Annotated in this window: 48 protein-coding genes, 1 tRNA gene and 1 pseudogene (1 of these 50 only partly in view); 27 read left to right on the top strand and 23 right to left on the bottom strand. The window is 72.5% G+C overall.

What is annotated here, in order from left to right; all coding sequences use genetic code 11:
* Nucleotides 1-148: 148 nt before the first annotated feature.
* From AB0M99_RS03245 to AB0M99_RS03230, 4 genes and pseudogenes are all read right to left on the bottom strand, one after another.
* Nucleotides 149-391, bottom strand: a complete 243-nt coding sequence (locus AB0M99_RS03245) for a transposase (RefSeq protein ID WP_365916927.1) — start codon at nt 389-391, stop codon at nt 149-151.
* Between the two features lie 3 nt (nt 392-394).
* A pseudogene (locus tag AB0M99_RS03240) lies at nt 395-646 on the bottom strand (site-specific integrase); the annotation flags it as partial.
* Between the two features lie 65 nt (nt 647-711).
* On the bottom strand, nt 712-957 hold the full coding sequence (locus AB0M99_RS03235) for a DUF397 domain-containing protein (protein ID WP_365916893.1): 246 nt from the start codon (nt 955-957) through the stop codon (nt 712-714).
* Complete coding sequence (locus AB0M99_RS03230) at nt 954-1,790, bottom strand: helix-turn-helix transcriptional regulator (RefSeq protein ID WP_365916892.1); 837 nt, start codon at nt 1,788-1,790, stop codon at nt 954-956. Before AB0M99_RS03230 ends, AB0M99_RS03235 begins: the two co-directional genes overlap by 4 nt.
* Before the next feature lie 197 nt (nt 1,791-1,987).
* On the opposite strand from AB0M99_RS03230, the gene AB0M99_RS03225 reads away from it, so the two are divergent.
* The 3 genes from AB0M99_RS03225 (at nt 1,988) to AB0M99_RS03215 (ending at nt 5,974) form a co-directional block, all read left to right on the top strand.
* The gene (locus tag AB0M99_RS03225) at nt 1,988-5,200 is read left to right on the top strand and encodes a discoidin domain-containing protein (protein ID WP_365916891.1); all 3,213 of its coding nucleotides are present in this window, start codon (nt 1,988-1,990) and stop codon (nt 5,198-5,200) included.
* A 112-nt stretch (nt 5,201-5,312) separates the two neighbouring features.
* Nucleotides 5,313-5,573 (top strand): type II toxin-antitoxin system VapB family antitoxin, encoded by a 261-nt coding sequence (locus tag AB0M99_RS03220; RefSeq protein WP_365916890.1) that lies wholly within the window; start codon nt 5,313-5,315, stop codon nt 5,571-5,573.
* Nucleotides 5,570-5,974 carry a PIN domain nuclease gene (locus tag AB0M99_RS03215; protein WP_365916889.1) on the top strand — a complete coding sequence of 135 codons (405 nt, stop codon included), beginning with the start codon at nt 5,570-5,572 and terminating at the stop codon, nt 5,972-5,974. Before AB0M99_RS03220 ends, AB0M99_RS03215 begins: the two co-directional genes overlap by 4 nt.
* Nucleotides 5,975-6,009: 35 nt before the next feature.
* Here the strand turns inward: AB0M99_RS03215 and AB0M99_RS03210 are convergent, their stop codons facing one another.
* On the bottom strand, nt 6,010-6,870 hold the full coding sequence (locus AB0M99_RS03210) for a TIGR03619 family F420-dependent LLM class oxidoreductase (RefSeq protein WP_365916888.1): 861 nt from the start codon (nt 6,868-6,870) through the stop codon (nt 6,010-6,012).
* Between the two features lie 68 nt (nt 6,871-6,938).
* The gene (locus AB0M99_RS03205) at nt 6,939-8,051 is read right to left on the bottom strand and encodes an ADP-ribosylglycohydrolase family protein (RefSeq protein WP_365916926.1); all 1,113 of its coding nucleotides are present in this window, start codon (nt 8,049-8,051) and stop codon (nt 6,939-6,941) included.
* 401 nt (nt 8,052-8,452) lie between these two features.
* On the opposite strand from AB0M99_RS03205, the gene AB0M99_RS03200 reads away from it, so the two are divergent.
* Complete coding sequence (locus AB0M99_RS03200) at nt 8,453-9,532, top strand: tyrosine-protein phosphatase (RefSeq protein ID WP_365916887.1); 1,080 nt, start codon at nt 8,453-8,455, stop codon at nt 9,530-9,532.
* A 61-nt stretch (nt 9,533-9,593) separates the two neighbouring features.
* Here AB0M99_RS03200 and AB0M99_RS03195 read toward each other — a convergent pair whose 3' ends face one another.
* Together AB0M99_RS03195 and AB0M99_RS03190 are read right to left on the bottom strand one after the other, a co-directional pair.
* On the bottom strand, nt 9,594-12,170 hold the full coding sequence (locus AB0M99_RS03195; RefSeq protein ID WP_365916886.1) for a bifunctional FO biosynthesis protein CofGH: 2,577 nt from the start codon (nt 12,168-12,170) through the stop codon (nt 9,594-9,596).
* 39 nt (nt 12,171-12,209) lie between these two features.
* Nucleotides 12,210-12,992 (bottom strand): SDR family oxidoreductase, encoded by a 783-nt coding sequence (locus tag AB0M99_RS03190; protein WP_365916885.1) that lies wholly within the window; start codon nt 12,990-12,992, stop codon nt 12,210-12,212.
* Between the two features lie 617 nt (nt 12,993-13,609).
* On the opposite strand from AB0M99_RS03190, the gene AB0M99_RS03185 reads away from it, so the two are divergent.
* Both AB0M99_RS03185 and AB0M99_RS03180 read left to right on the top strand, forming a co-directional pair.
* The gene (locus AB0M99_RS03185; protein ID WP_365916884.1) at nt 13,610-14,521 is read left to right on the top strand and encodes a helix-turn-helix domain-containing protein; all 912 of its coding nucleotides are present in this window, start codon (nt 13,610-13,612) and stop codon (nt 14,519-14,521) included.
* Nucleotides 14,522-14,567: 46 nt separating this feature from the next.
* Entirely contained in the window at nt 14,568-15,167 is a 600-nt protein-coding gene (locus AB0M99_RS03180; RefSeq protein WP_365916883.1) for a Uma2 family endonuclease, read from the top strand.
* Between the two features lie 80 nt (nt 15,168-15,247).
* On the opposite strand, the gene AB0M99_RS03175 is transcribed toward AB0M99_RS03180, so the two are convergent.
* Entirely contained in the window at nt 15,248-16,480 is a 1,233-nt protein-coding gene (locus tag AB0M99_RS03175; RefSeq protein WP_365916882.1) for a PLP-dependent aminotransferase family protein, read from the bottom strand.
* Nucleotides 16,481-16,619: 139 nt separating this feature from the next.
* On the opposite strand from AB0M99_RS03175, the gene AB0M99_RS03170 reads away from it, so the two are divergent.
* Complete coding sequence (locus AB0M99_RS03170) at nt 16,620-17,471, top strand: hypothetical protein (protein WP_365916881.1); 852 nt, start codon at nt 16,620-16,622, stop codon at nt 17,469-17,471.
* A gap of 126 nt (nt 17,472-17,597) precedes the next feature.
* Here the strand turns inward: AB0M99_RS03170 and AB0M99_RS03165 are convergent, their stop codons facing one another.
* The 3 genes from AB0M99_RS03165 to AB0M99_RS03155 form a co-directional block, all read right to left on the bottom strand.
* Nucleotides 17,598-17,810 (bottom strand): DUF397 domain-containing protein, encoded by a 213-nt coding sequence (locus tag AB0M99_RS03165; protein WP_365916880.1) that lies wholly within the window; start codon nt 17,808-17,810, stop codon nt 17,598-17,600.
* A gap of 208 nt (nt 17,811-18,018) precedes the next feature.
* Nucleotides 18,019-18,903, bottom strand: a complete 885-nt coding sequence (locus AB0M99_RS03160; protein WP_365916879.1) for a helix-turn-helix transcriptional regulator — start codon at nt 18,901-18,903, stop codon at nt 18,019-18,021.
* Between the two features lie 295 nt (nt 18,904-19,198).
* Nucleotides 19,199-19,936, bottom strand: coding sequence for a GPP34 family phosphoprotein (locus AB0M99_RS03155; protein ID WP_365916878.1), 738 nt, complete (start codon nt 19,934-19,936; stop codon nt 19,199-19,201).
* Between the two features lie 163 nt (nt 19,937-20,099).
* Between AB0M99_RS03155 and AB0M99_RS03150 the strand changes: the two genes are divergently transcribed.
* From AB0M99_RS03150 to AB0M99_RS03120, 7 genes are all read left to right on the top strand, one after another.
* Complete coding sequence (locus tag AB0M99_RS03150; RefSeq protein WP_365916877.1) at nt 20,100-22,631, top strand: serine hydrolase; 2,532 nt, start codon at nt 20,100-20,102, stop codon at nt 22,629-22,631.
* Nucleotides 22,632-22,842: 211 nt separating this feature from the next.
* The gene (locus AB0M99_RS03145) at nt 22,843-24,603 is read left to right on the top strand and encodes an MFS transporter (RefSeq protein ID WP_365916924.1); all 1,761 of its coding nucleotides are present in this window, start codon (nt 22,843-22,845) and stop codon (nt 24,601-24,603) included.
* A gap of 96 nt (nt 24,604-24,699) precedes the next feature.
* Nucleotides 24,700-24,900 (top strand): hypothetical protein, encoded by a 201-nt coding sequence (locus tag AB0M99_RS03140; protein WP_365916876.1) that lies wholly within the window; start codon nt 24,700-24,702, stop codon nt 24,898-24,900.
* A gap of 268 nt (nt 24,901-25,168) precedes the next feature.
* Entirely contained in the window at nt 25,169-26,074 is a 906-nt protein-coding gene (locus AB0M99_RS03135; protein ID WP_365916875.1) for a hypothetical protein, read from the top strand.
* Between the two features lie 226 nt (nt 26,075-26,300).
* Nucleotides 26,301-26,963, top strand: a complete 663-nt coding sequence (locus tag AB0M99_RS03130; protein ID WP_365916874.1) for a sortase — start codon at nt 26,301-26,303, stop codon at nt 26,961-26,963.
* A 5-nt stretch (nt 26,964-26,968) separates the two neighbouring features.
* Complete coding sequence (locus AB0M99_RS03125; RefSeq protein ID WP_365916873.1) at nt 26,969-27,646, top strand: hypothetical protein; 678 nt, start codon at nt 26,969-26,971, stop codon at nt 27,644-27,646.
* Nucleotides 27,646-28,896, top strand: a complete 1,251-nt coding sequence (locus AB0M99_RS03120; RefSeq protein WP_365916872.1) for an ATP-binding protein — start codon at nt 27,646-27,648, stop codon at nt 28,894-28,896. Before AB0M99_RS03125 ends, AB0M99_RS03120 begins: the two co-directional genes overlap by 1 nt.
* Nucleotides 28,897-28,967: 71 nt before the next feature.
* On the opposite strand, the gene AB0M99_RS03115 is transcribed toward AB0M99_RS03120, so the two are convergent.
* Nucleotides 28,968-29,040: transfer RNA gene (locus AB0M99_RS03115), tRNA-Arg, on the bottom strand.
* A gap of 237 nt (nt 29,041-29,277) precedes the next feature.
* On the opposite strand from AB0M99_RS03115, the gene AB0M99_RS03110 reads away from it, so the two are divergent.
* Nucleotides 29,278-31,398 carry a hypothetical protein gene (locus tag AB0M99_RS03110; RefSeq protein WP_365916871.1) on the top strand — a complete coding sequence of 707 codons (2,121 nt, stop codon included), beginning with the start codon at nt 29,278-29,280 and terminating at the stop codon, nt 31,396-31,398.
* On the opposite strand, the gene AB0M99_RS03105 is transcribed toward AB0M99_RS03110, so the two are convergent.
* Together AB0M99_RS03105 and AB0M99_RS03100 are read right to left on the bottom strand one after the other, a co-directional pair.
* The gene (locus AB0M99_RS03105; RefSeq protein WP_365916870.1) at nt 31,312-32,541 is read right to left on the bottom strand and encodes a hypothetical protein; all 1,230 of its coding nucleotides are present in this window, start codon (nt 32,539-32,541) and stop codon (nt 31,312-31,314) included. The genes AB0M99_RS03110 and AB0M99_RS03105 overlap by 87 nt on opposite strands.
* A 19-nt stretch (nt 32,542-32,560) precedes the next feature.
* On the bottom strand, nt 32,561-32,977 hold the full coding sequence (locus AB0M99_RS03100) for a hypothetical protein (protein WP_365916869.1): 417 nt from the start codon (nt 32,975-32,977) through the stop codon (nt 32,561-32,563).
* 103 nt (nt 32,978-33,080) lie between these two features.
* Between AB0M99_RS03100 and AB0M99_RS03095 the strand changes: the two genes are divergently transcribed.
* Nucleotides 33,081-33,536 carry a hypothetical protein gene (locus AB0M99_RS03095; protein ID WP_365916868.1) on the top strand — a complete coding sequence of 152 codons (456 nt, stop codon included), beginning with the start codon at nt 33,081-33,083 and terminating at the stop codon, nt 33,534-33,536.
* A 6-nt stretch (nt 33,537-33,542) separates the two neighbouring features.
* On the opposite strand, the gene AB0M99_RS03090 is transcribed toward AB0M99_RS03095, so the two are convergent.
* From AB0M99_RS03090 to AB0M99_RS03080, 3 genes are all read right to left on the bottom strand, one after another.
* Complete coding sequence (locus tag AB0M99_RS03090; RefSeq protein WP_365916867.1) at nt 33,543-34,031, bottom strand: RidA family protein; 489 nt, start codon at nt 34,029-34,031, stop codon at nt 33,543-33,545.
* On the bottom strand, nt 34,028-34,945 hold the full coding sequence (locus tag AB0M99_RS03085) for a zinc-binding dehydrogenase (protein ID WP_365916866.1): 918 nt from the start codon (nt 34,943-34,945) through the stop codon (nt 34,028-34,030). Before AB0M99_RS03085 ends, AB0M99_RS03090 begins: the two co-directional genes overlap by 4 nt.
* Nucleotides 34,946-35,204: 259 nt before the next feature.
* Entirely contained in the window at nt 35,205-36,482 is a 1,278-nt protein-coding gene (locus AB0M99_RS03080) for a M6 family metalloprotease domain-containing protein (protein ID WP_365916865.1), read from the bottom strand.
* Nucleotides 36,483-36,752: 270 nt separating this feature from the next.
* Here AB0M99_RS03080 and AB0M99_RS03075 point away from each other — a divergent pair, with 270 nt between their 5' ends.
* The 4 genes from AB0M99_RS03075 to AB0M99_RS03060 all read left to right on the top strand — a co-directional run bounded on the left by AB0M99_RS03075 (nt 36,753) and on the right by AB0M99_RS03060 (nt 41,432).
* Nucleotides 36,753-37,412: a helix-turn-helix domain-containing protein gene (locus tag AB0M99_RS03075; protein ID WP_365916864.1), complete on the top strand. Its 660-nt coding sequence runs from the start codon at nt 36,753-36,755 to the stop codon at nt 37,410-37,412.
* A gap of 94 nt (nt 37,413-37,506) precedes the next feature.
* Nucleotides 37,507-39,066 (top strand): MFS transporter, encoded by a 1,560-nt coding sequence (locus AB0M99_RS03070; protein ID WP_365916863.1) that lies wholly within the window; start codon nt 37,507-37,509, stop codon nt 39,064-39,066.
* A 222-nt stretch (nt 39,067-39,288) separates the two neighbouring features.
* Nucleotides 39,289-40,056 carry a class III extradiol ring-cleavage dioxygenase gene (locus AB0M99_RS03065; protein WP_365916923.1) on the top strand — a complete coding sequence of 256 codons (768 nt, stop codon included), beginning with the start codon at nt 39,289-39,291 and terminating at the stop codon, nt 40,054-40,056.
* Between the two features lie 398 nt (nt 40,057-40,454).
* Complete coding sequence (locus tag AB0M99_RS03060; RefSeq protein WP_365916862.1) at nt 40,455-41,432, top strand: sigma-70 family RNA polymerase sigma factor; 978 nt, start codon at nt 40,455-40,457, stop codon at nt 41,430-41,432.
* Nucleotides 41,433-41,725: 293 nt separating this feature from the next.
* On the opposite strand, the gene AB0M99_RS03055 is transcribed toward AB0M99_RS03060, so the two are convergent.
* Complete coding sequence (locus AB0M99_RS03055; RefSeq protein ID WP_365916861.1) at nt 41,726-42,676, bottom strand: YafY family protein; 951 nt, start codon at nt 42,674-42,676, stop codon at nt 41,726-41,728.
* 183 nt (nt 42,677-42,859) lie between these two features.
* On the opposite strand from AB0M99_RS03055, the gene AB0M99_RS03050 reads away from it, so the two are divergent.
* The 4 genes from AB0M99_RS03050 to AB0M99_RS03035 all read left to right on the top strand — a co-directional run bounded on the left by AB0M99_RS03050 (nt 42,860) and on the right by AB0M99_RS03035 (nt 48,121).
* Entirely contained in the window at nt 42,860-44,293 is a 1,434-nt protein-coding gene (locus tag AB0M99_RS03050; protein ID WP_365916922.1) for an MFS transporter, read from the top strand.
* A gap of 134 nt (nt 44,294-44,427) precedes the next feature.
* A complete protein-coding gene (locus tag AB0M99_RS03045) occupies nt 44,428-45,189 on the top strand; it encodes a DeoR/GlpR family DNA-binding transcription regulator (protein WP_365916921.1) in 762 nt (253 codons plus the stop codon).
* On the top strand, nt 45,186-46,169 hold the full coding sequence (gene pfkB, locus AB0M99_RS03040; protein ID WP_365916860.1) for a 1-phosphofructokinase: 984 nt from the start codon (nt 45,186-45,188) through the stop codon (nt 46,167-46,169). The genes AB0M99_RS03045 and pfkB overlap by 4 nt, the downstream gene beginning before the upstream one ends.
* Nucleotides 46,166-48,121, top strand: a complete 1,956-nt coding sequence (locus tag AB0M99_RS03035) for a fructose-specific PTS transporter subunit EIIC (RefSeq protein WP_365916859.1) — start codon at nt 46,166-46,168, stop codon at nt 48,119-48,121. Before pfkB ends, AB0M99_RS03035 begins: the two co-directional genes overlap by 4 nt.
* Nucleotides 48,122-48,139: 18 nt before the next feature.
* On the opposite strand, the gene AB0M99_RS03030 is transcribed toward AB0M99_RS03035, so the two are convergent.
* Nucleotides 48,140-48,916, bottom strand: coding sequence for a DUF6227 family protein (locus AB0M99_RS03030; RefSeq protein WP_365916858.1), 777 nt, complete (start codon nt 48,914-48,916; stop codon nt 48,140-48,142).
* Between the two features lie 192 nt (nt 48,917-49,108).
* Here AB0M99_RS03030 and AB0M99_RS03025 point away from each other — a divergent pair, with 192 nt between their 5' ends.
* Nucleotides 49,109-49,750: a vitamin K epoxide reductase family protein gene (locus AB0M99_RS03025; protein ID WP_365916857.1), complete on the top strand. Its 642-nt coding sequence runs from the start codon at nt 49,109-49,111 to the stop codon at nt 49,748-49,750.
* 127 nt (nt 49,751-49,877) lie between these two features.
* Here the strand turns inward: AB0M99_RS03025 and AB0M99_RS03020 are convergent, their stop codons facing one another.
* Complete coding sequence (locus AB0M99_RS03020; protein ID WP_365916856.1) at nt 49,878-50,288, bottom strand: rodlin; 411 nt, start codon at nt 50,286-50,288, stop codon at nt 49,878-49,880.
* 284 nt (nt 50,289-50,572) lie between these two features.
* Between AB0M99_RS03020 and AB0M99_RS03015 the strand changes: the two genes are divergently transcribed.
* Together AB0M99_RS03015 and AB0M99_RS03010 are read left to right on the top strand one after the other, a co-directional pair.
* Nucleotides 50,573-51,058, top strand: coding sequence for a hypothetical protein (locus AB0M99_RS03015; protein ID WP_365916855.1), 486 nt, complete (start codon nt 50,573-50,575; stop codon nt 51,056-51,058).
* A gap of 139 nt (nt 51,059-51,197) precedes the next feature.
* Complete coding sequence (locus AB0M99_RS03010; protein WP_365916854.1) at nt 51,198-51,437, top strand: chaplin; 240 nt, start codon at nt 51,198-51,200, stop codon at nt 51,435-51,437.
* Nucleotides 51,438-51,525: 88 nt separating this feature from the next.
* Here the strand turns inward: AB0M99_RS03010 and AB0M99_RS03005 are convergent, their stop codons facing one another.
* Both AB0M99_RS03005 and AB0M99_RS03000 read right to left on the bottom strand, forming a co-directional pair.
* Nucleotides 51,526-51,873, bottom strand: a complete 348-nt coding sequence (locus AB0M99_RS03005) for a hypothetical protein (RefSeq protein WP_365916853.1) — start codon at nt 51,871-51,873, stop codon at nt 51,526-51,528.
* A gap of 174 nt (nt 51,874-52,047) precedes the next feature.
* Nucleotides 52,048-52,719, bottom strand: partial view of a chaplin gene (locus AB0M99_RS03000; protein ID WP_365916852.1) — the 3' portion only. It continues 525 nt past the right edge of the window; only the last 672 of its 1,197 coding nucleotides appear in the window; the start codon falls outside the window, past its right edge; its stop codon occupies nt 52,048-52,050.

Below are 52,719 nucleotides of genomic sequence, written 5' to 3'. Positions count from 1 at the left end.
CATGGCCACTTTACGGAACCTCGCGATCAACACCCTCCGCGACGCCGGCCACCACAACATCGCCGCCGGACTCCGAGAAGTCTCCTACACGCCCTTCACCCGCCCGCTCGACCTCCTCGGACTATCCCTGACCTGCGACGCAGCATGATCAACACGACAATGAATCAGCCCTGGGGTGACGGGGCTGCGGAGGTTCCAGCCCGAGTCCGGTCGCGGCTATGAAGCCGTCGAGGATCTCGGGTCGGCGTTGGATGCCGCGTAGGCGGTTCTTCACGAGCGGGGTGAGGTCGTCGATCGTTCGGGGTGCGAGGTTGGCCAGGGACTTCTTCAGGTGGGCCCAGACGCCTTCGACGGGGTTGAGATCGGGAGCGTAGGGCGGGAACTTGACGATGGTGGAGCAGCAGCGCGGCTGGTCGCGCCGGGCGTCGATGTCGCGCGTGCAGCACCGGTAGGTGGCGCGCAGTTGGTTGAGCCAGGTGCGGACGTCCTCGGCGGTGAGCTTGGTGGGCTTCTTCTTGCCGAGGTCGGTGATGAGGTGCTGGTGCACGCACGTGGCGTGGCGGGTGTGAGTGTTCTCGTGGAGGCGGTGGACGGCGACGTTCTCCAGCCAGTACGTCAGGTATGCGGCCATGCTGCCCTGGTTGGCGCAATCACGGATGCCCGCTGGGCCGACCCGTGTCCAACGGGGCCGGCCCTGTCGTCGTGCGGGACTCAGAGGTGGGTGACCCCGTTGAGGAAGTGGGCCCAGGCCGCCGACGTGACGGCCAGCTCGGGGCCGGCCGTCACCTTGGAGTCCCGGACGTGGACGGCTTCGGCGCAGGCGGCGACCTCGACGCAGCTGTCTCCCTCGCTGCCGCTGTACGTGGACTTGTGCCAGGAGAGGGCTACCTCGACGCAGTCGTCGCCCTGGCTGCCGCTGTAGCTGCTCTTGAACCACCGCAACTGGGAGCTGTTCACAGGGATCCTCGCCTTCGCGTCAACAGGCCCATGCTGTCAGCAGGATTGAGGGCCTGGATGCGAAGTTTGGCATACCGCTGGTGGAGGAGGCTGGTGTCTTTCGGGTCCGAAATGACCTGGCCCGTCTGCTGGCCTTCGGTGTAGCCGAGCCACTCGTGCTCCTCGGATTCAAGGAGGCGGAAGGGGCCGTCGGTGCCCGCGTGCTCCGGGCTGATCAGCGGCATGATCTGGAGGTCGACATTGGGCAGCCTCGCGCACTCCAGCAGGTGGTCGATCAGCTCGCGCGTCACCTCCGGGCCGCCCGTCTGTCGCTCGATCACCGCCTGTTCGATGATGAAGCTGAGTGCGACGAAGGGTGTCTTGCGGAGCAGTGCCTGGCGTTCCAGACGCTGGACGACGCGCGCCTCCGCCTGTTCCGGTGTCGGCAGTGGCGGGACGTCCCGGATCTGGGCCCGCGCGTACGCCTCCGTCTGGAGAAGGCCCGGGATCGAGCGGCATTCGTACGTGTTCAAGGTGACGGCGGTCTCCTCCAGTTCGGCCCAGCGGCGGAACCACCGCGCCAGCCCCCGCCGTCGGTTCAGGCGTTTCGCCGCGATGCGGATGACCCCGAAGCAGTCCAGGACATCCTCCGCCCGTTCCACGAAGCGCGCCGACGGGTGGCGGCGGCCCTGTTCCACCGAGGCGATGTACTGGACCGAGTAGCTGACCAGCGGGGCCAGTTGCTCCTGGGTCAGGCCGGCGCGTTTGCGGCAGGCCTTGACGGTCTCGCCGAAGTTGCGCAGGTCGTTGTCCGGCTCCACCTCGCCGTCACCGCTGTCGTCGGCCGTTGTCATGGCGGTCACCTCCCTGGACCAGGGTCACGGGGTGTGATTGCGGGTGTCCAGAGAGTGGGCTCGTACAGGTGAAAAGTAGTGGTTCGGCGTGCTGTGGAAGGGAGTTGGTGAGCCGTGGGATATGACTGGACATGCCACGGATCCGCCGTGCGCAGATCGGGACCCGAGCTCCAAAGGACATCGTGAGAAAAATATCCATGGGGGCGTCAGCCGCCTCCGCGGCCGCCCTGTTGCTGGCCTCCGCGGTCGTTCCGGCGCCCGCCGCCGCCGCTACGCAGCCGGCGGTCTGGGTCGCCAGCGGCGCCGACCACGTCTTCTCCTCCTCGCCCGCCCCCGACCGCCCGACGAACGCGGTGTCGCTGTTCGCGGCGCGCAACGAGGTCCAGGCCGCGCAGATCGTCGTTCGCGCACGGGAGACGCTGAACGGCACATCGGTGCAGCCGGGCGACCTCACCGGGCCGGGCGGGGCCGTGATCCCGGCCTCCCGGATCACCGTGAACCGGGAGTACAACCACCCGAACGTCGCGAAGATCGAGAGCGGCCACCAGCAGGAGCCGCCGGGCGGCGGCAACGCGTACTACGACGCACTCGTCGGCAACGCCCCGCACCAGCTGGCGCCGAACACCACGCAGCCGTACCACTACAGCGTGGCGGTGCCCACCGGGCAGGCGCCCGGCACCTACACCGGCAAGGCCACCGTGCAGAGTTCGGCCGGGCCGGTCGACGTGCCCGTGTCGGTGAAGGTGTACGACGCCGAAGTGCCTCCCGCGAACCGCTCGACGTTCCGGATGAACAACTGGTTCACCTCGGTCGGCTGGGACTACAAGTGGACGGCGTCGTCCATCCCCGACCAGTACGGGATCGCGGACTTCTCCCCCGAGTGGTGGACGCTCATGGGGAACTTCGCCAAGAACTACGCCAAGCACCGCAACAACGTCATCTACGCCGACTTCCAGGCCCTGTCGATCCCCGACACCAAGCTCGTGGACGGCAAGTACACCTTCACCTGGCAGAACTTCGACCGCTTCGTCCAGCTCTTCCAGGACGCCGGCGCCCTCCAGTACATCTACACGCCCACCCTCGTCGAGGACGCCGGCCGCAACCTCGAAACGCTCGTCCCCGACGGCAAGGGCGGCGTGAAGATGGGCTACCTGACCCCGGGTTCGCCCGAGGCCACCGCCTACGTCAACGCCGTGCTCCCCGCGCTGAAGGCCCACCTGGACTCCAAGTGCCTCGACGCCGGGCCGACCTGCGCGCCCGGCCGCCGCTGGAGCGACGTGTTCTACATGAGCGCGGTCGACGAGCCCTACAAGAAGGACCAGACCCAGGTCTCCGCCGCGCGCTGGCTCTACGAGCGGTACCACGCCTACTTCCCCCAGGGGCAGACGAACGAAGCCCACCACGAGGCCGTACCCGCCCTGGACGACGTGCTCGGCACGACCACGCCGATCCTCGACGACCACTACGACGCGAACGCCGGCTACTACCAGAACCAGCGCCTCGCCGGTAAGGACCTCTGGCTGTACTACTGCATCGGCCCGCGGGACCGCCACGTCAACCGGTTCATCAGCTACCCGCTCTCCGACTCCCGCCTGACCCCGTGGATGGTCTCTGCGGTGGGCGGGAAGGGGTTCCTGCACTGGGGCTGGAACATCTGGACGCAGCCGACGGGCGACCCGCAGCGCTTCGACCACGTGGACACCTTCGACGGCTGGACCAACGGCGACCCGTTCCTGGTGCGCCCGAACAAGAACGCCCTCGACGTCTACGACAGCATGCGCAGCGAGGCCCTGCTGGCCGGCATCCAGGACTACGAGCTGCTGAAGCAGCTGGAGGCCGCCAAGCCGGTCCTGGCGCGGGCGCTGACCTCGTCCCTGATCACGAACACCACCGAGTTCAGCACCTCGGGCGCGGAGCTCGACCAGCGCCACAAGCAGATCCTGGACGCCCTCACCGGGCAGGGGCCGGACGCCTCGTACCCGTTCACCGAGGACTTCTCCGCGGGCAACGACGCCGAGTGGCGCCACACCCGGGGCGCCTGGTCGGTCACCGGTGACCAGGCGTACGTGCAGAGCAGCACCGCCGCCGACTGGGACACGGTCTCCGCGGTGGCCGGGCGCGCCTACGGGGACGTCGCCGCGTCCGTGGACGTCCGGATCACCGGTGTCAGCGCCGACGGCGGCGCCACCAACTGGGCCGGTCTGACGGTCCACAGCCAGAACCCCACCGACCGGCAGACCGGGTACCTGGTGGCGCTGCGCGACAACGGCGAGGTCTTCGTCAACCGCAGCGGCACCGACCTCGCCAAGGCGAAGGTGCCGGGCTACACCTCGGGCCAGACGGTGACCCTGCGGGCCGTCACCCGCGGCTCCGCCCTCAAGGTGTACGCCGGAGCCACCGAGCTGATCTCGCTCACCGACACGGGCTACCCGGTCGGCAACGTCGGCCTCGCCACCGGCGGAGCCAGTGCCCGGTTCGACAACGTACGGCTCAACCCCGGCACCAACCCCGTCGAGGGCGCCGCGGTCACCGCGTCCAGCAGCTACGAGGCCGACGGCTGGAGCGCGAAGGCGCTCACCGACGGCCGCCGCTCCCTGCCGACCGGCACCGTCGGCTGGAGCAGCGTCGACAACCTGTCCGTCGACCACACCGAGTCCGTGACGGTGGACCTCGGTGCCGCGCGCCGCATCAGCCGCCTGGACCTCTTCGGGCGCGCCGACGGCGCGAACACCGGGCTCGGCTTCCCCGTCGACTTCACCGTCCAGGTGTCGACGGACAACGCGACCTGGACCACCGTCGCCGACAAGCGGGACCAGCCCCGGCCCGACGCGTCCGCGCAGTCCTTCCCGTTCGCGCCGGCCGACGTGCGCTACGTCAAGGTCACCGGGACGAAGCTGCGGCAGGACCAGCACGGCAACTACCACCTGCAACTCGCCGAGATCGAGGCGGCCGGCGAGAACCTGGCCGCGAACCGGCCGGTGACCGCGTCGAGTTCCATCGAGGGCTCGGGCTGGAAGCGCCGGGCGGCCACGGACGGCGCGCTGAACTCGGCGCAGGGCTACTCGCTGGGCTGGAGCAGCCAGAAGTCGGCCACGGCCGCGGCCAACGAGTGGATCACCGTCGATCTCCAGGGGGCGAGCCTGATCAGCCAGGTCCGGCTCACGCCGCGCACCGACGGGGTGCACACGGGGCTCGGCTTCCCGGTGGACTTCACCGTCCAGGTCTCGCAGGACAACGCCAACTGGACCACGGTCGTCGACCGGCGCGGCCAGTCCCGTCCGGGCGCCGACACGCAGACCTTCTCGTTCGACCCGGCCGCCGCCCGCTACGTGAAGATCAGCGGCACCGGGCTGAGCACGGACCAGTACGGCGAGCACTACATGCAGCTCGGGGAGATAGGCGTCAGCTGACGTCCGGACTGCCCGCTGCCCCGGTGTGCCCGACCTGTTCGGGCACACCGGGGCTTTCCGTTTGGTGATATCTTTTTTGGGAATCGTATATACGCCCGGCCTGGAGGTCGTCATGTCCCGAACGGTGATCGACCTGGACGACGAGGCCCTGGCGGAGGCCGCCCGCCACCTCGGCACCACGACCAAACGGGACACGGTCAACGCCGCCCTGCGCGAGATCGCCGACCGCCGTCGCAGAGCCGCGGCGGTGGAGCGCATGCGGCAGATGGTGGCCGAGGGCGAGATCGACCTCTCCGCGATCGAAGGCGCCGACGCCGGCGCCGGCGCTGCCGCCGACGGCGCGCAAGGGCCGGGAGGGCGATCGGCCGCGTGAGTGAGAACTTCCTCATCGATACGAGCGCACTCGTCCGCTTCTACCGTCGGCAGGCCGCACCCGCCTGGGACGAAGTGGTCACCTCCGGAGTCGTGGGCCTGTGCGAACCGGTGCGCCAGGAGTTCCTGCGCGCCGTCGGGGGGCGCCCGGCCTACTACGAGGCCGACGGCCTGCTGCGGGAGACGTTCCCTTACTTCGTGGCCCGGGACTCGGTCTGGGAGGAGACCTCCGCCCTCCAGCAGAGGCTGGCGGACGAGGGCTGCCACCAGTGCGCCAGGCCCGTCGATCTGCTCGTCGCCGTGACCGCGCAGCACCACAAGCTCACGGTCCTCCACCAGGACGCCGACTTCGAGACCATCGCCCGCATCACGGGGCAGCCCGTCCGGCGCATCGCGGACTGACTGCGGCGCACCGAACCGTTCCGGTCCCCGCGGGGTCAGAGGTACTGGGCGAAGCCGTCCAGGACGCGCAGGACCTCCGCCTCGCCCTCGGAGGGGAGTTGGAGGACGACCTCCTCCATGCCCAGGTCGGCGTAGTGGCTCATCTTGCCCGGGTTGGGCTGGACCGCGTACGGGACCACCTGGAGGGACTTGGGGTCGCGGCCCGCGGTCTCCCAGACCCGGCGCAGCACCGGGAGGGACTCCGTCAGACCCCCGCCGCCGATCGGGAGCCAGCCGTCGGCGTGGTCGGCGACGGCGGCGAACAGCTTCGGGCCGGCCTGGCCGCCGATCAGGGTGCGCGGCCCGTGCAGCGGGCTGCCCGGGGCGAGCTCGCGCGGCGCCTGGACCGGCTTCGGGTACGCCGAGCTGGCCTGGACGGAGGCGAACTGGCCGACGTACGCGGTGGGTTCGGGGGCCCACAGTGCGCGCATCAACGCCATGCGGTCGCGCACGAGTTCGCGGCGGGTGCGCCACTCGACGCCGTGGTCGGCGGCTTCCTCGACGTTCCAGCCGTAGCCGATGCCGAGGGTGACCCGGCCGCCGGAGAGGTGGTCCAGGGTCGCGACCTGCTTGGCGAGGTCGATCGGGTCGTGCTGGGCGACCAGGGTGATGCCGGTGCCGAGGTGGAGCCGCTCGGTCACGGCGGAGGCCTGGCCGAGCGCCACGAAGGGGTCCAGGGTGCGCCCGTACATCTCGGGGAGTTCGCCGCCCATGGGCGCGGCGGTGTCACGGGTGACCGGGATGTGGGTGTGCTCCGGGAGGTACAGGCCGGAGAACCCCCGCTCCTCCAGGGCGCGTGCGAGGCGGACGGGGGAGACGGTGCGGTCGGTGAGGAAGATCGTCGTGGCGATCCGCATGTGGGCTGACACCTCCGTGACGTGGGAGGGCCACGGTACGTCGCGTGGCCGCGAATGTTGAGGGGTCGTCAGCCCCGGGGGTAGCGGGCCAGCCAGCCGGGGGAGGAGACCGCCGGGCCGTGCAGGGCGGGGCCCTGGGTCATCTCCAGGGCGAAGTCGTCGGAGAGTTCCAGGATCGTCGCGCGGCCTTCGAGGTCGGCGAGCCAGCCCGCCGGGAGGGCGGTCTCGCCGTGCAGGGCGCCGAGCAGCGCCCCGCACAGCGCGCCGGTGGCGGTGGAGTCGCCGCCGTGGTTCACGGCGAGCCGCAGGCCGTGCGCGACGTCCTCGGCGACGAGGGCGCAGTACACGGCGACGGCGAGGGCGTCCTCGCCGTCGCGGCCGTCGCCGGGGGAGAGGGACTCGACCGTCTTCGGCGACGGGGCGCCCTGGGTGACGGCGGCCACCGCGCGCTGGAGGGCGTCGGTGACGGGCTGGTGGCCGGGGCGGGAGCCGAGCAGGCCGAGGGCCCGCTGGACGGCCGCGTCGAGGGAGTCGCCGCGGGTCAGGCCGTGCACGATGACGGCGAGGGCCCCGGCGGAGAGGTACGCGGTGGGGTGGCCGTGGCTCTGCGCGGCGCACTCGACGGCGAGCTGGAGCACGAGCGCGGGCTCCCAGCCGACCAGCAGCCCGAAGGGCGCCGAGCGGACGGTGGCGGCGGCGTCCCGGGCGGTGGGGTTCTTGGGCTGGTCCAGGGTGCCGAGGGTCTCGTCGGCGAAGCCGGTCATGCAGGCGCGGTCGGGGCCGCGGCGGGCGTAGAGCCACTCCTCCTGCGCGAGCCAGCCGTTGTCCTTGCGGCGCTCGTCGGGGCCCCAGTCGTGCTGGGTGGCCGCCCAGCGCAGGTACGCGCGGTGGACGTCGGTCGGCGGGTGCCAGGCGCCGGTGTCCCGGCGCACGTGGGCCCGTATCAGCCCGTCCACGGTGAACAGGGCGAGCTGGGTGGAGGCGGTGACGCTGCCGCGGCGGCCGTAGGCGGGGGCGAGTTCCGTCAGCCCCTCCAGGCCGTGGGTCTCGCGGATGCCGTCGAGGGAGAGGCCGGCGACGGGCGCGCCCAGGGCGTCGCCGATGGCGGAGCCGAGGAGGGTGCCGCGGACGCGGCTGCGGAAGTCCTGCTGTTCGGCGCGGCCCCACAGGCCGGTGGTCACCGCGGTCCGGCCGCTGAGGGTGTCGCCGGCGCCGGGGCCGCTGCTCGGGCCCAGTCCGGGTCTGTGCGCCGCGGGCGCCGCGGGCGCACCGCCCGGGCCGTCGTTGCCCGTGGTCGTTTCCGTCGCCGTGTCCATCGAGATCCCCCTGCCCAGCCCCGCTTGCTCTGGCGCGCACTGTAGTGGACAGGCTCGATCCAATCCGGAAAGAGTCGGTCACGCGGCCCGTAAGTGAGCACAGAACGGCCGGAATGTGTCCGGGAATGTGCACCGGACCGCTGCGCACGTGCGGTGATCGGGCGGTGATCGCCCAGTGGCACGTTTTGCCACTTGCCTCCGAACCGGTTGGTTTCGGCCACGCCGCGTTCATACGAAGTTCTCCGCCGGCCAACAGCCTCGACCCCATGAAGAAGGCACTGCTCGCCGCGACCACCGTCGCCTCCGCACTCACCGTTTCCCTGGTCGCGGCCCCCGCCGCCACCGCCTCCGGCTGGGACCTCCCCTGGGGCGGCGGCCACCACCGGTCCGCCATCCCCTTCACCGAGGCCACCGTCACCGCCGGCGCCGACGGCTCGTACACCCTGAAGTGGAAGGCCAAGGGCACCGAGCGGGTGCAGATCAAGGCCAACGGCAAGGTCGTCGCCAAGGGCGGCGCCCAGGGGCAGGCCGTCGTCACCGGGCTGCCCGCCGCCGACCGCCAGTGGTTCGACTTCAAGCCCGAGCACGGCGAGGGCCTGCGCCTCGCCGACCGCCTGATCAAGCTGGACGGCGCCGTCAACTTCCGCGACGCCGGCGGCTACCGCACCACCAACGGCCAGTGGGTCAAGATGGGCGAGATCTACCGCTCCGACGCCCTCAACAAGCTCACCGCGAACGACCTCGCCAAGCTCCAGCGCCTGCGCGTCAAGACCGTCTTCGACCTGCGCATGACCGACGAGCGCACCAAGGACGCCGACAAGGTCCCCGCGGGCGCCACCTACGTCGTCGCCGACGTCTTCGCCGGCTCGCCCGCCTTCCAGACCATGCCCAAGTCCCCCGACGAGGCCGTCAAGGCCATGGTCGACGCCGAGAAGACCATGGTCAGCGGCGAAGGCGGCAAGAAGGCGTACGCGCAGGTCTTCGACGGCATGCGCGACGACGACACCCGCACCGTCCTCTTCCACTGCACCGCCGGCAAGGACCGCACCGGCTGGGCCGGCGCCTCCCTGCTGACCGCCCTCGGCGTCCCGGGCGAGACCGTCATGGCCGACTACCTGGCCAGCAACGACTACCGCAAGGCCGCCAACGACGCGATCCTGTCGCACCTGCCGGCCCCGCAGGCCGCCGTCTACAAGCCGCTGCTCGACGTGCGCCCCGAGTACCTGAACGCCGGGTTCGACGAGGTCAAGGCCAAGTACGGCAGCTTCGACCGCTACCTGAAGGACGCCGTCGGCATCGACGCGCGCGAACTGAAGCAGCTCAAGAGGGACCTCCTGGTCGGCTGACCCTTACAAGACAGGGGCGGGGCGGGGCGGGCCGGAACCGGCCCGGCCCGCCCCGTCGCCGTCAGTCCAGTACGGGAAGCAGTTCCGGCAGGTGCCCGTCCGACGCGGCCGCCGCCCGCTGCCGCTCCTCGGGCACCTCCCCGTACAGCGTCGTACGGGGCTTCGCGGGCCGGCCCGCCGCCTCGGCGATCGCGACCAGGTCCCGTACCGACTTGTACGAGCCGTAACCGGACCCCGCCATCCGGGAGATGGTCTCCTCCATCAGCGTGCCGCCCAGGTCGTTCGCCCCCGAACGCAGCATCTCGGCCGCGCCCTCGGTACCCAGCTTCACCCAGCTCGTCTGGATGTTGGTGATGTGCGGGTGCAGCAGGATCCGCGCCATCGCCATCACCGCCCGGTTGTCGCGCACCGTCGGGCCCGGCCGGGCGATGCCCGCCAGGTACACCGGCGCGTTCGTGTGGATGAACGGGAGCGTCACGAACTCCGTGAAACCGCCCGTCTGCTGCTGGATCCGGGCCAGCGTGCGGAAGTGGCCGAGCCAGTGCCGCGGCTGGTCCACGTGCCCGTACATCATGGTCGAGGAGGAGCGGATCCCGAGCTCGTGCGCCGTCGTGATGACGTCGATCCAGTCCGCCGTCGGCAGCTTGCCCTTGGTCAGGACCCAGCGGACCTCGTCGTCCAGGATCTCCGCCGCCGTACCCGGGATGGAGTCCAGCCCGGCCTCCTTGGCCGCCGTCAGCCAGTCCCGTACGGACATCCCCGTGCGGGTCGCGCCGTTGACGACCTCCATCGGCGAGAAGGCGTGCACGTGCATGCCGGGCACCCGCTTCTTCACCGCCCGCGCGATGTCGAAGTACGCCGTCCCCGGCAGGTCCGGGTGGATGCCGCCCTGCATGCACACCTCGACCGCGCCCACGTCCCAGGCCTGGGCCGCACGGTCGGCGACCTGGTCCAGGGAGAGCGTGTACGCGTCCGCGTCGGTGCGGCGCTGCGCGAACGCGCAGAAGCGGCAGCCGGTGTAACAGACGTTGGTGAAGTTGATGTTGCGGGTGACGACGTACGTCACGTCGTCCCCGACGACCGACCTGCGCAGGTCGTCCGCGATCCGGCACAGCGCGTCCAGCGCCGGACCGTCCGCGTGCAACAGCGCGAGGGCCTGGTCGTCGGTGAGCTTCGTCGGGTCGTCCGCGGCCTGGGCGAGGGCTGCCCGTACGTCGGTGTCGATGCGCTGCGGCACCATCCCGGGGGCGGCCGCCTCCCGCAGGGCCTCCCAGTCGCCGTAGACGTGGTCGAAGTCCGCGCGCCGGTCCCCGCTGCGGCCCTCGGTGTCGATGGAGGTGTGCAGGTCGGTGCGCCCGAAGGAGGCGAAGCCCTCGTCGGGCTCCTGCCAGGGGTGCCCCTCGACCGTCGCGCCCTCGTTCGCGAGCCCCGTCCCGGGGTCGGCGAGCGCGCGCACGTGCGGGAGCAGCCGGGGGTCCAGCCAGGGCTCGCCGCGCTGGATGAACTCGGGGTAGATGGTGAGGCGTTCGCGCAGCTCGAAGCCGGCCGCGGCGGTGCGCGCCGCCAGTTCCTCGATGTGCGGCCAGGGGCGCTCGGGGTTCACGTGGTCGGGGGTGAGCGGCGAGACCCCGCCCCAGTCGTCGATGCCTGCGCCGACGATCAACGCGTACTCGGCGTCCACCAGGTTCGGCGGGGCCTGGATGCGGGCGGCGGGGCCGAGGATGTGGCGGGCCACCGCGATGGCCGCGGCCAGCTCCTCCAACTCCGCGTCGGGCATGGCGCGCATCGCCGTGTCGGGCTTGGCCCGGAAGTTCTGGACGATGACTTCCTGGATGCCGTGGTAGCTGCGCTGGATCCGGCGGAGCTCGAAGAAGGCGTCCGCGCGCTCCTCGTACGTCTCGCCGATGCCGATCAGGACCCCGGTGGTGAAGGGGACGTTGGAGCGGCCCGCGTCTTCCAGGACGCGCAGCCGCACGGCCGGGTCCTTGTCGGGGGAGCCGTGGTGCGGGCCGCCGGGCTCTGACCACAGCCGGGTGGCGGTGGTCTCCAGCATCATGCCCATCGACGGGGCGACGGGCTTGAGGCGCTGGAGGTCGGACCAGCTCATGACGCCGGGATTGAGGTGGGGGAGGAGGCCGGTCTCCTCCAGGACGCGGATGGCCATGGCGCGCACGTAGGCGAGGGTGTCGTCGTAGCCGTGCGCGTCGAGCCACTCGCGGGCCTCCGGCCAGCGCTCCTCGGGGCGGTCCCCGAGGGTGAACAGCGCCTCCTTGCAGCCCATGGCTGCGCCTTCGCGGGCGATGCCGAGGACCTCGTCGGGCGACAGGTACATCCCGTGCCCGGCGCGGCGCAGCTTGCCGGGCACGGTGACGAAGGTGCAGTAGTGGCACTTGTCGCGGCACAGGCGGGTGAGGGGGATGAAGACCTTGCGCGAGTACGTGATGACGCCGGGCCTGCCCGCGGCCTGGAGGCCGGAGTCCCGCACGCGGGCGGCGGACGCGGCGAGGTCCCTCAGGGCATCGCCGCGTGCCTGGAGCAGGACGGCCGCCTCTGTCGCGTCGAGCGCGACGCCGTCGCGTGCGCGCTTGAGCGCGCGGCGCATCGCGTTGTCGGTCGGAGCGTCACTCGGAGTGGTCATGGGCCGAGCATACGATCAGACGGTAGGGGCCGTGGTGGGTCATCGCATCAGCTCACCGGCGTTGACCAGCAGCGACTGGCCGGTTATCGCCCGTGCCCGGTCGGAGGCGAGGAACACGGCGGCGTCGGCGACGTCCCCGTCGGTGGCCAGGTCCGGCAGCGCCATCCGCTCGGTGAGGCGGGCGTGCACCTCGGCCTCGGGGACGGCTTCGGTGTGCGCGGTGAAGGTGACGAAGGCCTGCACGGGCGGGCCCCACATCCAGCCGGGCAGCACGGTGTTGACCCGGATCCGGTCGGGGCCGAGCTCGCGGGCCATGGAGTACATGGCGGAGGTCAGGGCCCCCTTGGAGGCGGCGTACGCGGCCTGCTGGACCTCGTTGGGCGCGGCGACGGCGGACTGCGTCCCGATGATGACGACGGAGCCGCCGCCCTCCTTGAGTGCGGGGAGGCAGGCGCGGGTCATCCGCAGCGTCCCGAGCAGGTTGACGTCCAGGATCTGCTGCCAGGTGCCGAAGTCGGCGTCCTGGAGCCCGCCGAAGTAGGAGTCCCAGGCGGCGACGTGCACGACGGCGTCGATCCCGCCGAACCGCTCCTGGGCGAGGGCGGCGAGGGCCTCGCACTGCGTCTCGTCGGTGACGTCGGTCGGGCGGTACGCGGTGTGGGTGCCGTCGGGGTCGATCTCCGCGGCGGACTTGGCGAGGTTCGCCTCGGTCCGGGCCCCGAGCACGGCGTTCCCTCCGTCCCGCACCACGGCGGCGGCCACCTGATGCCCGAGCCCGGCCCCGACGCCGGAGACGATGACGGTCTTCCCTTGCAGCAGCATGCGCGTGCCTCCCGGCGCCGGGCGTGTAGATGACGGTGCGTCAGGTTAAGGGCGGGGCGCCGCGGAGGGAAGGGGTGGACCGGGGCCGCGTCGGATGGTTCCGGACGCGGCCGGCGGTGAAGTCGGCGGGGCGGAGTTCCAGGGCGGCTCCGGCGCGTGCGCGGCGGCCCGCAGCGGATCGTTTCGCCGCCATCCGGGTGGCGCAACCGCCCTGTTCGGACCGGATCCTGTGAAAGTGCGCGTCGGTGGCGGAAGGGGCGGTCGGGCCGGTGGCCAAAGACCAAAGAACCGGGGAAAGAACCAGACCGAACCCCTCCAGCCTCCCCGTTCGACCGCAATCGCTCGGTCGGGTGAATCTTCCCAACTCGACTGGATTCGTGTGGGGTTGGCTGGCATATGCTCGCCGCGACAACTCCAGACACGAAGACGGCCCCCGGCGGGACGGCAATCCCGGCCGAGGGCCTGATCCACTAGGAAGCAGAACCTTCCACATGGCTTTCCAGAAGCTTAGCCGCGTCATGGCCGCGGCGCCCCGTCCTACGCGCGGAACCCCCCGATCCGGTGGCGTTTCCGGCGTCCAGCACGCGAACGTCCCCCTCACGGGGAACTTCACCGTCGTGAGCAACCGCCTCGTCCAGCACGGGCAGTTGTCGCTCCTCGCGATCGGTACCGCCGCGTACATCCAGTCGCTGCCCGAGGGCACCCGGGTGAGCATCCGGGCCCTGGCCGACCGCTTCCCCGAGACCGAGCACCGCATCGGGCGCGCCCTGCGGGAGCTGGAGGCGGCCGGCTTCCTGTGCCGCACGCGCCAGCGGACGCCCGAGGGCAAGGTCGTCACCCGCACCGTGTCGTACAACCTCCCGCTGTCCGACACCCCGCCGGACCTGGACCCGGACCCCGCTCCGGGCCCCGCTCCGGACCCGGGCCCCGCCCCCGCCCCCGCTCCGGACCCCGACCCCGACCCGGACCCGGACCCGGACCCCGACCCCGCCCCCGGCCGGGGGCCCGTGCGTGCCCCCGTCCCGGAGACGCCGCAGTCGGCAGCGTGGCCGGATCCGCAACCGGCGGGTGCCGCACCGGCCTCCGGGCCGCCCGCGCCGGAGCGCGTACGTGAGGCCGAGGCGGGGCCTGCGACCGCGCCCGGAGCCCGGCAGGAGGCGGCGCGGCTGCTGGCCGGGCTGCGGAACCGCGACCCGCGCCTGCTGCTCTCCGAGCGGGACATCGAGCGGCTCGTGCCCGGAGTCGTGGAGTGGCTGGAACGCGGGGCCGCCCCCGAGGCCGTACGACGGGCCCTCACCGCGGACGTACCGTCCGACCTGCGCAACCCCGCCGGACTGATCGCCTACCGGCTGCGCGCCTCGCTGCCGCCCCCACTGCCGCCGCGCACCACGGCGCCCGGCGGCCCGCCGCCTCCCGACCGTTTCGTACACCCCCTCCAGAACTGCGACGGCTGCGAACGCGCCTTCCGCGCCCCGACCCGCGGCGGCCGCTGCGACCGCTGTACGGCCAACGGACGAAAGGCTGCCTAGCATGAAGGTGATGACTCGGCCCCCAGGGCACACACGAGGAGCCACCATGACCGTCGCCCCCGGCACAGCACGCTCGGCGTCGTCCCAGTACAGGGCGATGCGCGCGGCCCTGGAATCCCTGGACGACACCGTGCCCGGCAAGTTCGAGATCACCAAGGAAGGGATCGTCCACGACATGATGTCCCCGGGCCGTCCCCATGAGCTGACGACCGCCCTCGTCAGCCGCCGCATGGAAAAGGCCATGCCGGACGAGCTGCTGGCGCACACGGGAACGCCCGACGTCGAGGACGAGCCCGAGGGCATCAAGCGGCACCCCGACATCATGGTGATCGCGTTCGAGGACATGGAGGGGGACGGCGCCTTCGACCCCCGCACGATCATCGCCGCCGTCGAGGTCGTCTCCCGCTCCAACCCCGACAACGACTGGATCGGCAAAATGCGGGACTACCCGCTCCTCGGCATCCCCGTCTACGCCGTCTTCGACCCGCGCACCGGCACGGGGGCCGTGATGTCCGACATCCACCGGACGCCCGACGGGCCGCGCTACGCGACCCGCAAGGACTTCGTCTACGGCGAGGACGTCACCATCGCCGACTGGACCATCCCGACCGAGGGCCTCCCCCGCTACACCGAAGCGGAGTCCTAGCCGAGCGCCGTGTCGGACGCCGGCCGCGGTTCGGCGAGGGCGGACCGGTCGTGCAGGCTGCGCAGGGGCACCCGGCCGGCCTACGGGCGCTCCCGCGGCGCAGCGGCCACGGCCGCCCCGGCCAGGCGGGCCAGGCCCTGCGCGATCTCGGCCGGGGTGTGCGTGGTGAAGGACAGCCGCAGGGTGCGCGGGTCCGGGGTGCCCGTGTAGAAGGGCGCACCGGGAACGAACGCCACGTCCCGCGCGATGGCCGCCGTGAGCAGGCGGGCCGCGTCGTGGCCCTCCGGCAGGCGGGCCCACACGAACATGCCGCCCTCCGGGCGGTTCCAGGTGGAGCCCGCCGGGAGTGCTTCCGCCAGCCCCGCCAGCAGGGCGTCGCGGCGGGCCCGGTAGGCGGCGCGGACGGTGGCGAGGTGCGCGGCCAGGTCCGCCTCGGCCAGGTAGTGGGCGGCGGCCAACTGGTCCACCGTCGAGGTGTGCAGGTCGGCCGCCTGCTTCGCGACGACCGCCGCCCGGCGCAGCGCGGCCGGGGCGCGGAGCCAGCCCAGCCGCAGCCCCGGTGCCATGACCTTGGAGAAGCTCCCGAGCAGCACCGTACGGTCCTCCGCTCCCGGATGCGCGGCGAGCCAGGGGATGTGGGCTCCCTCGTAGCGCAGGTCCCCGTACGGGTCGTCCTCCACGAGCCACAGCCCGAGTCGCGCCGCGATCTCCGCGACCGCCGCCCGGCGGGATCCCGGCAGGGTGCGCCCCGTCGGGTTCTGGAAGTTGGGGACGGTGTAGAGCAGCTTGGGCCGCTCCCGGGCGACGATCTCCGCCAGCGCGTCCGGGAGGATGCCCTCCCCGTCGCACGGCACCGGGACCACCCGCGCGCCCGCGAGGCCGAAGCACTGCAGCGCCGCCAGGTAGGTGGGGTTCTCGACCAGGACCACGTCACCGGGTTCGACCAGGGCGCCGGTGAGGAGCGTGAGGCCCTGCTGGGAGCCGGTGGTGATCAGTACGTCGTCCGGCGCCGTCGGCAGCCCCCGGGCCGCCGTCCGGTCCGCGACGGCCGCGCGCAGCTCCGGGAGCCCCTCGGTGGTCGAGTACTGCAGGGCCCGCCGCGCGGAGGCGGTGAAGGCGGCGTCGTACGCGGCCCGCAGGCCCGCGGTGTCGAAGAGTTCGGGCGCGGGGAGGCCGCCGGCGAAGGAGATGACCCCGGGGCGTTCGGTGAGGGCGAGGATCTCGCGTACGGCGGAGCCCCCCACCGAGGCGGCGCGGGCGGCGAAGGCGGGCGGCGGCGTCACGGCGGTGGCGGTGGCGGATATCGCGGGCACGGGAGCTCCTTCGGGAGGTGGGTGCGCGCATCCTAACCACGGAAGCGTGTAGACAGCACCTATGTGTCACATCGTGAGCCTCGCCCCCAACCGCTCCCGCACTCTGTTGGTCTGACGCAGCATCAGCTACACCGTTCCCATGACATCGAAACCTGGAGATGAAGACACCCGCGTCGACGACTACGCCGCACTCGCCTCCGTCGGCCCCTACGGCGTCCGCCCCGGCCATGCGCTGATCACCATGGTCGAACCCCACCCGGGCCACGAGTACGCGTACAACCGCTGGTACGAGGACGATCACTACTACGCCGGTGCCATGGCCATGCCCTGGATGTACGCCGGCCGCCGCTGGGTGGCCACCCGTGAGCTCCAGGAGCTGCGCTACCCCGAGAAGTCGGCCGTCGCCCAGCCCGTGACCGCGGGGTGCTACATATCGACGTACTGGGTCACCGAGGGCCGCTACGACGAGCACATGAAGTGGACCGTCGGCATCAACAAGCGCCTCAACCGCGACGGCCGGGTCTACCAGGACCGTACCCACGTCTTCACGGCCTTCCAGGACCACGCCGCCACGGTCTACCGCGACGGGGCGGCCGGCCCCCGGGACTTCCACGCCCTGGACCACCCGTACGCCGGCCTGGTGGTCCAGGTCATCGACGCCGACGGGCCCGAGCAGCGGGCCGAACTGCTGGAGTGGCTGCGCTCGCGGGCCCTGCCGAAGCGGCTCCAGGGCTCCCCGGCGGCGATGGTCACGCTGTTCCGGCCCACGCCGCTGCCCGGGGACAGGATGACGTACGTGAAGCAGGTCGAGGGGGTCGATACCCGCCTCACGCTCCTGTGGTTCCTGGAGGCCGACCCGCGGACCTGCTGGGACCGGTTCCAGGGGCTGGACACCGAGGTCGCGGAGTCGGGGCTCGGGCGGGTGGAGCTGGTGGCGCCGTTCATCCCGACGGTGCCGGGAACGGACCGGTACGTCGACCAGCTCCGCTAGGCGCTAGGCGGATCCGGGCCGGTCACCGGACAGGGCCGAGCCCTCTCGGCCAAGACGGCGAACCGGTCGAGAGGGCTCCATGCGGTGGTGCGGAGGCGGTTGTTTCGCGTTCGTGCGCCGTGACGTTCAGACCAGGCGTCCCAGCCGGCCCTCGGTGACGTCCGCGACGAACGAGGTCCACGAGCCGGGCGCGAAGGTGATGGACGGGCCGTCCTGCACCTTCGAGTCGCGGACCGCGATGGCCTCCATGACGGGGGACTTGACCTCGACGCAGGCGCCGTTTCCGCCGGAGTAGGAGGACTTGGTCCAGTTTTCCGTGGCGCCCTGACGAATAGCCATTTTTCTCTCCGGTTCAACGAGTAGTGCCGGTGGTGTGTCAGCCATTTCGGCTTTCCTGGCTGACGTGATCGACGCTACCGGCACGGCCCGACGGGTGAAGGGGTCATTCACCCGACCGAGTGGCATATTCCATTCAGGCCTTCTGTGGCCGGGGAGTGACGGTGTACCGTACGGGCCCCCCTCGCCACCTGCACCGTTTCCTACGGTTTTACTTCCCCTTGCCCGCATAGTGGTCGATGATCTCGCCGATGAACTGCCGTGTCTGCTCGACATTGAGGGCCTGGGCGCGCAGGTGCTCGTACATCACGCTGTACTTCTGAACGTCGTTGGCCTTCTCCAGGTACAAATCGCTCGTCACGCCCTCGATGTAGACGACGGTCGAGTCCGAGGCGTCCGGGAATTCCAGAATCGCGTACTGGCCGTTCACGCCCGGATGCGCGCCCATCGAGAAGGGCATCACCTGCACGGTGATGTACGGCTCCTCGGAACGCTCTATCAAGTACTCCAACTGCCGGATCATCAGCTGGGGATCGCCCACGTGCCGGCGCAGCGCCGCCTCGTCGATGACCGCCCACAGGCGCAGCGGTCCGACGTCGGGGTTGTTGTTCTCGGTCTCGGAGAGCCGTTTCTGGCGGTGCATCCGGACCTGGACGCGTTTGTCGACATCGGCCGGAGCCGTCTCGGGCAGCGCGCCGCGGATGAGGGCCTGGGCGTACTCCGGGGTCTGGAGCAGGCCGGGGACCATCTGGGGTTCGTACGTGCGCAGGCTGGCGGCATCCGTCTCCAGCCCGATGTAGACGCTGTACGGGATGTCGCCGAAGGCGTGCCACCAGCCCTGCTGGCGGGAGTCCTTGGCCATCTGCATGAGCGAGTCGACGAGCCGCCGGTCCTCGACCTCGTAGACGTCGCACAGGTCGCGGACGTCGCGCTGGCTGATGGAGCGCCGGCCGTTCTCCAGCCGGCTGATCTTCGACTGGGATACGAGGAGGCGCTCGGCCACCTGCTCGGCCGTCATGCCCTTGTCCTCGCGCAGCTTGCGCAACTCCATGCCCAGTCGGCGGCGTCGGACGGTGGGATTGACATTGGACGCCACGTGAACGGCACCTCCGCCTTCTTGTGTCTCTGTCTCTCTGCGTGCGTGGTGATGAGCAGATTGCCACCGAAGCGTGCGGCGCCGCCGGTAAAGCCGGGAAAACAGACGCGCGGGGTGGCGGGGCCGGCGGACCGGCCTCGCCACCCCGCGCGCTGGCGGCTCCGGAACCGGGTCTTGGGGGACCCCGGTTGCGGTGGTGGCCTTGCTGTGGATCTGCGGTGCTTTGTGTACGTGTACGTGTACGTGTGCTGCCGGTGCCGGTACTGCTGTTCTACGGGTAGGGGTAACCCGCAGGTCAGTGCGCGGCCACACGGGCCATCGCACCCGTCCGGCGCGGCTGCATCGGAACTCCGCCCGCCGTGGCCCGGGCAGCGGGCTGGGCCGGTGCGCGGTCACGGCGTGGCTGTGCGGCCACACCGTTCTGGACGTCCATGACGGCGTGCGCCACGAGACCGCCCATGGGGTCGTGTCGAATCAGGTCCCGCAGCCGGGATCTGGACGACCGCCCCTCATTGCCGGGGTACAGGTGCTTGCCGAGTCCGACCGCGTGGGCCAGTGCGGCGAGCGCCGCGGTCCGCGGGTCCGGCGGTACGCCGGTGCGGATCGCACTGTCCAGCCGGGCACGGATCTCCCGGCTGATCGCCGTGTCGGTCGCCTGGTAGCGAGTCGTCGGCAGCACCCCGCACATCTGTCCCGCGACGGCGTGGACCATGCCGCAGCGCTCCAGGTGAGCGAGGTAAATCTGACGGAGCCCCAGCCGGGGTCCGCCGATCCAGTGGACGGCCCGAACCGGGCTGCCGCGCCTGCGCAGCAGTTCCAGTGCGGAGTCCAGCGTCGGATCTCCTGTCGGCCGTGGCATCACCACGGCGATACGATCCCCGTCAGGGGCTATCCGTCCTGCCAGAGCCAGCTCCACTAGCTGTGCCCCGGCCAGGCCGAGGTCGAGCGACTGCGGCTGCGCCGTGGTACCCGTGGCCGGGTCCAAGGCGAGCAGCAGAAGCTCCTCCGGAATTGTTCTGCGGCTCCTGCCCATCCATGCCTCCCCGCGTGGATGAGTGACAGGGTGACGCCTCTCACATTCATCTGTCGAGAGCGCGTGCCCGCTTTGTGGTGGAACTGGAAGCTATGTCGTTCTCGTCTGTCACGGGGGCGATGCCCCCTAGACGGGACACTGTTAGACATTCGGACAGCCGGACGTGGTGGCGATCGAGGAGGAACTGGTGGCGGGCGAGTCCCCCGACAAGTCGGTTGATGAAGGAGCGTCGGGGGCGGCGGAGTCCTCCGAGGAGCGTGACCCGAGGCTGTCGGTCCTCCGCCCGAGGGAGCCGGAGTCGCCCGTCGGCGACCGGGACCCCCTCCGGGACGCGGTGGCGGCGTGGGTCGCCACGGCCGAGCCGCCCCCCTCCGGGGAGGACCCGGACTCCGCCGAGCCGTCCCCCTCCGGGGAGGACCCGGACTCCGCCGAGCCGTCCCCCTCCGGGGAGGCCGGGGACTCCGCCGCGGCTCCGGCCGCCGCCGCGCCCGCGGCGGAGCCGACCGCCGCCGCGCCCGAGGCCCGCGCCGCCGAGAAGCCCGCGGCCGCCCCGGCCTCCCCGGCTGCCGCGAAGCCTGCGGCGCCCCGGGCCACCGAAGCTGCGGCGCCGACCCCGGCCGCCGAGGCGGCGGTGGCCCCGGCCGCCGAGAAGCCCGCGGTGGCCCGGGCTGCCGATGAGCCTGCGGCGTCCCGAGCTTCCGAGGCGTCGGCGTCGACCCCGGCCGCCGGTGAGCCCGCGGACAGCGAGCGCACGGCCGTGTTCCGTGCGGTGGCCCCGGCCGCTGCCGCGGACCAGCCCCGGACCCAGACCCCCGCCCCGGTGCAGGCCTCCGATTCGGGTTCCGCTCCGGCTCGCCCCGAGTCCCCGCGCGTCGGGGCCGGGGAGGCCGCGGACAGTGAGCGCACCGCTGTGTTCCGGGTCGTCAAGCCCGGTTCCGGTTTGACGCCCGCCGCGGACAGTGAGCGTACGGCTGCGTTCCGGGTCACGGCTCCCGTCACGGACAAGCCGCAGGTTCCGGCCGCCGATGAGCCCGCGGACAGCGAGCGCACCGCTGTGTTCCGGGCCATCAAGCCCGGTTCCGCTTCGGCGCCCGCCGAAGGCAAGCCCGACGCCGCCGGCGAGCCCGCGGACAGCGAGCGCACCGCCGTGTTCCGGGCGGTCAAGCCGGGTTCCGCTTCGCGGCCGCCCGCGGCCCCCGCGGCCCCCGCGGACGAGCCCGCGGACAGCGAGCGCACCGCCGTGTTCCGGGCCGTCAAGCCGCCGAAGGCCAGCACCTTCGTACCGCTGCGGACCGACGACGCCGACGCCGCCGCGCCGACCGCGGCCCCGGCCCCGGCCCCGACCCCCGTACCGGCGCCGGCGCCCACGCCGGCCCCGGCCGAGAACCCCGAGCGGACCACCCAGCAGCCGCTGCCGCCCAAGCCGCCGCTGGACATGCTGGCGGACCTCACCAACAACCCGCCCCCGCCGCCGAGCGCACTGCGCACCACCGTGCGGCGGTTCAAGATCTACGCCCCGATCGTCGCGCTCCTCGCGATCGTCCTGGCCGTCGTACAGCTCGTGCGCCCCATGCCCGAGCCGAAGCTCAAGATGACCGCGAACACCTCGTACGCCTTCCAGGGCAGCGCCCCCGTACTGCCCTGGCCCAAGGAGGGCCAGGCCTTCATGGCGGCGTCCGGCCTCGGCACCGTCGGCACCTTCGGCGAGCAGAAGCCCATCGCGATCGGCAGCGTCGCGAAGGTCATGACGGCCTACGTCATCCTCAAGGACTTCCCTCTCAAGAAGGGGGAAAAGGGCCAGCTCATCGACGTGGACAGGACCGCGGTCGAAGACGGCAGGAAGAACACCGAGGGCGAGTCGACCGTCGACACGCTGAAGGAGGGCGACAAGCTCTCCCAGTACGACGCCCTCGCCGCGATCATGATCCCGTCCGCCAACAACGTCGCGCGGCTGCTCGCGCGCTGGGACGGCGGTCAGGAGGCGTTCGTCAAGAAGATGAACGACACCGCCAAGAGCCTCGGCATGGCCAACACCACGTACACGGACCCCTCGGGCCTGGACGCGACCACGGTCAGCACCGCGGAGGACCAGGTCAAGCTCGGCCTCAAGGTCGTCGAGATGCCGGAGCTGGTCGCGATCACCAAGCTGCCGAACTGGACCGACCCGTCCGGCAAGCTGCACCGCAACTACAACGACCTCGTCCCCTTCAACGGCGCGGTCGGCATCAAGACCGGCTCCACCACCAAGGCCGGCGGCAACCTGCTCTTCGCCGCCGAGAAGAAGGTCGGCAAGACCAACCAGCTGATCGTCGGCGCCGTCCTCGGCCAGCACGGCGTGCCCATCCTCGGCACCGCCATCGCCGCCAGCAAGCAGGTCATGCTGGCCACGCAGCAGGCGCTGACGAACGCGGTCGTCGTCAAGAAGGGCGAGCCCGTCGGCTACGTGGACGACGGCCTCGGCGGCCGCACCCCGGTCGTGGCCACCGCCGATGTCGAGGCCGTCGGCTGGCCCTCGCTCACCGCCGCGGTCAAGCTGAGTGACGGCGGCGGCAAGCTGCCGCAGACCGCCAAGGCCGGTACCGAGGTCGGCGTGCTGACCGTCGGAGAGGGCGCCAGCCAGGTGAAGGTTCCGGTGGCGCTGCAGAACGACCTCGCCGCGCCCACCCTCGGCAGCAAGCTGACCCGGGTCGGCTGACCACAGGTGCGAGCGCGTCCGGCGCCCCGGGGCAACCCCGGGGCGCCGGGGCGCGTCTTGACATCGGGTACTCATCGTGTTGGGAAGTGCGTCGGTTGTGACCACCGCTGGGCAACAGCAGGAACGTGAGCTGAGCTCGCCGGCCGTCGTCGGCGGGCCGTCCGGCGACGGCGACGAGCCCGGCGGCATACGGCGCGGACCGGCGCGGCGCGTGCTCGACCGGGCCCGCCGGCACCCGGTGGGGGTGGCGACCGGCCTGGCGGCCGTGCTGCACGTCGTCTGGTTCTTCACCTTCGCCAACAGCGGCGGCGACCTCGCCGCGCAGGACGCCTGGGCCGAGTTCGTCGGCCGGCACCCCGACTCGGCGTACAACCTGGCCTGGTACGGGGGCATGCACCCCGTCTCGTACAGCGTGGTCTCGCCGTACCTCATGCACATCCTCGGCGTCCGGACCACGATGATGGTCGCCGGCACGGTCTCGGCCGGGCTGCTCGCGCTGATCCTGACCCGCTGCCGCGGCGCCGTGCGCGAGCCGCTGTGGCCCGCGCTGGCCGGGGTGTACGGGCTGCTGTGCAACGCGCTGTCGGGCCGGGTCACCTTCGGGCTGGGCGTGATGTTCGCGCTCGCGGCCGTCGCGGCCGTGTTCTGCTGGCCCCGCAAATGGGCCGAGCGGCGGTGGGCCAAGGCGGCCGTGGCGGCTCCGCTCGCGGGGCTGGCCACCGCCTCCAGCCCGGTCGCCGGGCTCTTCCTCGGGGTGGTCGCGGCCGCGCTGTTCCTGAGCCGGCGGCGCCCGGGGGCGTACGCGCTGGGGCTGGCCCCGGTGGCGGTGGTCGGGCTTTCGGCCTGGCTGTTCCCGTTCTCCGGTACGCAGCCGCTGAAGCTGGGCTCGGCGTGTCTGCCGTTCGTCTTCGCGCTCGCGGTGCTGTTCCTCGTACCGAAGGGCTGGACTACGGTCCGGATCGCGTCCGGGGTCTACGCCCTGGGCGTGGCCCTGGCCTGGGCGATCGACTCCCAGGTCGGCTCGAACGTCACCCGGCTGGCCATGCTGTTCGGCGGGGCGGTGCTGCTCGCGGCGCTCCCGTACGCGCGGCGGCGCTCGCGGCAGTGGTACGCGGTGCTGCTCGCCGTCGCCGGGCTGACGACGTGGATCACCGTCAACAGCGTCACCGACATCGTCCGCACCACCCCGATGGCCGCCTGGAGCCGGGAGCTGGCCCCGCTCGTCGACCGGCTGCAGAAGGCGGGCGCCGACCGCGGCCGCGTCGAGGTGGTGCCGGCCAGCAGCCACCGCGAGTCCTCGGCCTTCCCGGCGTACGTGAACCTCGCGCGCGGCTGGAACCGGCAGGCCGACCTGGAGCGCAACCCGCTCTTCTACGACGACACCCTCACCGCAGACAGCTACCGGGCGTGGCTGGAGCGCTGGGCCGTGCACTACGTGGTGCTGCCCGCCGACAAACCCGATTCGGGCGGAGAGGACGAGGCGAAGCTGGTGCGCGAGGGGCTCCCGTACCTCCAGCAGGTGTGGGGCGACTCGAACTGGCAGCTCTTCAAGGTGCTGGACCCGACGGATCTGGTGGCGGGGCCGGCGAGCGTGGTGCGGGCGAGCGCCGACCAGCTCGTCATCCAGGTGCGGGAGCCCGGGCGGGTGCTGGTGCGGATCCCGCACTCGCCGTGGCTGGGGCTGGTGGACCCGGCGGGCAAGCCGGTGGAGCCGCCGCAGGAGAGCGCCGCCTCGAAGGCGCGGGGCAGCCGCCCGTCCGGGGCGGCGAAGGAGTACGAGAACACGGCCGGGTGCCTGTTCAAGGCGCCGCTGGACGAGACCGGGGACGCGTGGACGGAGCTGCTGGCGCCGGTGCCGGGGGAGTACCGGGTTGCGGCGAAGTACCAGCTCCCGCGGGGGACGCCGTGTCCCGGGGAACTGGTGTACGAGGCGCTGGGGTCGCCCCAGCGCTCGAATCCGTCGCGCCCGTAATAGATATTGATGCTCCGGTCCGGGTGCATTGGTCCGCATATCTGCATACGATCCCAGTAGTCCGATTGGGTGCTTCCCGAGGGAGTTGACGACGGGATGAGCAAAGAGCAGAAGCAGGATCTCCGGCCGGCCCGCCAGGCCATGGAGCCGGACCGGCCGCCGCGTCCCCCCGGCCACGGCTTCGACGGCCTGGTGCGGAGCAAGATCAAGGGCGGAGCGCACACCAAGGCGGCCCTCAAGCGGGCCGGCACTCCGCAGGGCGACCGCATCGGCGAGCGCAGCAGGGGCCTGAGCTGACGCCGGCCGAACCCACTCCGTGACGCGGCCCTTCCGGCTCAGGCCGGGAGGGCTTTCGCGCGTCCGCGAGCAGCTTCGGAGGGGCTTCGGCAGGGCTTCGGTCCCTTGATGACTTCGTGGCGGAGCATCCGGACAACCGTTACATTGCCGACGGATTACCAACACATGACCCTCGTAACGTCGTCGTTGTCGCCAGGGCAAACCACCCAAAAAGGGTGGTGAGTCCGGACCGAGACCACAGGCGACGCCGACCCGAGGGGAACCATCCATGCGCGCCACCTTCCGTACCGCCGCAGTCGCCGCCGGTGCCGTCACCGCACTGGCACTCCCGGCCGCCCACGCCTTCGCGGCCGACGCCCCGACCACCCCCTCCACCCCCTCCACTCCCTCCGCCCCGACCACGCCGAGCGCCTCCCCGTCGGAGGAGACCAAGCGGGAGGACGCGGGCACGCAGCAGCTGGGCGACGGCTGGTACGCCAAGGTCTTCAAGCACGTCAACAACGGCCCGACGAAGGAGTACGTCGTCAAGGGCTACGAGGCCGAGATCCACCAGGGCAAGGGCGGTGTCAAGGCCACCCTGAAGGCGTTCGGCAAGCCGGACTCCAAGAAGGTCGGCGAGCACACCTTCACCCTGTCCGCGGACGGCAAGGTCACCGCCACGAAGGACGCGGCGAAGCCGAAGCCGAAGCCCGAGGGGACCAAGGTCTCCGGCGTCTACGTCGGCGGCGGCACGATGGCCGACCTGACCAACACGGCCGCCGACGGCCCCAAGGCCGTACTGAAGGTCGGGCCCAAGGACGCCGCGAACGGCACGAAGGCCGGCACCGTCCAGGCCACCCTGACGAAGAAGAACCCGCGCGCCGAGAACAACGGCCAGAAGTTCGAGATCGTGAAGGCCGACAGCGCCAAGCCGCAGCTCAAGGTGACGCTCGAAGGCGAGGGCACCAAGTACTACGACTTCCCGGCCGCCGACAAGGGCACCACGGGTACCAGGCCCGCCCAGCCCACCAAGCCCGTGACCCCCAAGGGCGGCGTGAAGGCCGGTGCCGAGGGCGTCGAGACCCCCGGCTCCGGCGACGGCACGCTGCTCGTCGCGGGCGGCGCCGGCCTGGCCGCGGCGGGCGCCGCGGGCCTCGGCTTCGCGATGCTGCGCCGCCACCGCGCCGAGGGCTGAGCGCCTCCGCTTCGCCCCGGAACGACCCTCCGGAACGACCCTCCCGGGACCACCCTCCCGGCCGCCGGGCGGACGCCGCACCCCCGCGTCCGCCCGGCGGGCCCGGTCCCGGCCTGTTCCCGGCCCGGCCTCCGGCCTCCGGCCCGTCCCGCTGCCGGTCCCGGACCCCCGTCCTGCCCCGCACCGGACCCCCGTCCTGCCCCCGCCCCGCCGCCCGGAGTACGCCATGACCCGCACCGCCCCCGCCGCCCCCCGCCCCGCCCCCTCCCGTACGCGCCGCACCCGCCGGGCCGTGGCCACGACCGCCCTCGCGGTCGCCGTCTCCGGCGGCCTCGCCGCGTGCGGCGGCGGTGGCGGCGGTACGAAGCTGCCCCCGGACCCCAAGGTGGGCAGCACGGCCTCCGCACCCGCCCCGGACAGCGGAGCGGCCCTGCCGAAGTCGAAGCCGACCGGGATGAAGATCGACGCGGCGGGCGTGGACGCGAAGAAGATGGTCGACCTCAAGGTGGACGCCGCCTCCGGCGAGCTGGGCGTGCCCAACGCCGACACCGACGCGAACAACCCCGGCTGGTGGACCGAGGGCGTCACCCCGGGCGAGAAGGGCGTCGCCGTACTCGTCGCGCACTTCGACACCAAGTACGGCCCGGCGCTGATGAAGGACGTCAAGAAGATCAAGCTCGGCGACCTCATCGAGGTGCCGCGCGAGGACGGGAAGACGGCGAAGTTCAAGATCCGCGAGATCGAGGACGTCGACAAGAACCAATTCCCGACCGACAAGGTCTACGGCGACACCGACCGCTCCGAGCTGCGCCTGCTGACCTGCGGCGGTGAGCTGAAGGACGGCCACCGCACGAACAACGTCATCTTCTACGCCGACCTGGTGGCATGAGTGGCGTGACCCGCCAGCCCGCCGCCCGCCGTCTCGCCGCCCTGGCCGCGCTGCCCGTGGCGGCCCTGCCGCTCGCGGGCTGCGCCTCGGACGCCGGTGCGGACGGCGGGGTCCAGGTCGCCGACCACGGCAAGCAGGCCCCGCGCGCCCAGGGCCCCGACCGGCTGTGGCCCGAGCGCCCGCCCGCCCCGCCCCTGCCGGCCCGTGGGGCGCACCGGGCGGTCCCGCACATCGTGCCGGGGATCCGCGTACCGGCGCCGGGCGGGCTGCGCGACGTACCGCCGCACGAGGTGCTGGCCGCGGACCTGGCGGGGGACGCGGCCCCGGGCCGGGCGCCGGACGCGTGCGCGGCCGACGCGGAGCCCGGCGGCTGCTCCGTGAGGGAGGCCCATTACCGTGACCTGACCGGGGACGGTCACCAGGAACTGATCCTCGGCATAGAACGGGCCGACCACCACCTCAACATCCGCGTGTACACGTACCTGGACGGTCACGTCCGGCAGATCATGAACGACACGCAGCGCGTCATCGGCGTCGAGCTGGCCGCACACGACCTCATCGTGCGGTCCTTGAGCGGCACGTCCGGCACGGAGTGCCGGGACGTGTGGTCGTGGCGCCCGGACGAGGGGTTCATGTCGAAGCGGCTGATGGAGATCATCCGCAACCCGGAGGAGCCCCGCTGATGCGTCCCCCGCGGCCTCCGCAGCCCCTGCGGCCTCCGCGCCTGCCCGCCTGGACCGCGACCCTGACCTGGAAGGCCGCGGTCTTCATCACGCTCATGTGCTGCGGGCTCGCGGCGCTGCTCGGCGGCCTCGTGCACAGCGCCATGACGCACCAGACCGTCGGCACGGCCCGCGAGAAGGCGCTCGGCAAGCTCGACCGCAACATCACCCTGTACGAGAGCGGCGCGCGCATGCCGCGCGGCGAGGGGATCGACCCCGAGGGCCTCCCCGGGGAACTGCGCCGGCTGGCGGCGAGCGGCAAGCGCGGAACGGCCGTCGGGGAACGCCACGGCCGCTCCGTGATGTGGGCGGCAGCCCCGGCCGACCACGACGGGGTGATCGCCGCGGCGGTGGACTTCACCGGCAGCGAGCGGACCATCGCCGACCTCGACCGGGCCATCCTCGGCTCCTCGGTACTGGCCATCGGCGGGACGCTCCTGATCGGCGCGTTCGGCGTCACCCGCATCACCCGGCGCCTGCACCAGACGGCGCAGGTGGCCCGCCGGATCACCGCGGGCGACCTGGACGCCCGGGTGAACGACCCGGTCCGGGCCAAGGACGAGGTCGCGGCGGTCTCCCGGGCGCTGGACACGATGGCCGTCTCCCTCCAGCGCAAGCTCGAAGCGGAGCAGCGCTTCACGGCGGACGTGGCGCACGAGCTGCGCACCCCGCTGACCGGCCTGAACGCGGCGGCCGAACTCCTCCCGCCGGGCCGCCCGGCCGAACTCGTCCGGGACCGGGTCAGGGCGATGCGCTCGCTGACGGAGGACCTGCTGGAGATCTCCCGGCTGGACACGCGCAGCGAGCGCGTGGACCTGGACGCCTGCGACCTGGCGGACCTCGCGGCCCGTACGATCCGGGCCTCGGGCACCGGGACGGAGCTCGTCGTGGTCTCTTCGCACTGGGTGGAGACGGACCGGCGCCGCCTGGAGCGGATCCTCGGCAACCTCATCGCCAACGCCCACAAGCACGGCGCGGCCCCGGTCACGGTGACGGTGGACGGCCGGTCGGTGACGGTGACCGACGCGGGCCCCGGCTACCCGGAGTACCTCCGCACCGCCGGCCCCCAGCGCTTCCGCACGGAGGGCATGAACAAGGGCCACGGCCTCGGCCTGACCATCGCCGCGGGCCAGGCGGAAGCCCTGGGCGCGACCCTGACCTTCACCAACCCGCCCACGGGCGGCGCCGAGGCCCGCGTCACGCTCCCCTGACGCCGCGAACGCCAACGGGCCGCGACCCTCCGACCGTTCCCGGTCCGGAGGCCCACGGCCCGCGACAACTGTGCCCTCGGCAGGATTCGAACCTGCGACACCGGCTTTAGGAGAGCCGTGCTCTATCCCCTGAGCTACGAAGGCAACCACGCATCAAGCGTGCTGGTCAGCCGACGTGTCTCCCACGTACTGAGTAGCCGTCCGACCACCGACAGCGTAGCGGATCGTGATGAGGGGGCGCGCCCCGATATGGCGCCGCGGTTCCCGCGGGGGCGGCGGCGGGCGCGGGCCGGGGGTCCGTCGGTCAATCAGCCGTCGCCTACCGGCCATGATCGGCCGGAAGGGTGCCGTCCGGGTGCGGGGGCTGGGAAACTGCGCCGCGTGGAATCGGTGAGCAGCAACATCTCCGGCGGTACCTTCAACGGCCCGGTCTTCCTGGGCCGGGACCCCAAGATGTTCCAGCATGGCCCCATGGACCGGCCCGCGCCCGAACCCGTGCCCCGCATGCTGCCCTTCGGCCCCGACGGGTTCGTCGACCGCGAGGCGACCCGCGCCCGGCTCGACGAGCTGCTGGCCGGCCGCGAGGCCCGGCGCGCGCCGCTGCTGGTGCTGCTGCACGGGACGCTCGGCGTCGGGAAGACCGGGCTCGTGCTGCACTGGGCGCAGCAGCGCACGGAGGAGTTCCCCGGCGGGGTGTTCTACGCCGACATGAGCCCCCAGGGGCTCGCGGGCGGGGCCGAGGCCGCCGCCGTGCTGGAGTCGTTCATCGGGGTGCTCGGCACTCCGCGTGCCGAACTGCCCGGCACCGTCGACGGGTTGGCCGGGCGGTTCCGGAGCCTGACCGCCGGGCGGCCCTCGCTCGTGGTCCTCGACGGGGTCGTCTCCGCGAGCCAGGTCCGGCAGCTGTTCCCCGGGCATCCCGCCAGCATGGTGGTGCTGACCAGCCGGTTCCGCCTCGGCGCCTTCGAGCGCGACGAGCAGGACGGGCGGCTGCCGGTGCGGCTCGTCGTACCGGAGCTGGACGAGGAGGCGTGCGCCGAGCTGTTCCGCGCCGTCGCGGGGGAGGACGTACCGGGCGGCGAGGCGCTGCGCACGGTGCTGCGGGCCTCGGCCGGACTGCCGTACGTGGTGCGCATCGCCGCGGCCCGGGCGGCCGACCCGATGTTCGACGGGGTCGAGGGGCTGGCGGCCCGGATCGCCCGGGAGAACGTCCTGGAGGCCCTCGACATGCCCCGGCGCCTCTTCGACCTCGCCTACGAGGCCCTCGACCCGGAGGTGCGGCGCGGATTCCGCCTCCTCGGGGCCCACCCCACCCCCGAGTTCGCCGACGCGTTCCTCGACGAGCTGGCGCCCGGGGTGCGGGGCCCCCTCTACGCCGCCGGGCTGCTGGAGCGGTCCGAGCCCGGGCGGTCCCGCCTGAACGGGGTGCTGCACGGGCACGCGCAGATCCTGGCCGCCGCCGACCCCGAGTCGCGGGGCGCCCTGGAGCGCGTCATCGACTGGTACCTGCGCCGCGCGGGCGCCGCCGAGCTACGGCTGTCCTCGCGCTGGCGGGCCGGCCCGCTCTTCGCCGAGCCCGGATCCGAGGCGCTGGCAGGGGTGTTCGCGGACCGTGCGCAGGCCCTGAGGGCCCTGGAGGCGGACCGGAACAACCTGGTGGCCGTCGCCGAGCTGCGCGAGATCGAGCCCGCGCGCCTCTGCCAGCTCGCCGAGGCCGTCCACGCGATGTTCCTCGACCGGGGCCACCACACCCTGTGGATCCGCATCGCCCGTCTCGCGCTCGACGCCGCAGGCCGCGCGGAGGGCGCCGACGGCGGCGGGCTCATGCTCGCCCGCATGCATTTCGAGCTGGCCTTCGCCCTCAACGACCGTGGCTCCGCCGAGGACTTGGAGGAAGCGCTCCTGCACTACGGCGCGGCCCGCGAGAGCGCCCGCCGGATCGGGCACGGGCGCACCGAGTCCTCCGCCCTGGAGGGCCTGGGCCGGATCGCGACCGCCCAGGGGCACCCGCAGACGGCCCTGGAGCTGTACCAGCAGGCCCTCGACGCGCTCGGCAGCCTGGAACACCCGCGCGGACGCGCCCTGTTGGAGTACCACCAGGGCAACGCGGCGAGCGCCGCCGGGCTGCACGAGCAGGCCGTCGCGCACCTGGGGCAGGCCCTGCACGGGTTCCTCACCCTGCCCGCGCCCGATACGGGCAACGCCGCCAAGACCCGGCTGCGCTACGCCATGGCCCGCCTCGCCGCGGGCCGCCCCCAGGAGGCCGTGGAGCCGCTGGCGCTGGCCCTGGAGGCGTTCGCCGGCCCGTCGCTCAACCGGGCCGATGCCGTGCTCGTACGGGGAGACGTACGCGGGGCCCTCGGCGACCCGGAGGCCGCCCGGGCCGACTGGGAGGCGGCTCTGGAGCTGTACGGGTCACTGCGCAGCATCCGGGCCGAGGAGGCCCGCATCCGCCTGGCCGGCAGCGCCGCGAGCCCCGGGCGGGGTGAAGCGCAGGGCTGAGGTCGCGCCGCCGATCCGCAGGGTGCAGCCGCCCTCGGGGTCGAGGCCCTCGCCGAGCAGCGCCAGCAGGGCCGAGGCGGCCGGAGCCGGATCGCAGCCGGCCGGGACCTCGAACTCCCGGCCGGAGCGCAGCACGAGGCGCCCCGCCCCGGTCGCCACCAGTGCGCATCCGGGGTTCCGGGCGAACACCGCCGTCGGGTCCGCGTCCGGGCGCGCCACCAGTACGTCGGCGAGGCCGCGCAGCCGCGGGTCCGGCTCGGCGGCGTCGGCCACCACGTGCACGTCGGCGCCGAGAGGGGCGGCGCTGCCACCGCTGCCCTGCAACTCGGCCGGGTAGCGGCGGACCCGTACCTCCCGGCCGCGGACGCGGGTGTCGACGTAGAGGGCGGGGCCCAACGGGCTGCGTACGGCGCCGGGTTCGGGTACCGCGACGGGCCGCGGCAGTACGGGGAAGGCAGGCTCGGGGAGGTTCAGGTGCCGGTAGCACAGGGCGCGGAGCAGGGCGAGCGAGCGGCCGGGGCGCGAGGTGACGCGCGCGGCGGCCCCGGGGAGGGCGACGGCCTGCGCGAGCTGCTCGGACAGCGGGCGGACCGGGTCCACGCGGGGCAGTTGCCCGCCGAGCCAGTCCATGGGGGAGCCGGGGGCGACGGTTCCGGCGCCGAAGGCGGCGAGCAGCCCGGGCAGCCCGCGCGCGGCGGCGTACAGGCTGAGGGAGCCGTGGTCCCCGACGAAGGCGTCGGCAGCACAGATCGCGGCCTTCCAGGTCTCGCCGGCGGGCGGCGGCAGGATCAGCCCGGCCCGGCGGGCGCGCTCCAGCCATTGGCGGATCTGGAATCCGCCGTGCCCGTACCAGGCATTGGGGTGGATGGCGGCCAGGACCCGGAATTCATCGTACGGCAATTCGGCGAGGGCTCGCTCCACGCATTCGATGGCGGACCCGAGGAGGGATTCCTCGGACCAGGTGGAGGTGATGAGCAGGAGTTTCTGTTCCGGCCGGACTCCCAGGGCCGCGCGGTATTCCGTACGGAAGGGGGCGGAGGCGTCGAGCTGGTCCGCGCAGGGGTCACCGACGACATGGGCGTACGGGAGGGCCTCGGGGCAGTCGCGCGCCAGGCGGGAGCGCTGCTCGTCGTGCGAGAGCACGATCGCGGACGGGACGACCTCACCGTCGTGCAGCAGCCATTCGGGCGACAGCCCGAAAGCCCCGGCCCCGACCCCTGCCCCGGATTCCGGATTCCGGATTCCGGATTCCGGATTCCGGATTCCTGCTGAGCTTTTTATTGTATCCGGCGCCGTGCGGGGCGCCAATGAGGGGTGCGGAAATCGCTTCCAGATCTCCGCCGCGGCTGGTGCTCACCGCCAGGTCGAATTCCTCCTTCAGGGCGCTCTCCCACGGCAGGAAGAACAGCCCGTGCGCGGAGACGAATTCCGGGATGCCGTCCTCGAAGACCGAGGACCCCGTGCACGTGAACACCACCCGGACGCGCGGATCCCCCTCGAAGACGGCGAGGACGTCGAGCAGCCTGGTCGCGGACGTGACGTTGTGGATGACGCCCAGGACCGTGCGCTCGGCCGGCACCGTGAGCCACCTCCGGGCCGGCAGTGCCCGCTCCGTCCGCACACACACCACCGCTTTCCCGATCCGTGCCCGCCGCGGTCACCCTACGGCTAGCGTGGCCCTCATGGATGTTGCGGCACTGGTGACGGCGGGTGCGACCACGATCGTCGGCCTCATGGCCTCGGAGGCCTGGACCTACGCGAGCGGACGCTTCGCCCGCCTCCTCGGCCGGACGGACGCGGCCGACCCGGCAGAGGGCACGGACCCCGCCGCGGAGGCCGAACTCCGCGCCTCCCGCGCGGAACTCCTCGTCGCCCGCGCCGACGGCGACGAGGCCGCCGCAGTCCGCGTCGAGGAGGCCTGGCGGGACCGCCTGCGGGCCGCGCTGGAGCGCGACCCGGCGGCCGTACGCGAACTGACCGAGCTGCTCGACGAGGTGAACCCCGACTGGCGTGCGGACCGGGCGGCCACCGTCCAGAACACCACCACCAACATCAGCGGCGGCACCTTCAACTCACAGGTCTTCACGGGCAACGACTACACCGTCACCTTCAACCAGCAGCCGGAGACCCGCCCTTGAGGTCCGCTACGCGCCCATCGGGGTGTGCAGCTCCACGGTGATCTCCACCTCGACCGGCGCGTCCAGCGGCAGCACCGCCACGCCGACCGCGCTGCGCGCGTGGATGCCCGCGTCGCCGAAGGCGGTGCCCAGCAGCTCGCTGGCGCCGTTGAGCACGCCCGGCTGGCCGGTGAAGTGCGGGTCGCTGGCGACGAAGCCGACGACCTTCACCACGCGCTTGACGGCCGACAGGTCCCCGGTGACCGACGTGACGGCGGCCAGCGCGTTCAGCGCGCACTGCTGCGCCAGCTCCTTGGCCTGCTCCGGGGTGACCTCGGCGCCGACCTTGCCGGTCAGCGGCAGGGCGCCGTCCACCATCGGGAGCTGACCCGAGGTGTGGACGTAGTGCCCGCTGCGTACGGCGGGTACGTACACGGCGACGGGCTCGGGGGTCGGCGGGAGCTTCAGCCCGGCCGCGGCGAGGCGCTCTTCGGGGGTGCTGGGCGTCGCGGTCATCGCGGGTCTCCTGTCTCCGTCTGCTGCTGTGGTCCCGCGGGCCGCGGGAACAGGATGATCGGCTTGATCATGCCGGGTTCGCGGGTGCCGAGCCGCGTGAACGCCTCCCCGACACGGTGGAAGGGGAACTCGTGCGTGGTCATCACCGTCGGCTCCACCAGCCCGTCGCCGATCAGGTGCAGGGCCCGCGCCAGCCGCTCACCGCGCCCCCGGGGCGGCCGGCAGCGGGCGTACGTGACCTTCGCGCCCTCGGCGGTGCCCGCGCGGGCCGCCCGCGCGGCGCCGGGCGAGGGGGTGGCCACGATCGCGCAGTCCGCCCCGGCCCCGCCCGTCAGCTCCAGGAGCCGCTCGGCGGTGTCCTCGTACGCGGGGTCCACCACCACGTCCGCCCCGAACCGCAGGGCGAGGCGCTGACGCTTCATCTCCGGCTCCACGGCGATGACCCGCGCCCCGAGCAGCCGCCCGGCTGCCACGGTGGCGCTGAGCCCGACGGTGCCCTGCCCGAAGATCGCGATGCTGCCGCCGGGGGCCGGCGCGGCCTCCTCGGCGGCGGCGAAGCCGGTGGGCAGCGCCCCGGCCGCGTACAGGGCCTGGTGGTCGCTGACGGTGCCGGGGAGCGGGACCAGCCCCGCCCCGGCCGCCGGGGCGCGGAAGTACTCGGCGAGCCGCCCGTGCCCCTCGACGCCGACGCGGCGGCCGACGTAGGACGGGCAGACCCCGCCCCCGACGGCCTCGACGACGCCGACGGCCTCGTGGCCGAGCCCGCTGGGCGCGGCGGCGGCGGAGTGGCCGTCCCAGGCGCAGATGAGCGCGGCCGTGGTCCGTACGAGGACCTCGCCGGGCCCCGGTCGCGGGACCGGGCGCTCGACCAGGGCGGGCGGCTCGCCGGGGCGGCGCAGAGCGAAGGCCTTCACGGGGTCTCCCTACGTCGTGACGCTTACGCCTTACGCCTCAACGGTCGCCGCCCGGGTGCGGTGCTCCGCGGGGCCGGAGGTCGGTACCTGGCGGGCCGAGTGGCCGGACCCGGTGCCGCCGCCGGTCCCGAATCAGGTCATCCGGCCCGGCCGGCCCGGCCCCGGGCCCGCTCCGGCTCCCGGCCCGCGCGCCGCCGGCCCCGCGCGCCGCCGGCCCCGCGCGCCGCCGGCCCCGCGCCCGCCGCCACCGCGCCCGCCCTCACGGACGCGTCACGCGTACCTGGTAGCTGCCGTTGCGCAGCTCGCCGACGACCGAGATGCCGATGCCCGCCTTCTCGTCGGAGAAGGTCTCGCCCGGCCGGAACGGAGCGTCCGAGAGCTCCGCGTGCACGTTGGGCCGCCTGGTGCAGCCGCCGCTCGCGTTCGCACTGTCGGAGACGATCACCGGGCCGCGCCCGGTGTCCACGTCGGAGTCCACCTTGTAGATGAGTACGCCCGGCTTGCAGACGGCCTCGTCGTTCCCGGCCCTGGTGCGCACCTCCACCGCGTACCCGGCGCTCTCCGACACCGGGACGAAGGCCAGCTTGGTGCCGCCCTCGACCGCCAGCGGGGACAGGACGTGGTCGCTGACGCCGGACTTGCCGGCGCAGCTGATCTGGGAGGCGTCGAGCCAGCCCAGCTTCCACTTGTGCCAGCCGAGCAGGTCGTTGTTGGCGCCCCAGTCCTCGCTCATGATGTCCCAGTGCCCGACCGTGCCCCCGCCGTCGGCGGTGTACAGGTCGGGCAGGCCGAAGACGTGCCCGTTCTCGTGGGGGAGCACCCGGTAGCCGGTCTCCCGGTAGGAGCCCGAGCCGTCGTCCTGCCGGCTGTAGACGAAGGACGTGTTGGCGAGCGGCACCCCGTCGGCCATGGGCGCCTCGCTGTTGCCGGAGAAGGTCACCGAGAGCACGGCGTCGAGCGCCGAGGGCCCGGCGTTCGGCGTGACCAGGATGTTGACCAGGTCGTACCGGGAGAAGTCGACCTCGGTGTCGGCGGCCTTCACGATGTGCTCGACCAGCTGGCGGTAGCCGGGCTCGTACGGGGAGCCGCGCTCGATCCCGTACGCCGCGAACGGCATCGGCATGCGCAGCCAGTTCCGTACCGGGGCCTCGGCCCGGTAGTCGAGCCGGCCGTAGGAGCTGGTCCGGAACCAGTCGGAGGTCTGCGGGAAGAACTCCGCCAGCCGGTCGGCGGCGGTGCCCTCCCCCTTGGCGTCGGGGAAGTCGATCATCAGGTTCAGTGCGCGGACCTTGCCGGTCGAGCGCGCGTACCCGGGCGGGGTCGGCAGGCCCTCGGACATCTGCACGCCCATCGTGCCGGCGATGCGGCAGGGCGCGAGCGCCGATTCGGCGGTCGAGGCGACGGGCCCGGAAGCCGAGTGGGTGCGGTTCGAGATGCCCGCGCTGGCGGTCGCCGTGACGCCGAGCGCCAGCGCGGTGAGGCCGATGTAGGCGCTGGTGCGGTGCGGTCTGCGTATCCGGTGGCGCGTCTGCGGCATGGAGATCGGCCTTCGGGTCCGCGGCAGCCGGCCGGGTCCGGTCTGCGCTCTGTGCGCTCACCCTCCGACGGCCGCGGCGCGCCCGCGCGTCGAAAGCGTCCAAACGGGACAAGTCGGGATGTATCGGTGTGACCCAGCTCACACGAACGAGTGAAATAACCGGGGACGCAATCCCCGTTTGCACTTGAGTCCGACTTGAAACGGGGACGAGCTCCCCGCTTGTACGAGTGCCAGTGCCGGCGTCAGTGCCAATGCCAGGGAGGCCCGGGAATGAAGCGCCCCACCACGATCGCCGCGGCGGAGGTCAAGGTGCCGCGGCCGCGCGCCGACGCCGTACGCAACCGGGAGCGCATCCTGGCCGCGGCGCGCGAGGTGTTCGTGGAGTTCGGCGCCGGCGCCCCGCTCGACGAGATCGCCCGCCGGGCCGGTATCGGCAATGCCACGCTCTACCGGCACTTCCCCGACCGGGCCGCCCTCGTGCACCACGTCGTGCTGTTCGTGATGGACCGGGTCACCACCCAGGCGCAGGACGCGCTGCGCGAGGAGCTGGACGCCTTCGCCGCGCTGTGCCGGTTCGCGCACGCGGCGGCGGACGAGCGGATCGGCGCCCTGTGCCCCATGCTCGACGGGGACTTCGACCGCGACCACCCCGAACTCGACGCCGCGCGCATCGAGTTGGAGGAGGCTGCCGAGGCCTTGATGGCGGCGGGACAGTCCGCGGGGCTGATCCGTACCGACATCGGCGCCGGCGACCTGATGATCGCCATGTCCCAGCTCGCGCGCCCGCTCCCCGGCATCGCCTGCTTCGAGGTGGACCGCTTCGTCCACCGCCATCTCCAGCTGTTCCTCGACGGGTTGCGCACTCCGGCCCGCTCCGAGCTGCCGGGTTCCGCGGCCACGCTGGAGGACCTGAGGCGGAAAACCATGTGACGTCCAGGGTCGCACCCGTTAGCGTCACAGAACCTCCCTAAACCTTACTGAAACCTCTTTTTCAGTCATTTCGCACCATGGAGTGGGTACCCCCATGTCAAAAACAGCCGCGAATCCGCCGCTGACGTTGACCTCAGCCGACCCCAGCCGCTGGAAGGCCCTCGTCTTCATAGCCCTGGCCCAGCTGATGGTCGTGCTCGACGCGACCATCGTGAACATCGCCCTCCCCTCGGCCCAGACCGACCTCGGGATCTCCGACGGCAACCGCCAGTGGGTCATCACCGCGTACGCCCTGGCCTTCGGCGGACTTCTGCTCTTCGGCGGCCGCATCGCCGACAAGTGGGGCCGCAAGAACGCGTTCGTCGTCGGCCTGGCCGGCTTCGCCCTGGCCTCCGCGCTGGGCGGCGCCGCCACCGGTGAGGCCATGATGCTCGGCGCCCGCGCCCTCCAGGGAGCCTTCGGCGCCCTGCTCGCGCCCGCCGCCCTCTCGCTGCTGGCCGTCATGTTCACCGACGCCAAGGAGCGCGCCAAGGCCTTCGGGATCTACGGTGCCATCGCCGGCGGCGGCGGTGCCGTGGGCCTGATCCTCGGCGGCTTCCTCACCGAGTACCTGAACTGGCGCTGGACCTTCTTCGTCAACATCCCCTTCGCGATCGTCGCGGCCGTGGGCGCCTGGATGGTCATCCGCGAGCCGGCCGGCGGCCGCAACCGCGCCCCGCTCGACATCCCCGGCGTGGTCCTCTCCACGCTCGGCCTGGTCGCGCTGGTGTACGGCTTCACCCGCGCCGAGTCCGCGGGCTGGTCGGACGCCGTGACCGTGGCCATGTTCGTCGCCTCCGCGGGCCTGCTGGCCGCCTTCGTCTTCGTCGAGTCCAAGGTGAAGTCCCCGCTGCTGCCGCTGCGCGTCCTGCTGGAGCGCAACCGCGGCGGTGTCTACCTCTCGCTCGGCCTGGCCGTCATCGCGATGTTCGGCCTGTTCCTCTTCCTCACGTACTACCTCCAGGTCGTGAAGGGCTTCTCGCCCGTCAAGACCGGCTTCGCCTTCCTCCCGATGATCGCGGGCATGATCGCCGGCTCCACGCAGATCGGCGCCCGCCTGATGACGCGGGTCCCGCCGCGCCTGCTGATGGGCCCGGGCTTCCTGCTCGCCGCCACCGGCATGCTGCTGCTGACGCAGCTGGAGGTCGGGTCCTCGTACCCGGCGCTGATCCTGCCGGCGCAGCTGCTGCTGGGCCTCGGCATGGGTACGGCCTTCATGCCCGCCATGTCCCTGGCCACCCACGGGGTGGACCCGGCCGACGCCGGTGTCGCCTCCGCGATGGTCAACACCTCGCAGCAGGTCGGCGGCGCGATCGGCACCGCCCTGCTGAACACGATCGCCGCCTCGGCGACCACCGCGTACCTGACCGACCACGCCGCGGAGGCCGCGGCGGGCGGGGCGGGCGCGAAGCTGATCCAGGCCCAGGCCATGGTCGAGGGTTACGCCTCCGCCATCTGGTGGGCGGTCGGCATCCTCGTCGCCAGCTCGGTGATCGCGCTGGCCCTGATCACCACGGGCCGTCCCGGCGCCGGCGGGCCGGTCGCCTCGGGTGACGGCGAGGGCGCCGGGGCCGGGGCCGAGGCCGAGCTCAAGGTTCCGGTGATCGCCCACTGACCCGGCCGACCGGAGGCTCCGGGTAGCGGGAATGACTGATGACCCCGCGTCGTTCAAATTTGAACGACGCGGGGTTAGTCTTTTCGTATGCCGGCCCCGCACCCACGAATGGAGCGCCCCGTGAACCCCGAGACGATGGAGACGGCGCAGGCGGCGGAGACGGCGCAGGCGGTCGGCACGCTCGCCGCGCCTTCGGCACCCGGGGCGCCCGAGGGGGCACGCATGCCGGCCCTCTACCTCAGCCACGGCGCCCCGCCCCTGGCCGACGACCCGGTCTGGCCGGGCGAACTGGCCGCCTGGTCCGCCGGGCTGCCCCGCCCCCGGGCGATCCTGATGGTCTCCGCCCACTGGGAGGAGGCCCCGCTCGCCCTCGGCGCCACCGAGCGCGTCCCGCTCGTGTACGACTTCTGGGGCTTCCCGGAGCACTACTACCGCGTCCGGTACGACGCCCCGGGCGCCCCCGGCCTGGCCGCCGCGGTACGGGCCCTCCTGCGGGCCCCGGGCACACCCGTCCAGGACATCCCCGACCGGGGCCTGGACCACGGCGCGTACGTCCCGCTGGTGGAGATGTTCCCCGGCGCCGACATACCGGTCCTGCAGATCTCCATGCCGACGCTGGACCCGCGCCGCCTGATGGAGATCGGCCGCAAGCTGGCCCCGCTGCGAGACGAGGGCGTACTGATCGTGGGCAGCGGCTTCTTCACGCACAACCTGGCCGCGCTGCGCCACACCGGACCGGGGGTCCCGGCCTGGTCCGCGGAGTTCGACGCCTGGGGCCACGAGGCACTGGCGGCCGGCGACCTGGACTCCCTGCTCGACTTCGAGGCCAAGTCCCCGTCGGGCCGCCTCGCCCACCCCCGTACGGAACACTTCGCCCCGCTGTTCGTGACCCTCGGCGCGGCGGAGGCCGCCGGCGACCTCTCGGCCCGCCGCGACACGGTGGACGGCTTCTGGATGGGCCTCTCGAAGCGCTCCCTCCAGTTCGGCTGAAATGGGCTGGTTGTCGCGTATCCAGCGATTCGAGCGCCGCTCCAGGCAACCAAGAGCCGGTGCGTGCCGTCTTCAGGGTGGGAGTGCACCGCGTCGAAGGTGACGGCGGTCTCACGGACGCAGTGGTCCTACGGGTCCGCGAAGGTCTCCAGGCCGGTCCCCATCCGGGGTCTGACCTGCACCTCTCCCGGGTCTTGCGGCGTTCCGCCCGGCTGGTGGCCGGGCAGGATACTGCAAGATCTCGAAAAAGAGGCAGCACTGTGGGAATTCTGTCCCGATTCCAGTCGTTGTTTCCTTCGGAAGCGGGCACTCGGGAGAGTGTCCGAGGACGCGCCGGCCCAGCATCAGGGCGTGTCCCGCAGCCGCAACGCGACCGAACTCATCGCAAGGGAGCACGCATGGCAACCCGCGCCGTCGCCCGTCGTCAGTCCTCGAGCAGCGCCCGTTCCGTGGGCGGAGAGATCGCAGACCGCGACCTGGTCGGGATGTACCTGGACGAGATCGCGCGCACCCCGCTGCTCGACGCCGCCAAGGAAGTGGAGCTCTCGCAGATCATCGAGGCGGGCGTGTACGCCCAGCAGATCCTCGACGGTGCGATAGAGCGCACGGGCAGGACGCCCGCGCGCGAGGAGCTGGAGGCGCTGGCCGCCGAGGGCGAGCGTGCCAAGGAAGTATTCATCCGCTCCAACCTCCGTCTGGTCGTCGCCGTCGCCCGCCGCTACCCGCGCAGCGGTCTGCCGCTCCTCGACCTCATCCAGGAGGGCAATGCCGGCCTGGTGCGCGCGGTCGAGAAGTTCGACTACGCCAAGGGCTTCAAGTTCTCCACGTACGCCACGTGGTGGATCCGCCAGGCCATCACCCGTTCCATCGCCGACCAGTCCCGCACCATCCGCCTCCCCGTCCACCTGGTGGAGGAGCTCGGCCGGATCCGCCGGATCCAGCGCGAGTTCAACCGCGAGAACGGCCGGGACCCGGAGCACGCGGAGATCGCCGCCGAGCTGGACACGACGGAGAAGCGCGTCGGAGACGTCCTGGACTGGGCCCGCGACCCGGTCAGCCTGAACATGGCCGTGGACGACGAGGGCGAGACGCAGTTCGGCGATCTGCTGGAGGACACCTCGGCCATCTCCCCGGAGCAGTCCGTGCTCTCGCTGCTGCGCAGCGAGGAGTTGGAGGACCTGCTGGGCAAGCTCGACCAGCGCACGGCGTCGATCATCAAGATGCGGTACGGCATCGAGGACGGCCGCGAGCGGACGCTGACGGAGGTCGGCAAGCAGCACGGCCTGACCCGCGAGCGGATCCGCCAGATCGAGAAGCACGCGCTGCTGGAGTTGAAGAAGATGGCGCGCGACACCGGCTTCGACGCCGTGGCCTGACGCGGCCGCCCCCCGAACGAGCCCCGGTGCCTATCCCCCCCCAGGCGCCGGGGCTCCCCCTTGCCCGGTGCCGTGCCCGCCGACCACGGTGCCGTGCCCGCCGACTACGGTGCCGTGCCCGCCGACTACGGTGCCGTGCCCGCCGACTACGGCGCCGTGCCCGCCGACTACGGTGCCGTGCCCGCCGACTACGGTGCCGTGCCCGCCGACTACGGTGCCGTGCCCGCCGACTACGGCGCCGTGCCCGCCGACTACGGCGCCGTGCCCGCCGACTACGGCGCCGTACCCGCCGACTACGGCGCCGGCGTCGCCGACGTGAGCCGCGCGGCCAGCCCGGCGGCCGCCGACGCCAGGAACGACGGGGCGTGGATCGTGAACGCCAGCCCGGTCAGGGCCAGCCGGGCCGCCAGCCACTCCGGCGAGTCCCCGCTGTCGAACCGGGCCCGGGCCCCGCCCCCCGGCTCGGCCACCGCCTCCCCGCGCAGCCACCCCGGCAGCTCCGCCGGGGCCACCGCGAAGGACACGTCCACCGCGTACGTCTCACCGCCCCGCAGCCCCCGCCGTACGAACGTGCCCGCGTCCACCGGCAGCTCCCGCGCCACGAACCGGGCCCCCGTCGCGAAGGCCTCGGCCACCCGGTCCACCCGGAAGGTCCGCCAGTCCTCGCGCTCCAGGTCGTAGGCGACGAGGTACCACCTGCTCCCCGCGCTCACCAGCCGGTACGGCTCCACCAGCCGCCGGGACTCCACCCCGTCCCGTGCCCGGTAGGCGAACCGCAGCCGCTCGGGCCCCGCCACCGCCGAGGCCATGACCGTCAGCGTCCGCGGGTCCACGCTCGGGCCGTCCCCACGGGTCAGGGCGACCGTGGCCGACTGCAGCGCGCTCACCCGGTGCCGCAGCCGCCCCGGCAGGACCTGCTCCAGCTTCGCGAGGGCCCGTACGGAGGCCTCCTCGACCCCCTCGATGGCGTGCCCGGCCCCCGCCCGCAGGCCCACGGCGATGGCCACCGCCTCCTCGTCGTCCAGCAGGAGCGGGGGCATCGCGGCCCCCGCGACCAGCCGGTAGCCGCCGTCCGCGCCCAGCGTGGCCTCCACCGGGTACCCGAGGTCCCGCAGCCGGTCGATGTCGCGCCGGATGGTGCGTGCGCTCACCCGCAGCCGCTCCGCCAGCTCGCTGCCGGGCCACTCGCGCGGGGTCTGGAGGAGGGACAGCAGGGAGAGCAGCCGGGCCGGGGTATCCGTCATGCAATCAAGGCTGCCAGCCAAATAGGACACGGACTGACCTACATGCCGTCTAGGTTTCTCTCCATGAGCACCGAGACACCCCAGGCATCGCCCGAAAGCGTGAACGGGCCCGTACAAGAAGAGCGGAACGACACAGCCACCTCACCCGCAGACCGCCGCCGCTGGCTGGCGCTCGCCATCGTGATGACCGCGGCCTTCATGGACCTGGTCGACGTCACGATCGTCAACATCGCGATACCCCGGATGCGCGAGGACCTCGGGGCCTCCACCAGCGCCATTCAGTGGATCACCGCCGGCTACGCCCTCGCGTTCGCAGCCGGTCTGATCACCGGCGGCCGTCTCGGTGACATCTACGGCCGCAAGCGCCTGTTCCTCATCGGCATCTCCGGCTTCACCGCCGCCTCGCTGCTCTGCGGCATCGCCCCCGACCCGGACGTGCTCGTCGCCTCCCGCATCCTCCAGGGCGGCATGGCGGCCATGATGGTCCCGCAGGTGCTGGCGATCATCCACGTCACCTTCCCGCCGCACGAGCGCGGCAAGGTCTTCGGCATGTTCGGCGCGATCGTCGGTCTCGGCGCCGTCTCGGGCCCGATGCTCGGCGCGCTGCTCACCGAGTGGAACATCCTCGGTCTCGAATGGCGTCCGATCTTCCTGATCAACCTGCCCGTCGGCATCGCCGGTGTGGTCCTGGGCCGCAAGTTCATCAGCGAGTCCAAGGCCCCCAAGGCGCTGCGCCTGGACCTGGTCGGCGTCGTGCTCGCCACGCTCGGCCTGGTCATGCTGATCTTCCCGCTCACCCACGGCCGGGAGAACGACTGGCCGCTGTGGGGCTTCCTGTGCATGGGCGCGGTGCCGTTCGTCTTCGCCGCCTTCATCTCCTACGAGAAGTACAAGATCCAGAAGGACGGCTCCCCGCTGGTCGAGCTCTCCCTCTTCAAGGTCAAGAGCTTCGCCGGCGGCATCGCGGTCCAGCTCACCTTCGGCATCGCGACCGGCATCTTCTTCCTGGTGTGGACGCTCTACATGCAGATGGGCCTCGGCTGGAGCGCCCTGAAGTCCGGTGCGACCGGCATCCCCTTCTCCCTGGCCGTCTCGGCCGCCGCGGGCATCTCGGTCCAGAAGCTCGTACCGCGCTTCGGCCGCAAGGTGCTCCAGGCCGGCGCCCTGGTCATGGCCGCGGGCCTGCTCCTGTACATATGGGAGTCCGATTACTACGGCATGGAGATCGCCTCCTGGCAGATGGCGGCCCCGCTGGTCCTCATGGGCCTCGGCATGGGCCTGATCATCGCGCCGCTGACCGACACCGTGCTGTCCGAGGTGCCGCGCGAGCACGCGGGCTCGGCCTCCGGCCTGATCAACACCACCGGCCAGATGGGCAACGCGCTGGGCCTCGGCCTGACCTCCGTCGTCTACTTCGGGGTGATCGACAAGGACGTGCTCTTCGGGCCGGAGTACGTCGGCGCCTTCCGCACCGCCCTGTGGTGGTGCGCCGCGGTACTCGTCGTGATCTTCGCGGTGATGTTCATGCTGCCGCGCAAGGCGGTCCCGGTGGACCAGCGCGAGGGCGGCGCGGCGCACGCGCCGGAGCCGGCCGCGGAGAAGGTCCCGGTCGGGTAGCTCCCCGTACGGCACTCTGACGGGCATGTCCGCTTCTGTTGGCGGGCATGCCCGTTTGCTTTGTTTTTGGATCGAAGTGGGCGTACGGTAAGGGGGAACCCACAGAGTCGGGCATGGAACGGAATCAAACCCACATGTACGCACCGGAGCGCCAGCAAGAGATCCTGCGCCTCGCCCACGAGGCGGGCCGGGTCGACGTCCTGTCCCTCGCCGACCGGTTCCAGGTCACCGCCGAGACCGTACGCCGCGACCTCAAGGCCCTCGACCGCGCCGGCCTCGTCCGCCGCGTGCACGGCGGCGCCATGCCGGCCGGCCGCCTCGGCTTCGAGCCGGACCTCACCGAGCGCGAGGCCACCGCGGCCGACGAGAAGGACCGCATTGCGGCCGCCGCGCTGGCCGAGCTCCCCGAGGGCGGCAGCGTCATCCTCGACGCGGGCAGCACCGTCGCCCGCCTCGCGGCCGCGCTCCCGCTGGAGGCCGCCCTCACCGTCGTCACCCACGCCCTGCCCGTCGCCGCCCGGCTCGCCGACCACACCGGCATCGACCTCCACCTCGTCGGCGGCCGCGTCCGCCACCGCACCCGCGCCGCGGTCGACGCGTGGGCCCTGCGCGCGTACGCCGAGGTCCGCGCCGACGTGCTCTTCCTCGCGACCAACGGCTTCTCGGCGGACGGCGGCCTGACCACCCCCGACCTCGCCGAGGCGGCCGTCAAGCGGGCCGCGATGGACGCCGCCCGCCGGGTCGTCCTCCTCGCCGACTCCACCAAGGCCGGCCAGGAGCACTTCGCCCGCTTCGGCACCTTCGCGGGCGTGGACCTCCTCATCACGGACTCCGGCATCGACCCTGACGACAAGGCGGCGATCGAGGCCGCCGGTACGGAAGTTGTGCTCGTATGATCCTCACCGTCACCCCCAACCCCTCCCTCGACCGGACCTACGAGGTCCCCTCGCTGGACCGCGGCGCGGTGCTGCGCGCCACCGGCGACCGGGTCGACCCCGGGGGCAAGGGCGTCAACGTCTCCCGCGCGGTGGCCGCCGCGGGCGTGCGCACGACGGCGGTCCTGCCGCTCGGCGGCACCTCCGGCACGCTGATCGCCGAACTGCTGGGCGCACAGGGCGTGGACGTCACCGCGGTCTCGATCGCGGGGCAGACCCGCTCGAACATCTCCGTGGTCGAACCGGACGGCACCCTCACCAAGATCAACGCGGCGGGCCCCGAACTCTCGCCCGAGGAATCGGCGCTCCTCCTCGACACGGTGCGCACCTGCTCCGGCCGGGCGGCGTGGATCGCCTGCTGCGGCAGCCTCCCGCGGGGCCTTCGCCCCGAGTGGTACGCCGACCTCGTGTCCCGCGCCCACGAAGCCGGTGCCCGGATCGCCCTGGACACCTCGGGCCCCGCGCTGCTCGCGGCGCTCCCGGCCCGCCCGGACGTGATCAAGCCGAACCTCTCGGAACTCGCCGCGGCGGTGGGCCGCCCGCTGTCCACCCTGGCCGACGTGGTCAAGGCGGCGGAGGAGCTCCGCTCGCTCGGCGCGGGCGCGGTACTGGCCAGCCTCGGCGCGGACGGCCAGCTCCTGGCCTCGGCGGAGGGCACCTTCTACGGCACCGCGCCGGTCTCCCGCGTCCGCAGCAACGTCGGCGCGGGCGACGCCTCGCTGGCCGGCTTCCTGATCGCCGCGGGTCCCTCCCGGGACGGCGGCTCCGGGGGAGGCACCGGAGCCGAGGCCCTGGCCTGCGCCCTGGCCCACGGCGCGGCCGCGGTCCAGCTCCCCGGCAGCGCCATGCCGACCCCCTCGGACCTGCGCCCCGAAGCGGTCCACGTCACCCAGGACCTGCCCCTGGACCTCCCCCTGTCCGAAATGAGTGACGAGCAATGAGCGAGATGATCACCCCCGAACTGGTCGACCTCGACCTGTCCGCCGAGTCCAAGGAGGGGGCGGCGCGCGCCCTCGCCGAGCGGATGGTCTCCCTGGGCCGGGTCACGGACCTCGACGGCTTCCTGGCGGACGTGGCCGCGCGCGAGGCCCAGATGCCGACCGGGCTCGAAGGCGGGATAGGCATCCCGCACTGCCGCTCGGTCCATGTGAGCGCCCCGACCCTGGCCTTCGGCCGCTCGGCCGCGGGGGTGGACTTCGGCGCCCCGGACGGCCCGGCCGACCTGATCTTCCTCATCGCGGCCCCCGCCGGCGCCGACGACGCCCACCTCTCGATCCTGTCCTCGCTGGCGCGCCGCCTGATGCGGGCGGAGTTCACCGCCGCCCTGCGGGGCGTCGCCGACCCGGCCGGGGCCGCCGCCCTGGTCTCGGGTTCCGACGCGGCCGGTGCTGCGGCCCGCCCGAGCCCCGCGGAGCCGTTCCGCGTCGTGGCCGTCACGTCCTGTCCCACCGGGATCGCGCACACCTACATGGCGGCCGAGGCGCTCCAGCAGGCCGCGGCCGGGGCGGGGATCGACATCACCGTCGAGACCCAGGGCTCCGCGGGCTTCACCCGGCTGACCGCGCAGGACATCGCCGACGCCGACGCCGTCGTCTTCGCCCACGACGTCCCGGTACGGGACCGGGCCCGCTTCACCGGGAAGCCCACCGTCGACGTCGGCGTCAAGGCCGGCATCAACCGCCCCGCCGAACTCCTCGCCGAGGCCCGCGACAAGGCCGCCCGCGGCGAGGTGGAGGCGCACGCACCCACCCCCGTCGAGCGGGCCGGGGAACCGCAGGACGGCTACGGGGCCCGGCTGCGGACCTGGCTCATGTCGGGCGTCAGCTACATGGTCCCGTTCGTCGCCGCCGGCGGACTGCTCATCGCCCTCGCCTTCGCCATCGGCGGGTACGAGATCAACAACGCCCCCTCCGTGGCCGAACACTTCATCTGGACCGAGGCCGCCAGCTGGGCCGCCCTCCTCTTCCAGACCGGCGGCCTCGCCTTCGGCTTCCTCGTCCCCGTCCTCGCCGGATACATCGCGTACGGCATGGCGGACCGGCCGGGCCTCGTACCGGGGTTCGTCGGCGGCGCCGTGGCGCTCACCATCAACGCCGGCTTCCTCGGCGGCCTGATCGCCGGTCTCATCGCCGGCGCCACCGTCCTCGCGGTGCAGAAGCTGAACATCCCCGCGGCCCTGCGCGGGATCATGCCCGTGGTCGTGCTGCCGCTGATCGGCTCCGCCGTCACCGCGTTCCTGATGTTCCTGGTCGTCGGCAAGCCCGTCGCCTCGCTCCAGCAGGCCCTCACCGACTGGCTGTCCGGCCTCTCCGGGGCCAACGCGGTCATCCTCGGCGTCGTCCTCGGCCTGATGATGTGCTTCGACCTCGGAGGTCCGCTCAACAAGGTCGCGTACGCCTTCGCCATCGGCGGCCTCGCCACCCCCAACGAAGGCAGCCTGAAGGTCATGGCCGCCGTGATGGCCGCCGGCATGGTGCCGCCGCTCGCGATGGCGCTGGCCACCACCCTGCGCGGCCGGCTCTTCTCCCGCACCGAGCGCGAGAACGGCAAGGCGGCCTGGTTCCTCGGCGCCTCCTTCATCAGCGAGGGCGCCATCCCCTTCGCCGCGGCCGACCCGCTCCGGGTCATCCCGTCCGCGATGGCCGGCGGCGCGGTGACCGGCGCCCTCTCGATGGCCTTCGAGTGCACCCTGCGGGCCCCCCACGGCGGGATCTTCGTGATCCCGCTGATCGGAAACCCGCTCCTCTACCTGCTCGCCATCGCCGCCGGTACGGCCACCACCGCGGGCCTCGTCATCCTCCTCAAGGGCGCGCGGGGCCGGGGCGAAACCCCCGCCCCCGCGGCCGAGAAGGCGGAAGCCGCCGAACAGCAGCAGATCGGCGCCGCAGCCTAGTGCTGTGACCGGGACGGTTCAGCGGACCCGCGCGCGGAGTTCCATCGCTCCGCGCGCGGCCGCCTCGCTCTCGTACACCTCGCACATGTGCCGCCCGTCCGGCGTCGCCGTGTGCTCGACCTCCCACAGGCTGAACTCGCTGCCGTCCAGCATGACGAAGGCGTGCTCGTACAGGCTGAAACCCGCGTCCCGCCCGTCGAGGAGGCACTGGCGGCCGCCGAAGGCCTGGGTGATCTGGTGCGCGTACGCCGAGCGCAGCCGCTCCGCCACCGGCTCACCGGGCCGGTCCGGGTTCTCCGCACGCCGCAGCACCCGCCGCGCGTGGTCGGCGGACTGCTCCACCGCGTACTCCCGGTACCGCTGCGCCGGCGCGGCCGCGGCCGCCGCGAACAGCGCGCTCAGCACGGCCACATCGCTCGCGTCGTCATCGTCGGAATCGGTCAGCGTCGGGTCCAGCAGCGCCTCGGCGGGAGCCTCGCCGAACAGCCGGGCCACGGCCAGGCAGGTCTCGGCCTTGCCCGCGAAGACCTCGTGCCGGACGGCCCCGTCGCCCTCCAGCCGGTACGCCAGCTCCCACAGGGACACCGCCCCGCCGTCGGCCAGCAGGTAGGTGTGCCGGTGGGTCTCCCGCCACACCCCCGCCGCGTGGCTGCGGTGGGTGGTGTACAGCGAAGAGCTGTGGGCGAGCGCCGTACCGAGGCGCTCGACCAACCGGTCGGGCAGGTCGAAGGAGTTGAGGGCGCGGCCCAGGAGTCGCTCGAGGTGCGCCTCGGTTGTCTCGTACGGATCGCTCAAGGTGGGTCTCCAGGCCGTCGCAGCTTGTCACTTCGCGGAAGCTCAACGTAGCCCCTGGCTCTGACATCACGTCCGGGGTTCGGTAAAACGTCCGGGAAGCACCAGGGGTTCCCGCCACACCTTCAGGTCAACTTCCTTATGCATGGGCATGGTTAGGCCCGGTATGGAAGGAAAGGCGGGACTATGGGCGGCATGGCAACGAATACAGTGGGCGTTCCCCGCCAACAGGGACGGCCCCGCAACCGCATCGACGGCGAACCGCCCGCCACCTCCCGGGGGTTGGCCTGGCTGCTGGTCCTCACCGGGGCCGCCGGCCTGCTGGCCTCCTGGGTGATCACCCTCGACAAGTTCCTGCTGCTGGAGGACCCCGACTTCAAGCCCGCCTGCAGCCTCAACCCCGTCGTCTCCTGCGGCAGCGTCATGCAGAGCGACCAGGCGGCGGCCTTCGGCTTCCCCAACCCCATGCTGGGGCTGGTCGGGTACGGGGTCGTCGCGTGCGTCGGCGCGGGCCTGCTGGCCGGCGCCCGCCACCGCGGCTGGTTCTGGCTCGGCCTGAACGCCGGAACCGCCTTCGGCGTCGGGTTCTGCTCCTGGCTCATGGTCCAGTCGCTCTACGAGATCAACGCGCTCTGCCTGTGGTGCTGTCTGGCCTGGGTGGCGACCCTGCTGATGTTCTGGGCGGTCACCGCGCGCAACGTCACCGCGGGCACGCTCCCCGCGCCCGCCCCGGTCCGGGGCTTCTTCGCCGAGTTCGGCTGGGCCCCGCCGGCCCTGCACACCGGCGTCATCGGGATGCTGATCCTGACCCGGTGGTGGGAGTTCTGGACGGGCTGACGGCGGCGGCCCGACCCCGTACCCGTACCGCACGGGCGAGGGCCCCGGCAGCTGGAGGCTGCCGGGGCCCTCGTCGTTTCCTGCTCCACGCCGGGCGCCGTGCGCCCGGACCGCGGGGGAGCCTGGATCAGCTGCCGATGGCGCCGTTGCCCGACAGGACCGGGATGTTGTCCAGGATGTGCGAGAGCGGCTCGTCGCCCTTGGCCTGGGTGGAGTTCTCGGTGCACTGCTGGTTCTGCGGGTTCGACAGGACGTTGATGTCCTGGACGCCGACGTTGACCAGGGCAATGAGGGACTGGGCGTTGACCTTGACCGGCAGGCCGATGCAGGGCTTGTTCAGCGTGCCCTGGACCAGGCCGAGCTGCGGGCTCATGTCGCCGGTGGTCTTCTGGTTGCCGTAGATCTGCTGGGCACCGTTCCCGTTGACGGTGTTGATCCCGTTGTCGTTGCCGATGGCCATGGCCGGGGCGGCAACAGCGGCGCCCGCGCCGACGGCGGCGGCGGTGACCGCGGCAGCAGTCATGATCTTCTTGAGCATCTTGATCCTTTTGTCTGTCGCACGAGTGCCCGCTAGTGGAGCGCCCTGATCAACTGCCCGGACGGAGGTTGGTTCCGCTGCTTCACTCAAACGGCCTGCGGAGGGCGAGGATTTCCCCGGGCCGGGTGAGCCGCCTCCGGACGCGTGCGCGAAGCCCGTACGCAGCCAGCAGGGGTGTTCGGGGCTCCGCGGTCCGGTTGCGGACCGTAGGAGGTGTTCGCACGGTGGGTAAGGAGGCGGATCGCTCGGGTCCGTCTCTGCGCGACCACCAGAACGGATCCCCCATGCACCGCACGAAGCGCTCCCGCGTCCGCATCCTCGTCCCGTCGGCCCTCGCGGTCGTCATACTCACCGGCGCGGCTGCCCCCGCGGGCGCCGCCGACGGTGCCGGGTCCGCCGCGCTGCGGAACCGGGTGGCGGCGGCCCAGGAGGAGATCAACGAACGCGCGGCGGCGGCCGGACCCCTGGACGACCTCCTCGCGAGCGTTTCGAAGATCCTCGCCGACCTCACCAAGTCCCTGGGGGCCCTGCTGCCGGGGGTGACGCTCCCGGAGATCAAACTGCCCGCGCTGCCCGCCCTGCCGGCGATCCCGGAGATCCCCAAGATCCCGCTCCCGGAGATCACGATCCCCGAGATCCCCGGCATCCCGCAGCTCCCCGTCTCCAACCCGGCGGTGCCGTCGGTACCCGTGGCGCCACCGGTGGAGCTGGTGCCCGCGATCCCCGACATTCCCGGCATCCCCGAGATTCCGATCCTCGGATCGCCGTGACGGGAACCGTGCGTGGTTACGACTATTAAGCTGAACAGGTCTGATCGCGCACCGACCCGTGTCGTCTGGGATGGTGGACCGTTTCGCTCGTTGTGAGCCCCGGATCGGGGCAGAACATCGAACAGAAGGTGCACTTCCCATGAACTCTGCCAAGAAGGCCGCCCTGGTTCTGGCCTCCGCCGGTCTCGCTGCGGCCGGTGCCGCCGGATCCGCCGCTGCCGACTCCTCGGCCGAGGGTGCGGCCGTCGGCTCCCCGGGCGTCCTGTCGGGCAACCTGCTCCAGGTCCCGGTTCACGTCCCGGTCAACGTCTGCGGCAACTCCGTGAACGTGATCGGCCTGCTGAACCCCGCGTTCGGCAACACCTGCATCAACGACTGACGCAAGTCGTCGCGCACGCGACTGTGGGCGTCACCGGCCTCGCCGGTGGCGCCCACAGTCGTATCTGCGCACTCGGGGGAAGGGCCCGTCAGTTGGCGCCGCCGTTGAGCTTCACGCCGCCGAGCATCGGGTTGCCCTGGGTGGCCCCGTTCGCGAGCTTCATCACCTCGCCCGGCGCATCGTTGCGGACCTTGTTCACGCTCTGCACGGTGCCCACGACCTTGTTGACGGCCTCACCCTGCTCGGCCAGGCCGTTGCCGAGCGTCTGCGGGAGCGCCTGCGAGACCGGGTTGACGGCGTTGAGGGTCTCCGTCACCCCGCTCGTCAGGCTCATGGCCGGCGAGGTGGTCGGCGCCTCGGCGGCGAAGGCGGGGGCGGTGGCGCCGAGGGCGGCGACGGAGCCGACGACGACAGCGGCGACCTTCGTGAGCTTCATTATGGAAATCCACTTCTTTCGTAGGCAGAGGCGTCAGCGGCGACCGTCGCGCCGCTTTCGCCCTGGCTAACGATTCCCCGCCGATCCGGAAACGCGGAACCGAACACGGCAACGGCCGGAGAATCCGACAAGGGACTCTCCGGCCGATATTTCTTCTTATTACCGGTATTGCCGTCAGGCGATACGGGACCTGCGGTAGAGAATGGCGCCGCCCAGGATCAGGGCCGTGGCGAGGGCCGCGGCGGCGCCGGTCTGCCCCGCGCCCGTCTCGGCCAGTACGGGCGCCGAGACCTGCGCCGGTACGGGGGCCGGAGCGGGCGCCGCGTCCGGCGCGGGGAGGGGCGCGGGCGCCGGGGGCATGGGTACGGGCAGGTCACCGGCGGGGGCCGCCGGCGGCTGGTCCGCGGGACGTACGGCCTGCGGTGCGGGCGCGGGGACGGGCGCCGGGTGCTCTACGACCTGGCTCCCGCGCGGCGGCATGGGAGCGGGTGCCTCCTCCACTACGGGAGCGGGCCCGGGCGCCGGCGCGGGAAGCGTGTGGGGCGCCTCCTCGGCCGGTGGGACGGGAGCCGGGGCCGGGAGCGTGTGGGGCGCTTCCTCGGCCGGGGGGACGGGAGCCGGGGCGGGGAGCGTGTGGGGCGCTTCCTCGGCCGGGGGGACGGGAGCCGGGGCGGGTGCCGGCGGCTGGGGCGCCTCCGGGACCGGGGCGGGCGCCGGAGCCGGCTGGTCGACGGGCTTCGGCGCCGGGTGCTCCACCACGGGCTCGGGCTTCGGCTTGGGGGGCGCAGGGGGAGCGTGGTGCGCCGGAGGGGCCGGCGGGTGCTCGGCGTGGGGCTGCGGGTGGGG

The organism is Streptomyces sp. NPDC051183, assembly GCF_040682455.1.
Taxonomy (GTDB): domain Bacteria; phylum Actinomycetota; class Actinomycetes; order Streptomycetales; family Streptomycetaceae; genus Streptomyces.
The sequence above is the reverse complement of the archived record's forward strand: the minus strand, read 5'-3'. Positions and strand labels throughout refer to the sequence as shown.

Bases quoted from the DNA above. Each gene is read 5' to 3' on its own strand.
- AB0M99_RS03050 (WP_365916922.1), top strand. From the start codon at position 42,860: ATGACCGCGGCCTTCATGGACCTGGTCGACGTCACGATCGTCAACATC.
- AB0M99_RS03190 (WP_365916885.1), bottom strand. From the start codon at position 12,992: ATGCTGCTGCAAGGGAAGACCGTCATCGTCTCCGGCGTCGGGGCCGGG.
- AB0M99_RS03080 (WP_365916865.1), bottom strand. From the start codon at position 36,482: ATGCCGCAGACGCGCCACCGGATACGCAGACCGCACCGCACCAGCGCC.
- pfkB (WP_365916860.1), top strand. From the start codon at position 45,186: ATGATCCTCACCGTCACCCCCAACCCCTCCCTCGACCGGACCTACGAG.
- AB0M99_RS03200 (WP_365916887.1), top strand. From the start codon at position 8,453: ATGAAGAAGGCACTGCTCGCCGCGACCACCGTCGCCTCCGCACTCACC.
- AB0M99_RS03060 (WP_365916862.1), top strand. From the start codon at position 40,455: ATGGCAACCCGCGCCGTCGCCCGTCGTCAGTCCTCGAGCAGCGCCCGT.
- AB0M99_RS03070 (WP_365916863.1), top strand. From the start codon at position 37,507: ATGTCAAAAACAGCCGCGAATCCGCCGCTGACGTTGACCTCAGCCGAC.
- AB0M99_RS03025 (WP_365916857.1), top strand. From the start codon at position 49,109: ATGGCAACGAATACAGTGGGCGTTCCCCGCCAACAGGGACGGCCCCGC.
- AB0M99_RS03075 (WP_365916864.1), top strand. From the start codon at position 36,753: ATGAAGCGCCCCACCACGATCGCCGCGGCGGAGGTCAAGGTGCCGCGG.
- AB0M99_RS03180 (WP_365916883.1), top strand. From the start codon at position 14,568: ATGACCGTCGCCCCCGGCACAGCACGCTCGGCGTCGTCCCAGTACAGG.
- AB0M99_RS03055 (WP_365916861.1), bottom strand. From the start codon at position 42,676: ATGACGGATACCCCGGCCCGGCTGCTCTCCCTGCTGTCCCTCCTCCAG.
- AB0M99_RS03065 (WP_365916923.1), top strand. From the start codon at position 39,289: ATGCCGGCCCTCTACCTCAGCCACGGCGCCCCGCCCCTGGCCGACGAC.
- AB0M99_RS03010 (WP_365916854.1), top strand. From the start codon at position 51,198: ATGAACTCTGCCAAGAAGGCCGCCCTGGTTCTGGCCTCCGCCGGTCTC.
- AB0M99_RS03020 (WP_365916856.1), bottom strand. From the start codon at position 50,288: ATGCTCAAGAAGATCATGACTGCTGCCGCGGTCACCGCCGCCGCCGTC.
- AB0M99_RS03005 (WP_365916853.1), bottom strand. From the start codon at position 51,873: ATGAAGCTCACGAAGGTCGCCGCTGTCGTCGTCGGCTCCGTCGCCGCC.
- AB0M99_RS03230 (WP_365916892.1), bottom strand. From the start codon at position 1,790: ATGACAACGGCCGACGACAGCGGTGACGGCGAGGTGGAGCCGGACAAC.
- AB0M99_RS03130 (WP_365916874.1), top strand. From the start codon at position 26,301: ATGACCCGCACCGCCCCCGCCGCCCCCCGCCCCGCCCCCTCCCGTACG.
- AB0M99_RS03090 (WP_365916867.1), bottom strand. From the start codon at position 34,031: ATGACCGCGACGCCCAGCACCCCCGAAGAGCGCCTCGCCGCGGCCGGG.
- AB0M99_RS03220 (WP_365916890.1), top strand. From the start codon at position 5,313: ATGTCCCGAACGGTGATCGACCTGGACGACGAGGCCCTGGCGGAGGCC.
- AB0M99_RS03015 (WP_365916855.1), top strand. From the start codon at position 50,573: ATGCACCGCACGAAGCGCTCCCGCGTCCGCATCCTCGTCCCGTCGGCC.
- AB0M99_RS03095 (WP_365916868.1), top strand. From the start codon at position 33,081: ATGGATGTTGCGGCACTGGTGACGGCGGGTGCGACCACGATCGTCGGC.
- AB0M99_RS03210 (WP_365916888.1), bottom strand. From the start codon at position 6,870: ATGCGGATCGCCACGACGATCTTCCTCACCGACCGCACCGTCTCCCCC.
- AB0M99_RS03045 (WP_365916921.1), top strand. From the start codon at position 44,428: ATGTACGCACCGGAGCGCCAGCAAGAGATCCTGCGCCTCGCCCACGAG.
- AB0M99_RS03165 (WP_365916880.1), bottom strand. From the start codon at position 17,810: ATGGCTATTCGTCAGGGCGCCACGGAAAACTGGACCAAGTCCTCCTAC.
- AB0M99_RS03035 (WP_365916859.1), top strand. From the start codon at position 46,166: ATGAGCGAGATGATCACCCCCGAACTGGTCGACCTCGACCTGTCCGCC.
- AB0M99_RS03155 (WP_365916878.1), bottom strand. From the start codon at position 19,936: ATGGGCAGGAGCCGCAGAACAATTCCGGAGGAGCTTCTGCTGCTCGCC.
- AB0M99_RS03195 (WP_365916886.1), bottom strand. From the start codon at position 12,170: ATGACCACTCCGAGTGACGCTCCGACCGACAACGCGATGCGCCGCGCG.
- AB0M99_RS03120 (WP_365916872.1), top strand. From the start codon at position 27,646: ATGCGTCCCCCGCGGCCTCCGCAGCCCCTGCGGCCTCCGCGCCTGCCC.
- AB0M99_RS03225 (WP_365916891.1), top strand. From the start codon at position 1,988: ATGGGGGCGTCAGCCGCCTCCGCGGCCGCCCTGTTGCTGGCCTCCGCG.
- AB0M99_RS03170 (WP_365916881.1), top strand. From the start codon at position 16,620: ATGACATCGAAACCTGGAGATGAAGACACCCGCGTCGACGACTACGCC.
- AB0M99_RS03135 (WP_365916875.1), top strand. From the start codon at position 25,169: ATGCGCGCCACCTTCCGTACCGCCGCAGTCGCCGCCGGTGCCGTCACC.
- AB0M99_RS03140 (WP_365916876.1), top strand. From the start codon at position 24,700: ATGAGCAAAGAGCAGAAGCAGGATCTCCGGCCGGCCCGCCAGGCCATG.